The organism is Paenarthrobacter sp. YIM B13468 (assembly GCF_042788025.1).
Classification (GTDB): domain Bacteria; phylum Actinomycetota; class Actinomycetes; order Actinomycetales; family Micrococcaceae; genus Arthrobacter; species Arthrobacter aromaticivorans.
Genome location: NZ_JBHZPI010000033.1, coordinates 1 through 46,937 on the forward strand (window position 1 = coordinate 1; position 46,937 = coordinate 46,937).

Here is a 46,937-nt window from a genome sequence, read left to right on the forward strand (position 1 = left end):
GGCAGCGCGGCCCGCTATCCGCACACGGACGGGGCGTTCAGCCGGTACGCGAACCTGCCCTCGCGGATGTTGCGGGCGCTGCCGGAGACTCTGGATCTGCGGACCGCGGCGTTGGTGGAACCGGCCAGCGTCGCCTGGCACGCGGTCGCCCGGGCCGGTGACGCCGCGGGAAAGACGGCCCTGGTGATCGGCAGCGGCCCGATCGGTGCCCTCGCGGTCGCGGTCCTCAAACGCGCCGGCGCAGCCCTGATTGTCGCGGTCGATATGCATGACAAGCCCCTGGAGATAGCACGCGCCGTGGGTGCCGACGCCGTCCTGAAGGGCGACGACGCGGAGGCCATCGCCGCGGTGGAAGCCGACGTCGTTATCGAGTCCTCAGGCAGCCACTACGGCCTGGCTTCGGCGATCAAGGGCGCAACCCGGGGCGGGAAAGTGGTCATGGTGGGGCTGCTGCCCTCGGGCCCGCAACCGGTCTTTATCTCCCTGGCCATCACCCGCGAACTGGAACTGCTGGGATCCTTCCGCTTCAACAACGAAATCGACGACGTCATCGCAGCACTGGCCGACGGGTCCCTGTTCGTGGACCCGGTGATAACGCACGAGTACGACCTCGCCCATGGACTTGAGGCATTCGACGTAGCCAGGAACTCAGCCCAATCCGGCAAAGTCCTGCTGAACTTTGGCTCCAAGGTGTGGGCATGACGGATTCTTGCGTTCCTATTGTTGTCATGGGCGTCTCAGGGAGTGGAAAAACGACTCTCGGTGCAACCCTGGGGGAGGCTCTCGGACTGCCCTTCATCGACGCGGATGACCTCCATCCCCCTTCAAACAAGGCACTGATGGCGGCTGGTATCCCGCTGACGGACGATGACAGATGGCCTTGGTTGGAGACAGTCGCACAAGCGATCGCACACGGGCACAGTGCCGGAAAGCCGCCCGTTGTTGCTTGTTCGGCGCTCAAACGTACCTACCGGGACCTGCTCAGATCCCACATTCCAAACCTCGTTTTCGTCTATCTGGGCGGCTCCGCTGTAACCATTGCCGAGCGGCTGTCCCAACGAACCCACGAGTACATGCCAGCGTCACTCCTGACAACCCAGGTTGCGGCGTTGGAGCCCCCTGACAAGGATGAACTGCACGTTACGGTGTCCTTGGAAGCGCCGCTGGACACAGCCTTGGAGACCGTGTTGACGGCCCTGGGCATGGAAGCGATCGCTGCGCAAGGATAGGAAGCCCATCTACGGTTGCGAGTGACCACCTTGTCGGCTGCCCGCTACACGGCCAGGGGCTGGTCTTCCTGCAGGCAGCCGATAAGGTTCAGAATCGATCAAAACCCGGAGCTGTTACGGAGGGGCCATGGGACGGCTGGAGGAGGACCTGCACGACGACCTCCTGGTACGCGTTGCCAGCCATTACTTCGTCGACGGCATGTCCCAGCATGACATCGCGGAAGCCGAACACCTCTCACGGCCCAGTGTTTCCCGGCTGTTGTCCGAGGCGCGGAGCCGTGGAGTAGTCCAGTTCAAAGTCGGACGCCCCGTGGACCGCGCCCACGCGCTCGAAGCCGCACTATTGCGGACCCTGCCACTGCGGGCCTGCGTCGTCGCCACGGGCAAACCCCGTGCTCTTTACGGTGCACCTAACAGGAGCGGATACGTCGCCGCACGGTATCTTGAATCCCATCTTTCTACCGTTCACCAACTCGGTGTGGCCTCCAGCAGGTCACTGTCGGGCCTCGTCGCAGCCATGGCTCATGCCGTCCGCCCGGATCTTACGGTCATCGACTTACTGGGATGCCCGCCGAACAGCAGAACAACCGTTGATGAGGACGCTCACACGGCACGATCCATAGCGGGCCGGCTGGGTGCCCGCTTTCAGGGATTACCGGGAGCTTTCGTACACAGAACCGAGTCAAGCCTCAACGCAGCCCTGGCATTAGCGAACGTAGAGGATGCCATGAGGCTTGGAGCCGGGAGCGACATGGCCATCATCGGAGTCGGTTCCATGAATCGCTTCGACGGGACCGGGATCTATAGTCCCGTATCCCGCAACGAACTCATACGCTTGGCCGAAAACGGCGCTGTAGGCCACGTCTGTGGTCATTTCCTCCGGGCTGATGGCTCGCTGCTCCAAGCCGAGTCTGTGCCACTGGTGCTTGGCATTGGACCCGACGGACTTCGACGGATTCCCCGGAGAATAGCGATGGCGACCGGTCTGCCCAAAGTTGCTCCCATAGCAGCGGCCGTCAGAGGCGGCTATATCACCGAACTCATTACCGATGAAGCCACTGCCGTGACGTTGCTTCAGTTGACACAGCGTCCAAGTGGTACAGCGTTCAGATGACAGAAAGCCGTAGAACGGTTTGGTGACGTCATCAAAACGAAGACGGGTGTGGCCCCAATGCCACACCCGTCGGTTTCGTCAGCTGCCAGGGGCCTAGTCCAGTGCTATAGCCTTTGTCTCCTTCGCCAGCAGGTAAATGAGCCCACCCGCCGCCAGCAGTCCAGCAAAGAGGTAGAAGGCAGGAGGGACTGCTTGTAGCGTGACGTTCTGTTTGATCATCGAGCCTCCAACGAGTGCGCCCATCAGGGCAGGACCAAAGATTTTGGCGGTGGCGCCCAGACCATAGCCGAGGCCCAGGCCAGTAGCCCGAACCTCGTTGGGAAACTGCTCTGCGCCGAAGGCATTGAGAATGCCGAAGGCGCCATCGCCGAAGATCATGGTGATCAGCACGCCAGTGAAGAACACCGCCCCTGACTGCGCGTTAGCTGCGATGATGCATCCAACCGCGCCGAGTACGCCGAATGAAAGCATGACCCAACGCCGGCCTATTCTGTCAGCCAGCCACGCTGATGCAAGACGGCCAACGACGTCGCCGATTGCGACCCAGGTGAACAAGGCGCCAACGGTTGCAGCGGTGAAGCCAAAGCCATCTTTGAGCAAGGTCTGTCCCCAGGACTGGACAGTGAATGACCCCAAGATAAAGCAAAACGAGCCCAAGGTAATGATGCCGAGTTGTTTAGGGTACTTCCGGAACAGCAGGCGGTAAGGTGCTTTGGCCTGAAGCGCAACGGCCGGAAGCTGTCCGACCTCGCTTGTGGGAATGTCCATGGCCCAGGCGTATGCTGCGCGCGCTTCGTCATCTCGTCCTTGGAGCTGAAGGAACCTTGGCGATTCGGGGACTCGCCGCAGCCACACGAGGAGGAAGACGGGGAGGACGCCGACGGCGATCAGCCCGCGCCAGCCGATGAGATCCCCGAGCCACAGCTGGGCCTGTGCGCCTATCAGGAGCCCAAGCGGGATGAAAACTGATGCCAGACCGGCGAGCAGACCGCGTCGTTTCGCGGGGACGAATTCCTGAACGTACGGTATCGAGGAGATGTTGAGACCACCGACACCTACGCCCACCGCGATCCGCAGGATAGCGAGCATCCACCAGCCACGGTCGGGGGTGAACAGGGAAAGGAAAGTGAAAAAGGTGAAGAGGAAGACGCACCAGAGGAACGCTTTTCGGCGCCCGATCTTGTCGGCGAGGCGTCCCCAAACTATGGCCCCAAGGACAGTGCCAAGCCCGGAGCACGCAAGGATGACGCCGGCTTCCAGGCCTGTCAGATGCCACGGCACTGTGAGCAGTGAGACGACGAAGCCAATGAGGAACATATCGAAGAACTCCGAAATGTTGCCGACCACAACGAGCCCTATGAGGCTTTTCTGATGTCTGGTGAGGGGCCTGGAATCGATCTGCTGAGTGGCCGTAAGGCCGGGGGTAGTGACTCCCGCGGGTACTTTCATTGCATTCCGATCTATGGTTGTTGAATTGTCGGCGAAATAGGTGCTTTACCGCCGGCAAGAATGGGTCCGAACTCATGCCGGAGGGCTGCCATGACTTGGGTGTGGGCCGCACCGCCAGGCAGCACTGGAAGACGTCGCTCGTGCCGCATTTTCCTCGGGCACGAAAAGGGCCGCCTGTCGCTCCTCCGCGACAAGTAGGTGACCGACGGCTGCCGTGCCGTAGGTCACCAAAAGTACGGTTCGGTGACCTGATACAACTCCGTCTGTGTGACCGCGTCAATGATTGGGCTGAAACTTGAACATGTGTTCCGATGCCTGCGAATTCTGCGCTGTGGGGCGCATGCCCCGTGTGCTGGAGCTAATACTGGAACCCTTATTTCGCACGCAGCCTCGCAGACGAGGTTGTTGGATAAAGAAGAGGACCCATGCCCCAGAACCAGATGCTCGCTGCCGGCAACACTGCCCTTCCGCAGCGGACGATGTCCATGCACCACGTGTGCCTGGTCGTCTCAGATATCGACGTCACCCGCGATTTCTATGTAAACGTGCTCGGGTTTAAGGAGATCCACCGCCCAACAGATTTCATCTTTCACGGTGCGTATTTCCACAACGGCAACGTTGAAGTCCACGTGGTCCGTGAACCGGAACCTGGCCGGCTTGCCCGAAACGCGCCGGGATGGGAAACCGAGGAGCTGCGCACCGGGCTATGCCACCACTTTGCCGTGATGGTGGACTCGTTTGAGCCGTTTTTGGAAGCGATACGTGAGCGGGGGCTGGAACGCGTGGGTGGGCCACGTGTCCGCGACGATTACGTCGAGCAGATTTACATTGCAGACCCTGACGGGCACGTAATCGAGCTGCTGTGCCAGCACACTCCCGAGGCCGGTCATGCGCGGCGTATCGAGATTTTCGACCTCGGCATTGCCGTCCCCGTCGCCCCGGGCTACCCGGTAGTGGACCCACGGGCCAAATACGGCTTGAAATGCACCAGCTGACTACCCGGCCATTTATAGCATTGCCACTTACGCCATGATCGCGGATCACCGTGCTGAAGTGCATAGTGGTCGAAGGAGCTGCACTTACTCAAGAGGCATTGAGTCCGGCCGCATATGGTCCTACATTGCTGGTATCAAGCATCCGTCTGTGACGCTACAGCAGTTATCCAGGAGCTAAGAACCAGCAGTGGCGTTCCCGGAAGCCACGGCTGCATGCCATGTGGTCGGAGACAGGAAGACATTGGTTCCGGTGCCATGCGATGTGACCGCTCTTCACCACTTCAATCAGGCGGAAGGTTCGTCACCGGACCGCATTGGGAAGGTGTAGGAAATGGCCGGATGGAATCAGGACAATGCAGCCGGACCTCTAGGTGCCGGTACAGTCACGTTGATCGAGGGCTCCTCCTTTTGCATTTCATCCCCAAACGGGGACATATATCCTGAGCACCCGCACGGTGTTTTCTTCCAAGACTCCCGTATTCTGTCCGGCTGGCGTTTGACCGTGAACGGTCAGGCTCTTGAAGCACTGGTCGCGGACATCAAAGAGCCGTACCGGGCCCTGTTTGTCGGTCGTGTTCCGCGCGTTGACGGATATGCTGACAGCTCTCTGATCGTGGAGCGTCTGAGGGAAGTAGGCGCGGGTATCCAAGAACAGGTAACCGTGCGCAATTTCTCTCAGGAACCCACTGAGTGTGCTATTTCGCTGGCCGTCGAGGCAGATTTTGCTGACCTTTTTGAGGTCAAGGAGGCTAGAGCCATCCAACGTTGGGAGAAGACCCGCCATGTAGACGAAGGCTCACTGGTCATCGGGGGTGCTTGGCAGGATGTGCGGAAGGATGTGCAGGTTCAGGCTCCTGGTGCTGACGTCTCACAGGATGCCCTCACATACCGACTGGTGGTCCCTGCCCATGGGCAGTGGAGCACGATCTTAACCGCGGTTCCCAAGAGCCACACGCCCATTCCGCCGCCGCCGTCATTTATCCACCCTCAAGGCGATGGTTTGTCCCCACGTGACCGTCGGCGACAGGAGTGGGTGGCGAAAATACCCATGCTGCAGATGGGGAACAAGTCCATCGAACGGACTCTCAGGCGCAGCTACGACGATCTGGGTGCGCTCCGGATTGAGGATCCGAATCATCCGGATCGTGTAGTCGTGGCCGCCGGCGCACCCTGGTTCATGACCCTGTTCGGCAGGGACTCGCTGCTCGCCGCCGAAATGGCACTGCCCGTAGACCCTTCTCTGGCCTTGGGCACTTTGCAAACCCTGGCTGACCGCCAAGGCAAGGTTGTTGATCCGATCAGCGAGGAAGAACCTGGCAAGATCCTGCACGAGATCAGGCTTGACGTGTCCAGTGGCTTGTCATTGGGTGGCAAGTCCACCTACTACGGAAGCGTCGATGCGACCCCGCTGTTCGTGCTGGTCCTGGGATCCGTTAGCCGTTACGGAGTCGCCAAGGACACCATCGCCGAACTCTTACCCAACGCCGACCGGGCTCTCGCTTGGATTTCAGAGTACGGCGATAAGGACGGTGACGGTTTCGTTGAATATGAACGCCTCAATGACCGTGGCCTTATTAACCAAGGCTGGAAGGACTCCTGGGACGGCATCAATTTCGCGGACGGACGCTTGGCGGAGCCGCCCATCGCCCTTTGCGAGGTGCAGGGCTATGTCTACGCAGCGTATACGGCACGCGCCTGGATGGCGTACGACGCAGGGGACATGGCACTGGCCCAAGACTACGCAGGCCGGGCTGCACAGCTTAAGAAGAGGTTCAACGAGGAGTTTTGGATGCCCGAGCGCGGCTATTACGCCGTTGCTTTGGACGGCAAGAAACGTCAAGTGGACGCCTGTGCGTCCAATATGGGCCACTGCCTCGTTTATGGCCTCATCGACGACGACAAAGCCCCGATGGTGGTCGAGCGCCTTATGTCACCGGAAATGTTCAGCGGATGGGGCATTAGGACCCTTGCGAGCGACATGGGTGCCTACAATCCAGCAAGCTATCACAACGGTTCGGTATGGCCTCACGACAACGCGCTTATTGCCAGCGGTCTACTAAGGTACGGTTTCATCGCCGAAGCTCAGCGGGTCTCGACCGCGCTGTTGGAAGCTGCTGACTACTCAGAAGGGCGATTGCCGGAACTTTTCTGCGGCTTCGACCGAGACCAAATCTCTGAACCAGTACCGTATCCCACCGCCTGTTCGCCACAGGCCTGGGCCGCAACCACACCCATCCGTTTGGTCACCAACCTGATGCGATACGACACCCATGTCTCCTTGGGTGGGCTTTGGGTGGATCCTGTTCTTCCGGAGTCCTACGGTGACCTCCACATCAGTAACGCCCCCATGGCGGGAGGCCGGATCACCATTGACATTGCCAATTCCGTGCCGACAATCACCGGTTTGCCGGAAGGGGTGGAGTTGCGCCCTGGAAAGCGGCCGTACCTGACGGAACTGGTGGAGCAAGCCGGGTTGTACGGCACAGGTGATGTTCACCAGCCCTGACTGCCTGAGCCCAACCCGACCGCAGTCACCATAGTTTTTTTGGGCTTACCACCCGCCGTCGAAAGTTGCGCGTTCCCGGGACTATTTCGGCGACGCGCGCGGTTACGCAATTCGGGGCCGAAAGCTATGTGCGCGAACAAGCTGAGATGACGACGGGACGGGATAAGTGACTACAGAAACTGCTGCTGACGGAGTCGGGTTCCGTTCCCGCCGGGGACCCATCCTCATTGCCCTGATGCTCTCCACCGGGCTGGTGGCCATTGATGCGACGATAGTCGCCACGGCGGTGCCATCGATTGTGGATGACATCGGCGGTTTCACGTCTTTTCCTTGGCTTTTTTCGGCGTACCTGTTGGCGCAGGCAGTCTCCGTGCCCGTCTATGCCAAGCTGTCCGACGTCGTGGGCCGCAAGCCGATCATCCTCAGCGGGATCGGCCTGTTCCTCCTGGCTTCCATCCTGTGCGGGCTGGCCTGGAGCATGCCCGCCCTCATCGCTTTCAGGGTGCTTCAGGGCCTCGGCGCGGGAGCCATCCAGCCGGTGTCCATCACCATTGCCGGGGATATTTACACGCTCGCGGAGCGGGCGAAGGTACAGGGCTACCTTGCCAGCGTTTGGGCAGTATCGTCCGTTGTTGGACCGACATTGGGAGGCATTCTTTCTTCCTTGGGCATTTGGCGTTGGATCTTCTTCATCAACATCCCGCTGTGTCTTCTGGCCGGATGGATGCTGGTCCGGACATTCCACGAGAACGTCGAGCGGACGAAACACCGGGTCGATTATCTGGGAGCAGGGCTCCTAACGGTCTCGCTAAGCCTGCTCATCCTGGGAGCGCTTGAGGGCGGCCAAGCCTGGCCTTGGAACTCCTCCATAAGCATCGCGGTGTTTGCCGTCGGTGCCTTGGTGTTCGTCGCCTTCCTCTTCGTAGAGAGGAGAGCGGCTGAGCCTGTCCTCCCACCGTGGGTTGTTTCCCGCCGCCTGCTGGCGACGACGGCGATGATCTCCTTTGGCGTTGGCGCAGCCATTCTTGGTCTCACCTCGTACGTCCCAACGTTCCTCGAAGGAGCGCTGGCGACTTCCCCGGTCTTTGCCGGACTCGCTTTGGCAGCCTTGACGATCGGCTGGCCAATCAGTGCGTCCCAGGCTGGCCGGTTCTATCTCCGGATTGGGTTCCGAAGGACGGCTTTGATCGGTATTTCCGTGACGGTCATCGGCGCTGCCGTGCTTGCCCTCACCGCCTCATCACCCAACGTTTTGTTGGTGGCCGTGGCCTGCTTCATTGTTGGCCTGGGACTCGGGCTGGTCGCGACACCGAGCCTGATTGCCGCGCAGTCGAGCGTTGAATGGAACGAACGCGGGGTTGTTACGGGCACAAATCTTTTTGCCCGTTCCATCGGTAGTTCGATTGGCGTGGCCGTTTACGGTGCGATCGCAAATGCCATTTATGCAGGCGGCCCCAGCGGCGGCCCCGATCCGCAAACAACGGTGTCCGCTTCCACTGCCGTCTTCCTGGCCGTGCTGGTGAGTGCCGTGCTTACTGTCATCGCCGTCGTCGCGATGCCCTCCAAGGCGGACAACGCCATCGCCGCCCAAACGGCTGCCAAGACCGGTGTTGCGCCGTCGCAGGATTAGGACCCGCCGCTTGGCATCATGTCCTCAGGGCTGACGAAGTCGGTGTGTTCGTGGATGACTTTCCACTCACCTTCCTCGCGACGGAAGACGCTGGTGGCGCGAAGGGCGAACGGGCGGGGAGCGCTTCCGTCAATGATGCCGGTGAAGCGGACAACGGCGGCGGTGTACGCCATGTCTCCCACGACGTCGTAGGCCATAACGTCCAACGTGACGTCTTGGCCGTCAGTAAGCCGGCTTGCTACTCGCCGAAATGTCGGTTCCAGCTGGGCCCACCCTGTGGCCGATACGCCCACTGCTCCAAACAGGCTTACTGGCTCGCGGTGGGACCACATTTCAATGCGGCGCGAGGAGTCCCCGATGACAAGGGCGGCCTCGGCGGCGTGCAGGGCAGGTTCAGCCCACGCGAGGAATTCCTCCCGGGGATCCATGGCTCCTCCTCCACAGGGCGGGTTTCTCACAGCGTCCTCCTTCCGCAGCGGTCAGTCAACGCAGGTGAACCACCCGGCGTGAAACGTTCGACGGCGGCAGGCGGCGCTGCTCTGATGAGCCGCCGCCCGCCGTCGTACTCCCCGAAAGCCAGCGGCAGGGTATCAATCCGGCCGGCTGTTGGCCGTCACAGGGGATCGCGCTGGGGCAGGCTTGGGTGTGGATTCAGATTTCAACAGCGCCGCTTGGATGACGACGCCCACGGCAGCGAAGGCAGCGAGGGTCACTCCGTATGCCAGCAAGGTCGGCACGAGCCCCCACACGGGCGCGAGTTGGCCAGCGATGATAACCGGCACGCTGAACGCCAGGTAGGCGGCCGCGTAAATGCTGGCGAATACGCCAGCGCGCTGATGCGGCTGAATGTGCGGTGCGATGAGTCGGATCTGTCCACCGAACGATCCGCCGAACCCAATTCCGCCCAGTACTGCTCCGACCCAGACCGCGGGGAGCGATGTTGCATTGATTCCGAAGAGGACCCCCAGTATCCCGAGCAGAATGAAGGAGACCCCGGCGAGCGAGCTGTGTCGGGCGGGGTAGCGGCCAAATACAAGGCTTGCCACCGCGGCTGAGAACGGGCCAAGGAAAGCGGTGAAACCCGCCACCAGGCCACCGTCCAGCGCAAAGTGGACCCGGAGTAGCGCCGGCGAGAGGCCAAGGAAGAGGGCTGGAAACATCCACCCGGCGATGTGAAGGGGGAGGCCTGCGGCGAACTCGCGGCGTATGTTGGCGGGAATGCTCAGACGCGGGGTGAGGGAACGGACTGCACCAGGGCGTGTCACGGCTGTCTCGGAAGTGAAACTGACAAAGAAGATGCCGAGGACGATGGCCCCCGCCAGGATGGCGAAAATCAAGGTGTTGGCGTCAGCTGTGAACTGGACCGCTGCGCCGGTCACCAACGCTCCCAGGCCTAGACCGCCCGCTACGGACGCGCCGGCGAGATTGCCGGCAAGTTTCTTGAGGGAGCCGGGGGCCTGCTCTTGGATCGCGGCGTTGAAGGCGCCGGTTGCAAGGCCGGTGGCGATCCCCTGCAGGGCCCGTGCAAGGATCACCCATGTGATGGTGGGCGCAGCCAGGAACATGACCATGGAGATGAGTTCTCCATAAAGGGCCAGAAGCATGACGGGCCGACGACCCAGATGGTCCGAAAGCGAGCCGGCCACCAAGAGGGCGGCGAGCAGCGCAAGGGCGTAGACGGAGAATGCGAAGCTCAGGGTGCCGGCTGAGAATCCCCATTCCTGTTGACGTAGTGAGAGCAAAGGTGTGGGTGCGCCGGCGGCGAAGAAGAACGCCGCAAAAACGAGCGCCAGCCCAGCGAATGCCGGTTTGGGTGGGATGGAACGGTGCAAGGGAAAGTCTCCTTAGACAGGTCGGTCTAACTCTTCCCAGTTAGACAGGTCTGTTCAATTAAGTCAAGAATTTTTAGACAGACCTGTCTGATATGCTGGAATGCATGGTGACTACCAGGGTGCCTGCTCGTCAACGCCTCCTTGATGCTGCGGACAAACTGTTCTACTCGGAGGGCGTACACACAGTTGGGATCGACCGGGTTATCGAAGAGGCCGGCGTGGCCAAAGGCTCGCTCTTCTACAACTTTTCCGGCAAAGACGAGCTGATTTCTGCCTACTTGGCGGGCCGGGATCAGCAACGCCGTGAGCGGATAGCCAGGCACCAGGCTGGGCTTGACGAGCCCACAGCGAAATTGTTGGCCATATTCGATTCTCTTCACGAAGCGGTGACCTCGCCCGGGTACAAGGGCTGCCCGTTTGCCAATGCCAACGCAGAAGCCCTCCCGGGAAGCGTCGAGGCTGAAGCCCTGAAAACGTTCCGCGACTGGCTTTCCGACGCGATCCTCTTGCTCTGCGAAGAGGCCCGGTTTGCCGATCCAGCAGATGTCGCGGCGCGCATCCGCCTGCTCTATGACGGAGCGGTGTCCAACTCGCACCTGGATGCCCAGCCGGGGGCTGTCCGCTTGGCCAAGGAACTGGCTTCCATGGTTTTGGAAAACTCACCCCGCGCCGTCTGACGTTAAGCCCCGGTAGGAATAGCTTCACCACCGCTGGGGTTGACGCTCGCATGAAGGCGATTACCTACAGTGAATACGGAAGTCCGGACGTCCTGGAGCTGACTGAGCAGCCGATGCCCAAAGTGGGGCCGGGCATGGTCCTCGTAAGGGTCAGGGCGGCATCTGTGAACCCGGTGGATTGGAAGATCATGGCTGGGTACCTGGACTCCGTTATCGACCTTCAGTTCCCGGCCATTCCGGGCTGGGACGTGGCAGGCGTTGTGGAATCGGTGGGAATTGACGCCCCGCAATTCCAGCCCGGGGACGAAGTCATTGCATACGGCCGCAAGGACTATGTCCACGGAGGCAGCTTTGCAGAGTTCATTGCGTTGCCCGAACGGCTCCTTGCCCGCAAGCCGGCATCGTTGGGATGGGACGAATCTGCCGGACTTCCCCTGGCAGGGCTGACGGCGTACCAAGTCCTCCGGCGCCTCGGTCTCCAGCCGGGGGAGACGCTGCTGATCCACGGCGGTTCCGGTGGCGTTGGCTCCCTTGGCATCCAGATTGCCGTGGCGCTTGGAGCGCGGGTTATCGCGACGGCTTCGGAGCGGAACCACGATTTCCTTCGTTCCCTCGGTGCCGAACCGGTGTCGTACGGCGAAGGACTTTCTGCGCGGGTACTGGACCTGCGTTCGGACGGTGTAGACGTTGTAGCCGATTTCGTAGGTGGAAACCTCAAATCAACCCTGGAGGTTCTGGCAGAAGGCGGCAGGCACGCCTCCATTGCCGACAGCGAGGTAGAGGAACACGGCGGCACCTGGATGTGGGTGAAGCCGATTGGTGCCGAGCTGCAGGAGCTCGCAGATCTTGTTGACGAGCACAAAATCCAGGTCGAGGTGGCAGAAACACTCCCGTTGGCCAAGGCTGCGGACGCCTTCCGGCTCAACATGGAAGGCCATACTCGCGGAAAGATCGTTGTTACCGTCCAGCATGGCGGTTGATCAGTGCTTTCAGGTGAAATCACGACGGCGGCAGTCTCCAAGGTTCCCCGAGGAACCGGCTGGGGGACCGCCGTCGTGCGTGGTTTGCCTTCGTGCGGCACTTTTGTGAAACTGGATTCCTCTGTTCCCAAGTGTTAGGCCGATGTTTTGACGGGCATTGCAGGTTTCGCGACGCTGACCACGCGCTGACACTTTCTGATGCCCTCGCGGGCTGGTGTTTCAGCGCATTCGCTGAATCCTGGAGCCTCGAAGCATCATGCATACAACAAGCAACCCGTCCATCACCCTCACCGATGTCGGCCTTCAGTGGCGCGACGGCACAACCGCCCTGTCAGGGATTTCCGGTAGCTTCGGACCCTTCCGCTCAGGACTGGTGGGATCCAACGGCGCTGGAAAGTCCACGCTGCTGCGCCTGATGGCCGGCGTCCTCACGCCCACCCAGGGGCACATCCGCACCAACGGGGATATCGGCTACCTTCCACAAACGCTTACCCTGAGTGCCGGCTCAACCTTGGCGGAGCTCCTGGGTATCGGCAACAAATTGACGGCGCTGCGTGCCATCGAGTCCGGCGACGTCGGCGTGGAGCACTTCGATGTCCTGGGCGATGACTGGGACATCGAGACCAGGGCGGATGAAGCCCTTCACCACATCGGATTCTCCGGCGCGGACCTGGACAGGAAAGTCGGAGAGATTTCCGGCGGCGAGGCGATGCTCGTTGCCATCACCGGCCTTCGCCTCCAACGGACGAGCATTACCCTCCTGGACGAACCAACGAACAACCTCGACCGTGAAGCACGCACCAAACTGTACGAGCTTCTAGCGACGTGGCCGGGGACGCTGGTGGTCGTTAGCCACGACGTTGACCTTCTTGAGTCGATGGACGCCACCGCAGAATTGCACGCCGGGCAGCTCACGGTTTTTGGTGGCCCCTACAGTGCATGGCGCTCCTACTTGGACGAGCAGCAAGGCGCGGCAGCCCAAGCTGTCCAGGCCGCCAAGCAAAGCATGAAGGTGGAAAAGCGCCAACGCCAGGAAGCGGAATCGAAGCTCGCCAAAAGGGCCAGAACGGGGCAAGCGAGCTACGACAACAAGAAGGGCTCGAAGATTCTGATGAATCAGAGGGCATCCGATGCCCAGGTCTCGGCGGGGAAGTTGCGTTCGGGCTTGGACGACAAGGTGGCCGCCGCCCAAGCCGCCCTTGATGCCGCCTCTTCCAGGGTCCGGGAAGAGCAGCGAATCTCGTTGAATCTCCCGGACCCCGATGTTCCCCGTAGCCGCCAAATTGCGGAGCTGAGGGGAACAAACCGCTCCTTTATCCTGCAAGGACCGGAACGCGTGGCGATTATCGGGGCCAACGGCTCCGGCAAGACAACGCTCTTGGAACAGATGGTCAACCGAACCCTGGCCGATGAAGGCAAGGCATCGGGCCGCCTGCTCACGGAGCGGGCGGGCTATTTGCGCCAGCGGCTGGACGGCTTGGACGAAGCTGCCACCACGCTCGAAAACGTCCAGGCAGCCGCGCCGGGTGTCCCACCGGGAACCGTACGCAACCAGTTGGCGAGGTTCCTTTTGCGCGGCGACAGCGTAAACCGGCCAGTCCGTACACTCTCCGGAGGTGAGCGATTCAGGGTTTCCCTTGCCAGGCTCCTGTTCGCCGATCCGCCCTCCCAGGTCCTCATCCTCGACGAACCTACCAACAACCTGGACATCCACAGCGTGGACCAACTGGTCGAGGCCCTGAATGCCTATCGCGGAGCGGTGATCCTGGTAAGCCACGATGACGGGTTCCTGGCGCGGCTAAACCTGAGCCTGGTGCTCAAGCTGGACCGCGACGGATCCCTCACCGAGTTGCCCGGACTGCCCGGCGGTGTGCCAGAAGGACGATCGCGGCACAGGGGATTGCGACGGCGTAGAACCACGTTGCCGCGCTGAAGACGGCGGCATAGGCGTGCGCTTCAGTCTGCACCGTTCCTGCGCCGGGTCCCCGCGAGGCAGCGAACACCACCGTCAAGAGGGCCAGGCCAATGGAACCGCCCAGTTGGTGGGCTGTGTTGACCAGGCCGGACGCCGCACCATTGTCTGCCGGCGCCACATTGGACATGCCGAACTCGGTCAGCAGGATGATGGCGATCCCTTGTCCGACTCCGAGCACGATCAGCGGCAGCAAGATGCCGGGAAGATACGGCGTGTCCGGACCGATGGTACTCAACCACAGCATTCCGAGGCCGGCGATGCTCAATGAACCCAGCAGCAACGCTGGTTTGCTGATCAGGGCACTAAGGGGCCGCAGTGCGTAGACCATGACGAAGAAGAGGAATGTCAGCGGGATGTATGCGAGCCCGGCCATGAAGGCGCTGAATCCCAGGACGTTCTGGAGGTACTGGCTGAGGAAATAGAAGGTCGAAAACATCGCGCCCACGATGAGGAGGCGGATCACGTAGGCGCCGGAGCGGGTGGCATCACCGAAAAGGCGCAGGGGAGTTATGGGCCGCTCGGCTCTGCGCTCGACGAGCACAAACGCCGCAAGGAAGAACACCGCAACGGCAAGGGAGATGATCGTTGTGTGATTGACCCACCCGGCCTGGCCTGCGTTGACCAGCCCGTAAACCAGCGCGGACATCCCGATAGTGACTGTGAGTGCACCCATGATGTCCACGCTGCCCCTGACGCGATCGGTTTCCGGCAGGAAGCGGCGGGTTAGGAGGAGGACAACGATCCCGATGGGGATGTTTATCAGCAAACCCCATCGCCAGGAAAGCAGGTCCGTGAACACCCCGCCGACGATGATTCCGACGCTGCCGCCAGCACCAATCACGGCGCTGTAAATGCTGATTGCCCTGGAGCGCTCCTCCGGTTCGGGGAAGGATTGCACCAAGAGGGCAAGCGTTGCCGGAATCGCGAACGCCGATGCTGTCCCTTGCAGGATGCGCGCCGCGATCATGACCTCCGCGCTGACTGCCAGTCCGGCCAGCAAAGAGGCGAAGGTAAAGACTGCCACTCCTGCCATGAAAACCCGTCGCCTGCCCAGGAGATCGCCAACGCGGGCGCCTAAGAGCAGCAGCCCGCCAAACGCCAGTGCATAGCTGTTCTGAACCCATGAAAGCGACGCAGAGCTGAAGCCGAGTTCACGTTCCAGATGCGGTAATGACGTGGTCACGATCGAGGTGTCCAACACCATCATGAGTTGGCATCCCATGATCACCGCCAAAGTCAGGCTTCCGAAGCGCCCTCGCGCGGGGGCCGCTTTGGTTTGGGTTGCTGACATGTCTCAACCTTCCTTCTAAGTAACTAACTGGTTCGTTTTAAAGGATGCGCGCTTGGGGCCGGTTCTGTCAACTAACTGGTTACTTGCTATGCTGTGGGCATGGCGAGAGATGCAGAAGCGACCAAGAAGCGCATCCTGGATGCGGCCGAGGAAGAGTTTGCCCGGTACGGCATTGCGGGAGCGCGCGTTGATCGGATAGCAGATGAGGCGCTGGCCAATAAAGCGATGCTCTACCGGTACTTCGAAAGCAAGGATCGTTTGTTCGACGAAGTGTTCTCCCAGCGAGTCCTGGCCATCATGGAGGAGACTGAATTCGACGCCGGCGACCTTCCCGGGTACGCCGCCCGGGCCTTCGACCTTTACCAGAACGATCCCAATGTCCTCCGGCTGACCAATTGGTACATCCTGGAACGCGGCCAGGCCGCTGATCTTGAGGCCCTGGTTGCCTCCCATAAGGAAAAGCTCGCGCAGATTGAACGCGCTCAAAAAGACGGCGGTTTGCGGGCCGACTTGTCTCCCATTGAAATCCTGGCAACAGTCCGGGCCCTGGCCATGACGTGGCACACGCTTACTCCCGAAATGAGCCGGGCCAAGCTGCCCAGTGCCGCGCGGCGACGCGCCACCATCATGGAGAACGTTCGCAGGCTCGTCGCTTAGTTAGATGCCTGTTGCCTGAGCCAGCTTGCTCACATTCCGTGGACAGCCGTTTGGGGGAGGAGCATAATAGTTAGCGGAGCTAATTAGCAGTGCTAACTATTATGCGACCTCAGGAGGCGCCTTCCATTGACCGCGGCCAACAAAGCAGCCAGTCTTACCAACGAGGGAGCGCCTTCCAGCGACCGAACCCCGTCTAACGAAGGAACCCCGGATATCCAAGCGGACATCCTCGCGATCGACCTTCGAACCGCCGTCATGCGGACATCCCGCAGACTCCGCATCGAAGCCACCGGCGAGGTGATTACCCCAGGGCAGTACACGGTGCTCGCACACCTCAACTCCGGATCGCAGACACTCCGGGAATTGGCGGAGTTGGAGCACGTCCAGGCGCCGTCCATGACCCGGATCGTGAACGCCTTGTCCGGGCAGGGCTTCGTCTCGCGGCAGGCGCATCCCGAAGATGGTCGCCAGGTCCACATCAGCATCACGGCCGCGGGTCAGGAAGTTCTGGCCGAGGCCCGCAGCCAACGGACCGCCTGGCTGGCCCAGCGCGTAGCAGGACTCAGCGAGGAAGACCGACTGACGCTCAGCCGGGCCGCGCACATCATGCAGGAGATGAGCGCCAAGTGAGTGCTATGTTCCGTGCCCTCGAAAGTCCTAATTACCGGCTGTGGGCTGGTGGTGCACTGGTCTCCAACGTCGGCACTTGGATGCAAAGGGTGGCGCAGGACTGGCTGGTTCTGACGGTCCTCACCAATCACTCCGGAACGGCAGTCGGCATCACCACAGCACTGCAATTCCTGCCCATGCTCCTGCTCGGCCCCTATGCGGGCGTCCTGGCCGATCGATACCGAAAGCGTGTGATCCTCCTCTGGACCCAATCGGCCATGGGAATCTGCGGGCTGATCGTCGGCCTTCTGGTGGTAATGGGTGTGGCCCAGTTGTGGCATGTCTATCTCGCCGCCCTTGCCTTGGGGTTGGCTGCGGCCATCGATGGCCCGGCCCGTCAAGCGTTCGTGTCGGAACTTGTTGGTCCGGACAAGCTCTCCAATGCCGTGGCCCTGAACTCTGCGTCCTTCAACAGCGCCAGGCTGACGGGGCCTGCCATCGCCGGTGTGCTCATTGCATGGATTGGCACAGGCCCGGTGTTCCTTCTCAACGCGGCGAGCTTTGTGGCCGTTATTGTTTCCCTCTGCCGGGTTAAGGCCTCCGAGCTGGAGCCAGCAACCCCAGTGGCCCGCGGCAAGCACCAATTAACCGAGGGCCTCCGGTATGTGCGTCAACGCCCTGACCTGGTCCTCATTTTGCTGATGGTGGGCCTCCTGGGCGCCTTTGGCTTGAACTTCCAGGTGACGAATTCCTTGATGTCCACGGCGGAGTTTGGCATGGGGCCGGAGGAGTTTGGCTTCCTTGGTTCCATCATGGCCGTGGGAACGCTAGGGGGCGCGTTGCTTGCGGCCCGCAGGTCCGGCCCCAGGCTCCGTTTCATGCTGGGCGGTGCACTGAGCCTCGGCGCCTTTACGGTCCTGGCGAGCATTGCGCCGTCGTTCTGGATCTATGCGGCAGTGCTTATTCCGGTAGGACTGGCGTCCATCACCTTCTTGAACAGCTGCAATACCACCATCCAGTTGTCCGTTGAGCCCCAATTCCGTGGACGCGTCCTCGCCCTGTACCTTGCCATCCTGCAAGGCGGCACGGCCGTCGGGGCGCCCCTTATGGGCTGGATTGGCACGGAATTCGGGGCCCGCTGGGCCGTGGCATCCGGAGGCGCGGTAGTCGTTTTGACCGCCGTCGCTTGCGTAGTCCTGGTCAGCCGCCGTAGCCAGACGACGCTCCGTGAACAGGTGCGCAGTGCGTGGCTGCGGAGGCGGGCAACCCAAGCGTCCTGATGCATCTTCAGGCGACGGTCTGCCATGCCTGAGCGATGATGGGCGTCCCGCTCCATCCCGCTATTACATTTGGTAGTAGTGCTGTTCCAGACCCTTGATCAATAGTTCGGGCTCTCCGCTCATTGCGGCGTCGACCAGCAGCAGATGCCTGTCCGCCTGGCTGTCGGCGGTGCCCACACCGCGCCGCATGATCGGCACCATCATGACCGCGAGAAGGGACTCCAGGCTCTGCCAGGCTTCCACCAGCTTTGTCTTGGGTTGCTGGTTCATCAGCGTCCCGTGGAACTCGCGGTCAAGCCTCATCAATTCTTCGACGTCGTCCGGCAGCCGCAGACCCCGCATTTGTTCTGCAATGTCCCTCAGCTCTTTTTCAGCGGCTGGGGACGGGGGAAGCACGGCATGGAGCGCCGCTCGTCCCTCAAGGGCTGCGAAGACCTCCCCAATCTCTGCGATGTCGCTGTCGCTGAAGTAGCGAACCCGATTTCCCGAGCCAGGCGAGAACTCCACCAGCCCTGTTGATGCGAGGCGCGTCAACGCTTCCCGGACCGTACCCCTGCTCACAGATAGGTCTTCAGCGAGCCTCTTCTCTACCAGATGCCGGCCCGGATCGAGGGTTCCGAGGATGATCTCCCGCCTAATTCGGTTGGCCACCTGATCCACAAGCGTGGTTCGCTCAGCAACCCGAGGCGCAAGCGTTCTCGCGAGAGTTGTCTTTGCTTGCTCGGAGAAAGCTTTGCTTTCCATTACCCACACCCCTAAAGCTCATGGCAGCCACCCCTCTTCGGAGTGACCCTTGACACTCGATCACTAGACGATAGTATCAAACAGTGATGTCGGACACGATTGTCCGACAATTAAGTGAAAGGGACGCCAATGGATGCCAGCCCGCTTAGGCAAGGGACCGCGATTCACGGCCACTTGCCGATCACCGGGCTCCCCGACGAAATCTTGGAGTTGCCCTACATCGAGATCCAAGGCCGGGAGGCCGGGCCGCGACTAACACTGCTCGCCGGCGTGCACGGCTGTGAATACGCGGGCATGGCTGCCCTGCGGGAATTCGTTGCGGGGGTCAACCCGGCGCAACTAAAAGGCACCATCACGGCTGTTCCCGTAGTCAACGTGCCGGCCTACACAAACCGGACAATGTTTGTCGTACCGGCCGACGGTAAGAACCTCAATAGGTGCTTTCCAGGCGACCCCAAGGGCACCTACTCGGACGTGCTCGCACACCATGTGTTCGAACGCTTCATTCGGGGAGCCGACTACCTCATCGATCTTCACTCCGGGGACGTCCCGGAGACTGTCCACCCGGTAGTTATCTACGACGAATCATCAGTCGACGAGACTGCACGGCGGATCGCCATGGCCTACGGAACCCAGCATGTGATCAGGCAACCCGCCGCGGCACGTATTACGGCGGGTACAACGAGTTCCGCCGCTGCGGACGCCGGCATCCCGGCGATCACCGCTGAGGCGGGCGGCAACGGCACGGTAGACCGACAGGCTGTCGCCACCCACCTGCGCGGGCTACGGAACGTGGCCGCGAGTCTGGGCATGCTCCCCTACGAGGTGGAGCAGGCCCCCAACCAGATCGAGCATGTGAACGGCTGGACGTGGATGTACGCCCCCATTGGCGGTTGGTGGGAACCGCTGGTGGAACTCGGCAGGCGCGCCGAGAAAGGCGACTTGCTCGGACGAGTCAGCAACCTGTTCGGTGACGTCGTCCACGAACTCAGGGCAGAGGAAGCCGGAATAACCATGATCATCACAACGAGCCCCGCGATAGCCGCGGATGGACTCCTTATTGTTCTCACCCGGGAGGTTTCACAGTGAGTTTGGGAAAGAAACGCGTGGCCATCATCGGCCTCGGCACCGCGGGCAGCATGGCCGCTTGGCGCCTGGCATCGCGCGGCGCGGAAGTTGTTGGCTACGAGCAATTCGGAACGGGCCACGATCGAAGCGCGCACGGCGGTGAGTCCCGCATCTTCCGCACCGCCTACTTCGAAGACCCTGACTACGTGCCGCTGCTGCGCACTGCGAAAGCGCTGTGGCGTCAACTCGAGGACGAGACAGGCGCCGATCTGCTCAAACTCGCCGGCAATCTCATGCTCGGTGATAACACCACAGAGATGGCCAACGTTAGCGCCTCCATTGAGAAGTTCGGAATAGACGCCGCCCTCGTTCCGCTCAATGAGGCACGCAACCGCTGGCCGAACCATCCCTTCCACGAGGAGGACGTTGTTGTCCTGGACCGTGAAGGAGGCTATGTTCGGCCCGAACTTGCCGTCCTGAATGCCTCACTACGAGCCAAGTCGCTTGGCGCCCAACTTCGGACCTACACTCCCGTTGACGGAATCGAGACCAAGAACGACGGCGTCTGGGTCAGTGCTGATGGCCAGAGCGAGCGTTACGATCACGTTGTGGTCACTGCAGGCCCCTGGGCGGCGAAGTTGCTTCCTGAACTTGCAGGGCTCGTTGACGTGCGCAAGGCCGTGTCAGCGTGGTTTGTCGGGAAAGAACGCCGGGCATTTGATCCGGCTAATTTCCCCTGCTTTATCCGCACGGCACCAGAAGAGTTTTACGGGCTCCCGGCGATGGACGGGAACGGGCTCAAGCTGGGCCTGTCCGGCAAGGTCAACCGGCCGGTGGCTGACCCGGACGCCCTCGACCGGACGGTTCCACTAGACGAGGTGCGGGCATTCAGGGAACTCGTGGCCGAATCCTTCCCCTCACTCCATCCGGACCCGGTCCGGGTCAATGCCTACATGGAGGGTTACACCCCGGACGGTCACGGCATTCTGGGCCGCCTCGGTGGCAACCAGCGCCTGACGGTCGTCGCTGGACTTTCCGGACACGGGTTCAAGCTGGCACCCGCGCTCGGAGACATTGCTGCGGACTACGCCCTCAAAGGCACCAGTGACAAGACCATCCCGCTCTTGAACCCCGATCGGTTCGTTACAGCGCCGACCTCGACGGCAAACCCGTGAGGTGATCGGTGCCCACTGCCAGGCATTCACGGATTTCTGGCATCCCCGCGTCAACCAAGATCTACATCATTCCGTACCGAAAAAGATTTCAAGGAAATACATCATGAAGACACAACATAGGGTCCACGCCACTGCGGCGGCCCTTGCCCTCCTCCTGACCCTGAACGCCTGCGGCAACGCTGCCAATGGCGAGCCCGCCCCGAGCTCCACCGAACTGGGACTCAGGGACATCTCCGAGGGCGTCCAGCCCGACCCCAAGGCAGTGAGCCTCCTGCCGAAGTCCTACAAGGACAAGGGCGAGCTCACTGTTGCCGCGGACCTGCACTATCCTCCGACAGTCTTCCTCGCCGAGGACAATAAGACCCCCATCGGCCTCAACCCGGACATTACGAGGCTGATCGGCAAAAAGCTCGGGGTAAACGTGAAGTTCGTAGACACGAAGTTCGACACGATCATCCCGGGCCTCGATGGAGGCCGCTACGACTTCACCGTCTCGACCATGGCCAAGACCGAAGACCGGCTCAAAGTCGTAGACATGATCGACTACTTCAAGGCCGGCAGCTCCATCGGGGTGAATGCCGGAAACCCGCAAAAACTGACCAACGAGACCCTATGCGGTAAAAGCATCGCCGTAACCCAGGGATCAACAGGTCAGCTGTTGCGCCTCCCGGCGCTGAACGAGATGACCTGCACTTCCAAAGGACAGCCTGCGATCAACGCCGTGACGCTGCCGAATATCCAAGAGGCCCTGGTCCAGCTGAGCTCCAAGCGCATCGACGGCATCCTCTATGACACGACGGCTCTTGCATGGGCACAGACGCAGCAGCCGGGCTCGTTCCAAATGCTTACGCCCCCGCTCAACGTCGGTGGGACCGGAATCACGGCAGTCGCCCTGAAGAAGGGCTCACCCCTGACCCCGGCCATCCAGGCAGCGATCCAGTCGATCCTTGAAACTCCGGAGTACAAGGAGTCACTCAAGACCTGGGGTCTTGAATTCGGTGCCATCACTGACGCCAAGCTGAACTAACGGGGTTCGTTCATGACTACGGTTATCAACAAAGGAAGCAAGGCGGGGGCTGGCAGCATCGACGCTACCCTCAAGCCACGGCTTAGACTCCGGACTCCCGCGGAATACACAGCTTGGATCATTGCCATTCTCGTCGCGGCCGGGATCCTCGCCTCCGTCCTGACCAACCCCAACTTCAAGTGGGACATCGTTGGGAAGTACTTCACACACGAATCCATCCTCCGCGGGCTGATGCTCACGATCTTCCTCACGGTTGCGAGCATGGCCATGGGAACGCTCCTCGGCCTCGGCCTTGCGATCATGCGCTCCTCGAAGATCAAACCGGTCGCCCTCGCGGCAGGTGCCTACGTCACTTTGTTCCGTGGCACACCCGTCCTGGTGCAGTTGATCTTCTGGTTCAACATCTCCGCTCTCTATCCAAACCTGTATATCGGAATCCCGTTCACGGACATCGGCACCGCAATCGACACGAATGCACTCATGGGTCCGATCACCGCCGCCTTGGTCGGCCTGTCCCTGAACGAAGCGGCATACATGGCCGAGATCATCCGCGGCGGGTTCTCCGCGGTGGGCAAGGGCCAGATCGAAGCTGCGGACTCACTGGGGATGAGCGGTGCCATGAAGATGCGCAAGGTCATCATCCCGCAGGCGATGCCCTCCATCATCCCTGCGACCGGCAACCAGGTCATCGGGATGTTCAAGGAAACATCGCTGGTCAGCGTCCTGGGTGTTGCGGAACTTCTCCAAAGTGCCCAACTGATCTACGCGCGTACCTTCGATACCATCCCTCTACTGATCGTGGCGAGCATCTGGTATCTGATCATGACCCTGCTGCTGAGCTACCCCCAATCCAGGCTCGAGCAGAAATACTCCCACACCTCGGTCCGGGTTCCCCGCAAGTCCAAAAAAGTTGTGTTGACCGCACCGGAAGGCATCGCACGATGAGCAACGACGGCACGATCCTCGCTAGCTGCATCCGCAAGTCCTTCGGACCCAAAACGGTTCTGCAGGACATCGACCTCGACATCGGCAGCGGCGAAATCTGCTGCATCATCGGACCCAGTGGCTCCGGCAAATCCACCCTCCTGCGTTGCATCAACGGACTGGAAACCGTGGACTCCGGAATCCTGAAAGTGAACGGCGACGACTTCGGCTATTACGAAACCGAGCACGCATACCATGCCCTGAGCCCTAAAAAGCTCGCCCTCCAACGGACCAGGGTAGGCATGGTCTTCCAGCAGTTCAACCTGTTCCCGAACATGACCGCCCGGGAGAACGTCATGTCCGGACCCGTCCTGGTCAAGCGCGCGGACAAGAAGGAATCAGCCAAACGAGCCCAGGAATTGTTGACAAGCGTTGGGCTCGGCGCGTTCGGTGACCGCTACCCCGCCGAACTCTCCGGTGGTCAGCAGCAACGCGTCGCGATCGCCAGGTCGCTGGCCATGGACCCGGAGATCATGCTCTTCGACGAGCCAACATCTGCACTGGACCCCGAAAAGGTCGGGGAAGTCCTGACAGTTATGAAGGAGCTCGCCAAGAAGGGCATGACCATGGTGGTAGTCACCCACGAAATGGGCTTCGCCCGCGAAGTGGCCGACAGCCTCCTCTTCATGGACGAAGGCATCGTCGTCGAACGGGGCGACGCCCGGGAAGTCCTCGCCAACCCCAAAGAGTCCCGCACCCAGTCCTTCCTCAAGAAAGTGCTCTGAAATGACAGATGGAAAATTGGCCGTCATCGGCCTCGGCACCATTGGCAGTATGGCCCTATGGCAGGCGTCACGACTGTCCGATTCCGTGGTCGGCTTCGAAGCGCAAGTCCCTGCCCACGGACGCAGTGCCGTGGGAGGAGACACCCGCCTGTTCCGCATGCTGAACCTAAACCCCGGCTTCGACCCGATCGTGCGACGCTCCAAGCGCCTTTGGGCTGAGCTTGAGGAAGAAACGGGCCAGGACATTCTCCTGCGCTGCGGCGGACTCTACATCGGTACCGAGAACGGCGCCTACATTCCGCAACTGCTCCAGTCGGCCGCCGTGACCGGGACCGCTCACGAGATCCTCTCCCGGGAAGAAATGGCGGAGCGATACCCGCAGCACAACTTGCGTCCGGACGACGTCGCCATATTCGATCCCGACGGCGGTGCACTGCGCACCGACCGTTCCGTCACCGCCGCGATTGCTGCAGCCCAAGCAAACGGCGCCACCGTGCTCAACAACACCCCGATCGACAGCATCACCGAAACCGCCGACGGCATCGTCATCACCTCCGGTGAGAAGTCCTGGACGTTTGAGAACGTGATCATCTCCTCAGGAGGATGGTCCCGGAAGCTCATGCCGGAAAGCCTGCAGGCACACACCCAACCGAACAGGGTTTTCCTTACCTGGTTCGTCGCGAAAGAACCCGAGCTCTTCTCCCCCCAGCGATTCCCCATCTTTGTCCGGCTCTCCGGAGAGCGATCCATGTACGGCGCCCCTGCAGTTGACGGGGCCACGGTCAAAGCAACGTTGAACTTCCGTCCGACGCCGGCTGAGAGCGCCGATTCCTTTCCCAGGGAACTCACTCCGGCGGAGATCAACGAGACCACCGAGACGGTTTCTGAATTCTTTCCGGGGCTGTACCCGAACATCGTCCGCTCGGACGCATTTCCGGACCTGTTCACCACCGACCGGAATCCGTTGCTCGGCCGGCTGACGGCTGACAGCAGGATCTACATCGCGACCGGCTTCTCAGGTGGCGGGTTCAAAATGGCCACCGGTTATGGCGAGATGGCAGCCCTCGAAGCCCTGGGCAAGGAGACCTTCGACAATCTCGACTTCCTGCGTCCACAAAGGTTCAACAGCTGATCGCGGTCTGAACATTGATGGCTGCGTCAGATTTCTGTGGTCGACGATCGACGAACGATAGAAGAGAAATGGTATTTGTACACAAGCCGCAGAACCCCGCTGGGGTGACCCTAGCGGCACCAGAACACGTGAACCCGCTCTCGGCTCTAGATCGCCTCCACGCCCTTGGGCTGGAGCTCCCTGACCTCGCGGGTAATCCCTATTACGTAGATCACCGGTCGGTGGGCGACATCATCCACATCTCGGGCCAACTTCCTTACAAGGACGGTCAACTGCTGGGTCAAGGAATTGTCGGTCGGGAGGTGACGCTCGAGACCGCCAGAGAGCTCGCGCGCCATGCCGCACTCAACTGCCTTGCGGCTGCCCTGGAGGCGGTGGGTGACCTGGACCGGGTCCGGATCGTGCAGATGTTGGTGTACGTGGCCAGCGCCCCCGACTTTGGCCTGCAGTCCCGGGTCGCGGAAGCGGCCAGTGAATTGCTTATCGAGGTATTGGGCGAGAACGGACGTCATGCACGTACCGCGATCGGGGTCGCGGGGCTACCGCGCGTCTCCCCAGTCGAAATTCAAATGATCTGCACGACGGACCAGAGAAACAAACAATGAGAAGTCAGAAAAAGAGGAGTACAACGTGAACCGCCTCCAAAAGGCGCTGGACGCCCTCGTCGATAGGATCGACACCCCGTCACCGATCGTGCTGATGGACGTGATGCAGGAGAACATCGACCGTATGCAGGGCTTCGCCGCCCAGCACGGCCTTGATCTGCGGCCGCACGTCAAGACACACAAGTGCGTCGAGATTGGCCGGCGTCAGGTCAAGGCCGGAGCTGTCGGGATCACCGCAGGAAACGTGGGCGAGGCCGAGGTCTTTGCCGCGGCTGGATTCGACGATATCTTCATCGCCTACCCGGTCTGGCCCGCTGGAACGAAAGGGCCGCGGATCCGAAAGCTGTCGGAGACCACACGGCTGCGGGTCGGCGTCGATAATTTCGCGGCGATCGATGCCCTCGCTGGTGCCATGGGTGACGAACCAGACCGGTTGGAGGTCGTCATCGAAGTGGATTGTGGTGCTCGTCGTTCCGGTGCGCCACCGGAGTTCGCGGGCGAGCTAGCGGCCGCCGCCCGCAACCGCGGGCTGGTCCCGGTTGGCGTCTTCACCTATCCGGGCCACGGCAGCGCTGGTCCGGGCTCACGCAAGGGGGCCGCTGAAGACCAGGACGCAGCGCTCACCACCGCAGTGCGCAGCCTCAGCGCGGCGGGCATCAGTCCCCTCGTAGTCAGTGCCGGCTCCACTCCCACCGTAGAGTTTGCCACCAACAGCGTGATCACCGAGATCCGTCCCGGCGAGTACGTGTTCAATGACTTGAACAACGCCCGGCTCGGGGCCTGCACCCAGGACCAGATCGCGCTGTTCCTCGCCGGGACGGTGGTCAGCGACTGGGTCCCCGACCAGGTCATGCTCGATGTAGGCACCAAAGCCCTCGGCCGCGAAGGCACCCCAGAGATCGGTTACGGCGGCATCGCAGGCACCGCGGCTGTCCTGTCCAGGCTCAACGAATACCACGGATTCCTGCCCCTGCCTGCAGGAGACTTCTGCCCGGGAGTCGGGACCGTGCTGCCAGTGGTGCCGAACCACGTCTGCCCGGTGGTGGTTAATTTCGAGGAATACATCGTCACCGACAGCACAGGCACCTCCCTGGAGCGGTGGCGGGTAGACGCCCGCGGATTCCTCAATTGACCCGCTGGGGGACGGGATCTCCGTCCCCCAGCCGCAATCCAAGCAACCCAGCAACACACGATGGAGTGTCCGAATTGAGACTTGACAAGACCACGGCCGTGGTAAGCGGAGCCAGCAGCGGAATCGGCGAAGCAGTAAATTCCCGCTTCCGCAGCGAAGGCGCGCGACTGCTGCTCACCGGCCGTAGGAAGCAACTGGACAGCGCCCAGCCCGACGACGTGTACGTCCCCGGGGATCTCAACGACGAGGCGTTCGTCGAAAGCCTGGCCCGCCGGGCCGCCGAATCGTTCGGCACCGTTGACGTCGTCGTCCTTAATCACGGCCTGCAGGTGACCGGCCCACTGACGGAGATGGCGTACGAGGATGCGAAAAACGTGCTCCACAGCAACCTGCTTAGCTCGTTTCTGATGATGAAGCACTTCGCTCCGTTGATGCCTGCAACGGGAGGCTCGTTCGTCTTGGTCAGTTCCCGGCTGGGCATGGTTGGCATGGCTGATCAGGTTCTCTACTCCGCGGCTAAGGGCGGCCTGATCATGCTCGCCAAGGGTGCTGCAATCGAATGGGCATCACGCAACGTCCGCGTCAACGTGGTCGCACCAGGTCTGACCGTCACACCGGTCATCGAAGCTTCAATCCAACGCAGGCCCGACCCCGAGGCCTACCGGGCCCAGCGCGAGGGGCAGATCCCGCTCCAGCGCCTCGCCACCCCGGAAGAAATCGCCGACGCCATTCTCTTCCTCGCCTCCAAAGAATCGTCCTACATCACTGGCGCGGTGCTCCCGGTCGACGGCGGCTACACCGCCTTCTAGCACGCCCCTCCCGTCAAGCTTGCAACAGGAGCAACACACTATGAGTACTGGAACCACCTTGGACTTCACCAGAACCGAGCTTTTCATCGGCGGGGAATGGATACCTGCCACAACGGGCGGGACTCTGCCAGTCATCAACCCTGCAACCGGAGAAGTGATTGCGCACGTTGCAGACGCCACGGTCAAGGATGGAATGACCGCACTGGACGCTGCCTGCGCAGCACAGGATGCCTGGGCAGCAACACCGGCAAGGGAACGCGCCGACATCCTCGCCCGCACCTATCAGGCCATCGTCGCCCGCCGCGACGATTTCGCCCGCCTGATCGTGGATGAGATGGGCAAGCCCTGGGCCGAAGCCCAATCGGAAGTCGACTACGGTGCAGGTTTCTTCCGCTGGTTCGCAGAATCCGCCGGACGTATCCACACCGAAGGCCAGTTCGGCGTGGAACCTGGCTCCAACTATCACATCGCCGTCTCCAAGCGACCCGTCGGCCCGTCCCTGCTAATCACCCCGTGGAACTTTCCGTTGGCCATGGGCGCCCGGAAGATTGCACCGGCCTTGGCCGCTGGCTGTACTACCGTCCTCAAGCCCGCTGCCCAGACCCCACTCACTTCGCTGTTGCTCGCCGAGGTCCTCCAGGAAGCGGGCGTCCCCGCCGGTGTGGTGAACGTCGTCGTTACGGACAACTCCCGGGACGTGGTCGGCGCCATCATGAATGACTGCCGGACGCGCAAGATCTCATTCACGGGCTCCACGCAAGTAGGCCGGGTGCTCCTGGCCCAAGCCGCACAGAACGTTATGAATACGTCCATGGAACTCGGCGGGAATGCCCCGCTGATCGTATTCGACGACGCCGACCTCGACGCTGCAATCGAAGGCGCCTACCTCGCCAAGCTCCGGAACGGTGGTCAGTCCTGCGTCGCAGCCAACCGAATCTATGTCCAGGCCGGCATCGCGCCCGAGTTCACCAAACGCTTCACAGAACGCCTCGCCCGCGTCACAGTAGGCAACGGCCACGATCCCAGCGCCGACCTCGGACCACTGATCGATGACAAGCAACGCGCAACCGTCCACAATCTCGTCACGGACGCTGTCGCCAAGGGCGCAACCTGCCTCACCGGGGGCCGGGTCGTCGACGGCCCCGGCTACTACTACCAGCCCACCGTCCTAACCAACATTCCCGCCGACGCCAGCATCAGGGAAGAAGAAATCTTCGGCCCGGTAGCAGCGATCTACACCTTCGATACCGAAGAAGAAGCCATCGTCGAAGCAAATGCCACTCCCTACGGACTGGCCTCCTACATCTTCACGCAGAACCTGACCAGGGCACTGCGCGTCGCCGACGCGATTGATGCCGGCATGACCGGCATCAACCGCGGACTCATCAGCAACCCAGCCGCACCCTTCGGCGGGACCAAACAATCAGGCCTCGGCCGCGAAGGGGGCATCGAAGGCCTCGAGGCCTACCAGGAAACCAAATACACAGGCATCCAACTCTGACCTGATCTGGGCTGCGTTAGGGGAGAAATTCCTGCTACCGGACGAAGCCAAGGCTAGCGGGCCTCAAGGTCCTCGAGTGTCTTTCCCTTGGTGTCCGAGGACAACAGGGTTGCCAACGCTGAGACGAGGCAGATGCCCAGAGTGGTCAGGCCGATGACCATCGGGATGTTCTGAGATCCCGGAGGGGCTATGGCCGTGAACAGGCTCGGGAAGAACGAAGCGATCATGAGGCCGATGTTCTGCGAGACTGCGAAGCCCGTCACCCGCATCCGCATGGGGAACTGCTCCTGGAAGAACGTGGCGAAGGTGGCGTTCCACATCTGGAACAGGATGCCCTGGACGATGACGACGCAGACGAAGATCAGCGGCAGGCTGCCCTGTTCGATCGCCCACAGGTATACGAAGGTCAGCAAACCGCCCGCGATCCCGCCTGCAACCATGAGCGTCCGCCGGCCAATCCGGTCCGACAGTGCCCCGAACAATGGGATAGTCACCACTGCGGCTACGTTTGCTGCCATGGTCACCCAGAGGAATTCACTGCTTGAGAACCCGTTGCCATAGCTCTTCTGGGTGGCGAAGGAAACGCCGAAGATCAGGGTGGCCATGCCGATGACGTTCGTGAAGGTCATCGCAACGCAGCGGACCAGGACCCACGGGTGGGTGCGCAGGAGGTCTGCGAGGGGGAACCGGCGTTTGGTGCTGGGCTCTTCCGACTGCGCCAGGTATGCGGGTGGCTCCTGCACGCGGCGGCGGATGATGTACCCGGCCAGGATCACGACCGCGCTGAGGAGGAACGGCAGCCGCCAGCCCCAGGAATGGAACTGGTCATCAGGCAGTAGGGCGGCGAGTGGAATGAGGACAGCCGTGGCGAGGATGGAGCCGACCTGCGTGCCCTGAAGGCTGAAGCTCGCGAAGAAGCCGCGCCTTGCATCGGGGGAGTGCTCTACGATCATCGCGCTGGCACCACCGAGCTCGCCCGCAACGGCGAAGCCTTGGATCAAGCGGAGGATCACCAGAAGGACGGGGGCAAGAAGCCCCACCTGTCCATAGGTTGGCAGGAGTCCTACCGCGAAAGTAGCGAACCCCATGAGCAGCATTGCGAAGACGAGGACTTTCTTGCGTCCATGCCTGTCACCGTAGGCACCCAGGACCACTGCTCCGAGCGGGCGGGAAACGTACCCCACAGCATAGGTGGCCAGGGAAGCGATGATACCCACAGTTGGGTTCTCCGTGGGGAAGAAGATCGTGGGGAAAAGCAACGTCGCAGCCAGTGAATAGAGCGCGAAGTCGTAGTACTCCAGCGCGCTTCCGATCCAGCCGCTCATTGCGGCCTTCTTCGGGTCCTTCCGGGCGATGGTGTCGTCCTGGGTGGAAGGGGTATCCCTCCGGTGCGTGACGGTCATTCGCTGAACTCCTTTGTCGTCGTTGGCAAGGAACAAAAACTCTTCCAATCCAGGACTGAACAATGCGGTGCTCATTCAGCATGAGGAAGGTTGCTATGTGGACTGATCCAACTCTTGAATCGATTCATTAATCATACGATGTGACCTGCGATACGTCAAAGGCTGCTGTAGAGGGATTGTCAGGTTGACCGACGGGAAACGCACGACGGCGGCAGGTCGCCACGGTTCCCAAAGAACCTTGGTTCTTCGAAACCGAAAGGCGACCAGCCGCCGTCGTGATTTAGCCGTTTATTCAGGAGTCAGGCCATCAGGGAAAGACCTCAATTACGGCGCAACAGCAAGGGGGGCGCTGAGGGACGTGCCCAGCCGGGCTTGCAGTTCCGAAACGGTGGGCGGGTTGGCCCCGGACCTGCTGACCGTAATGGCTGCGGCCATCGAGGCAGTTTTCCCGATGGTTTCCAGTGCTCCCGGCGCAAATCCTTCTTCGCCCTCTGCCAAAAGGCCGAAGATGAGGGCGGACATGTAGGAGTCGCCAGCGCCGATGGTGTCAGCAACCTCGGTTTTCACGGAGGGGATGTTGAACTTCGCACTTTGCGTGGCGAGGAGGGCGCCATCAGCGCCGAGCGTGATGACGGCAAGGCGCGCACCCTGGGCGATCAGGTGGGACGTCACCTCGTCCGGAGACGACGTCGGGTAGAGCCAGTGGGCATCTTCGTCGCTGAGTTTTACGACGTCCGTGAGAGGAAGCAGGTCCTCGAAGATACTCTTTGCCTCCGCATGGCTGCCAAGCAGGGCAGGGCGGATATTGGGGTCATAGGTGACCAGGCACGACTTGTGGCCTTGCTCAAGGAGAGAGCGAACGGTGGACGCACCCGGGGCCAGGAATGTGGCGATGGATCCTGTGTGAAGGACTTTCGGGACCATGGCAGGCGCTACCGGAGCCAACTCCCAGGCGATGTCGAACTCGTAACTGGCCGAGCCATCAGCTGCCAGTGTTGCGGTAGCCGTGGCTGTGCGTTCAAGGGACGTCGACCCGGGTAGAAGCCGGACGCCGGCGCTCTGGAGGTGGTTGGCGATGGCGTTCCCGTGGTCGTCTTCGCCGATTGCTGTGAGTAACCCCGTGGATACGCCGAGCCGGCCAAGGCCATAGGCGACATTCGCCGGGGATCCTCCCGGATAGCTGATGGATCCTTCGGGGGTGTTGACGATGTCAATCAGGGCTTCGCCGATTACAACGACATCCAGCTGGTCATGGGCGGAGGTGCCGGGGGGAGGCTTATGCATCTCGGTTCTTTCGTCGGTACCGGCTGGATGGCCGGGTGTGGATCCGTCCGCGGACCTGTGGGCAGGTCCGCGGACGGAGAAGGGGGCTCCGTTTGGAACGGAAGGTGGGCGGCGCCTGTCAGGCTTTGGCCGCACCTGTCATGATGGCGACCGCGTCGGTCATGGTGTGGGATTGCGGGGTGATGGTGGCCGCGCATTTGCCCAGGCGCTGGATGTGGATCCGGTCTGCCACGTCAAACACGTGGGGCATGTTGTGGCTGATCAGGATGACAGGCAAGCCGCGGTCGCGCAGGTCGCGGACCAACTGCAGTACCTGGTTGGATTCACGAACGCCCAGTGCCGCCGTCGGTTCGTCAAGGACAACCACCTTGGAACCGAATGCTGCGGCGCGGGCGACAGCGACTGCCTGGCGTTGGCCACCGGAAAGGTTCTCCACCGGTACAGTGACGTCCTGCAGTGTGGAAATGCCCAGCCGGGTGAGCTCTTCCTTGGCCTTTCTGCGCATGCCTTTGGTGTCGAGGATCCGGAACAGGCTTCCCAACGGCCCGGGAAGGCGCTCTTCACGGCCGAGGAACAGGTTCGAAGCGACATCGAGGGCCGGCGAGACGGCCAGGTTTTGGTAGACCGTTTCGATGCCGTGGACCCGGGCGTCCTGTGGCCGCTTGAAGTGCACCTGCTGTCCGGACACGAAGAGTTCTCCCGTGTCCGGAACTTCGGCGCCGGTGAGGCACTTGATGAGCGTGGACTTACCGGCACCGTTATCGCCGATGATGGCCAGGACTTCGCCGGGGTAGAGGTCCAGGTTGACGCCGTCGAGGCCAACCACCCGGCCGAAGGTCTTCACGAGGTTCCTGGCTTTAAGGATGGGCTCGCGGGTTTCGGTGTGTGAGGCTTCAAATTCTGTCATGGTCATGACTTGACCTTTCGGATCCACTGATCGACGGACACGGCGATGATGATCAGGATGCCCACCGCGAGGGTCTGGTAGAGCACATCCAGGCCAGCGAGGGAGAGGCCGTTGCGGAAGACACCGACGATCAGCGCTCCGAGCAAGGAACCCCAGATGGAGCCGCGGCCACCGAAGAGGCTGGTTCCGCCAATCACGACGGCGGTGATGGAGTCCAGGTTCAGATCGACGCCGGCGTTGGGGCTTGCGGCGTTGGTACGGCCGATCTGGATCCATGCGCCGACCGCAAGGACTGCGCCTGCGGCAAGGTAGACGCTCATGAGGACACGGTTGACGGGGATACCGGCCAGACGGGCTGCTTCCTTGTCATCACCTACGGCGTAGACGTGCCGTCCCCAGGCGGTTTTGCCCAGGATGAAGGCGACCGCGATGTAGAGCAAGAGCATCATGACGACGCCGGTGGAGATACGCACTGGCCCGATCGGGAAGGTGCTTCCAAGCCAGGTGAGCACACCGGGCATGGCGGATCCGCGGACGGTGCTGCCGCCGGAGTAGAGCAGGGTCAGGGCGATGAAGATGTTCAGGGTTCCGAGCGTGACGATGAACGGCGGGAGCCGGAAGCGTGTCACAAGGAAACCGTTCAATGCCCCTGACGCAAGTCCCACGATCAAGCCGGCGATGAGTGCCAGCGGACCTGGGACACCACTGCCGACAGCCATCTGCGCGATCACCATCGAGGACAGGATCATGACGGCGCCGACGGAGAGATCGATTCCGGCGGTCAGGATGATGAGGGTCTGGGCGATGGCCAGGGTCCCGACGACGGCGACCTGCTGCGTGATCAGGGAAAGGTTCTCTACCCGAAGGAAGCGGTCATTGAGGAGTCCGAAGACCACCACCGCGATCAGCAGGACAATTGCCGGGCTGAGGGCGGGGTAGCGGTGGAGAATGTTGCGGATTCTGCTGAGGGGCGTTTGGCGGTCGAGGAATTCCTCGGCCAAGTCAGCGTGCCCGGCGCTCGGGGGGCCGGCTGTCTGTTGCTGGGTCACTTTAGGTTGCTCCTGAACTTACTTGCCCCAGCAGATCTGGGAAGCGTCGGTGGTGGTGATGCTCTTCACGCCGTCTACGGGCTTGTCTGTGACGAGCTCCACTCCGGTGTTGAAGAAGTCCAGGCCCTCGGAGTTGGCAGGCTTCTTGCCGGTCTTTGCGAGGTCAACAATGGCCTTGACACCAAGCTCGGCCATTTTCACCGGGTACTGCTGTGCCGTGGCGCCGATTACGCCGGACTTGACGTTGTTCACGCCTGAGCAGCCGCCGTCAACGGAGACGATCAGGGCGTCTTTTTCCTTGCCCGCGGATTTCAGTGCTTCGAAGGCACCGGCAGCTGCAGGCTCGTTGATCGTGTAAACGACGTTGATGTTGGGGTTCTTGGCCAGCAGGGTCTCCATCGCGGTACGTCCGCCATCTTCGGCGCCCTGGGAAGCCTGGCTGCCGACGATTTCGTAGTCGCCACCCTTGCCGCCGGTGTACTTGCCCGTCTTGGCTTCGTCGCCGTTCTTCTTCTTATCGGCGGTGTCGATGCCCAAGCCGGTCAGGAAGCCCTGGTCACGGTTATAGTCAACGGACACAACCTTGTCATCGAAGAGGTCCACAAGTGCGATCACAGCTTTCTTGCCCGCCAGTTGCTGGGCGGTCCACTTGCCGATCAGCTCACCCGCGGCGAAGTTGTCCGTGGCAAACGTGATGTCGGCGGCGTCGGCGGGGTCCGGCGGGGTATCCAGGGCGATGACGAACAAGCCGGCGTCCTTGGCCTTCTTCAGGGCATCCACTACGGACGGGCCGTTGGGGGTGATGAGAATACCCTTGTCGCCCTTGGAGATCGCGTTTTCAATGGCTTGGATCTGGGTGTCCTCATCTCCGTCGGCTTTGCCGGCAGCAAGCTTGAGGTCAACACCATCAGCCTCGGCAGCCTTCTTGGCGCCATCCTGCATCGAGACGAAGAACGGGTTGGACGTGGTCTTCACGATCAGCGAAACGCCGATCTTTTCATCGCTGCCCGCGCTGGAGGAAGGCGAGGAGCCGCCGCCGCAGGCAGTCAGGCTCAGTGCGCCCAGCGTCAGGACTGCACCAGCGGCAAGAAGACGGGTCTTTGCCGACCTCGAGGCTTTGGAACTCAACATTGAAACTCCTGTTTTTTGTGGCTGCTCATGGCGAGTGATTCCCCCATGACAACGTTGTCAGGTAACATGTAACCAAGCTCACACAGTGCAGTCAAGTGTTAATTGAAGTTGAGGAGTAATTCGTTGACAACGATGTCTAATCGTTACCAACCCGACCCTGCGCGCAAGCCCCCCACGATGAAAAACGTTGCTGATCTTGCCGGGGTGGGCATCAAGACGGTTTCAAGGGTGGTGAACGATGAACCCGGGGTTTCGGAGGAAACCCGTCAGCGGGTACTGCGCGCAACGGAGCAACTTCAGTACCACCTGGACATCACAGCCGGCAGCCTCAAGCGTTCCGGACGCAAGACCCAGTCCATCGGTCTCTTGCTTCCGAGTGTTTCCAACCCCTTTAGCGGCGAGATTCACCGCGCCATGGAAGACGCCCTCGGTGCCCGGGGACTTGCAGTTTTCGCCGCAAGCCTGGATGACGATCCGGACCGCGAAAGAAAGCTGATTTCAGCTTTCCTGGGGCGCCGCGTGGATGGTCTTGTGCTGACCACGATCGCCAAGAGCCAGGCCTACATGATCCCGGAACACTCCCGGGATCTGCCGTTGGTGTTCATCGACCGCGAGCCGGTGGGCATCGAGGCGGATGCAGTAGTCACGGATAACGAAGTGGGCGCCGCGGCGGCAGCCACGCATCTTATTAAGTACGGCCACACCAGACTGGCTTACCTTGGGGACCGGACCGATATCCAGACCGCTGTGAAACGGCGGGCAGGTTTCCTGAACGAGATCGGCAGCTCCGGCATCGCGACCTCCACCGTTGCGGTCCGCGAGAATCTTCACGACGAGGAAACGGCCCTCCGGGCTGCGCACGAACTACTCACTTCAGAGAACCCCCCTACGGCGATATTCTCCAGTCAGAACCTGGTGACGTTCGGTGCCATGCGGGCACTGAAGTCCCTCGGTTTGCAGCATGAGGTTGCCTTGGTCGGATTTGACGACTTCACCCTCGCGGACATGATGGAGCCGGGGGTCACCGTGGTTGCCCAGCACCCTGAACGCATCGGAAAGCTCGCTGCCGAGCGGATCCTTGCAAGGATCGACGGCGATGACCGCGCACCGCAGACGTATATCGTCCCTACGGAACTCATCCCCAGGGGCTCCGGCGAGATATTGCCCCGGAACTGACTAAAGCAATCCCGATTCAATCGATCAAAGGACTGGACATGACCAAAACCCTGTACGCAGAATTCACCGTCAAGGAAGGCAGCGAAACCAAGGTCGCTGAAATGATGACAGAACTCGCTGGGCACGTCCGGCAAGAACCGGGCAATGTCACGTTCCTTCCCTACACCCGGGAAACAAATCCGCGGGAATATTTCGTGTTCGAGGTCTACCGCGACGAGGAAGCCTTCCAAGAGCACATCACCGCAGAATACGGCCGAAAGTTCAACGCCGAATTGGCAGAACACATCGAAGGCGACGGTTCCGTCCTCACCTGGCTCACGCCCGTATCGTAGGCGTACGCCCGGCCATGCCAGACTGGAGGCATGTTTCCCCGTCCTGAGAAACCGCGCATTTTGCCCAAGAGCGACGACGCCCAGCCCCCGACGCCGGGAAGCGGCCCGACGCCGGGAAACGGCAAGCGCCGCCATCTTGCCGTCAGGCTCGACGACGCGTGGCTGAGGTTCCAGACGCGCGTCGCCATCCGGCGGGGTCGAGTGGAAACGGTCATCCCTTACACGGGTTACGGAACTATTTCCTGGGTGCGCGTGCTGGCCAGGGTTGTCCGCAGCGACCCCCGGGACGCCGCAGGTCATGCCAATCCCTTGCAGGAGAGCATGCGCGGGTGGCGGAACTTCATCAGCGCACCGGTCGCGCATGCAGCCGTGCAGGTAAACATTGCAGGCACCGTCCATGACGTCGAAGCCGATCGTGGGGGCGTCGTCGATGTTCGCATTGAGGCAGCCCTGAACCCCGGCTGGCACACGATCACACTGCAATCCGGGAGTTCCAGGACGGTCGAAGCTCCCGTGGAAGTCGTAGCGGACGACGCAGACTTCGGTGTGGTCTCCGATATTGACGACACCGTGATGGTGACAGCCCTTCCACGACCATTCCTGGCGGCCTGGAACACCTTCGTGCTCAATGAGCATGCGAGGACACCGACTCCGGGGATGGCCGTCCTGTACGAGAGGATCGCCAGGACGGCACCGACGGCTCCCGTGCTGTACCTGTCCACCGGGGCCTGGAATGTGGCGCCCACGTTGTCACGGTTCCTCTCGCGCAATTTGTATCCCGCGGGCCCCAAGTTGTTGACGGACTGGGGACCTACGCCGGACCGCTGGTTCCGAAGCGGCAGGGAGCACAAGCGCACTTCGCTGGAACGCTTGGCAGAAGAGTTTCCCCGCATCAAGTGGCTGCTCGTAGGGGACGACGGACAGCACGACGAAGCCATCTATTCCGAGTTTGCACACCGCCACCCGCAGAATGTCAGGGCGATCGCCATCCGGCAGCTCTCAGTAGGTGAGGCGGTGCTCGCCGGCGGTAGGTCGAAGTCCGGAGGCCAGCCCACGCCGGGAATCCCCTGGCTCTATGCTCCGGACGGTGCCGGGATGTCCGCGCAACTCGAGGAACTGGGCATCATTTACAGCCCCGTGCGCTCTGCCGATGAGCCGGAGGAAGGCGACTGAACTCCAGAACGGGTTTGAACTACAGAACCGGCTGAACTCCACCACGGGTTGAAGTGCACGGGCGCACGTGTGCAGGGCGGGCCGGGACCCCGCAGGGCTGTTGGTGCAGCCACCGCCAAGAGCAGAATGAACACATGGTCAATGCCTCGGTATCTGAAGGCCTGGCTGCGGGTGATCACTTCCTCGCTGCTTCCGATTGGAATGCAGCGGCGAAGGCTTTCGAGTCCGTGCTGCTGATCCAGGATGATCCTGCAGCGCATGATGGATTGGGACGCGCGCTGTGGTGGCTTCGCGACGTTGATCGTTCCATTGCGGAGCGCACAGCTGCTTACGCCGGTTTTCGTCGGCTGGGCCAAGACTCTCTGGCATTTCGTACGGCTTTGTGGTTGGCCCGCGAGTACGCCGATGCATTGGGTAGCGAGGCGGTCAGCCGGGGTTGGCTGGCACGGGCGGAGGGCCTTGCGTTCCGGTTGCCGGAAGGCGTCGAGCGGGGCTGGCTGGCGCTGACGCGCGGTTTGCTACGGGCAGACCCAGCCTCTGCTGGTGATGATGCCAGGAACGCGGTTGGATTTGCGCGCAAGTGGGATGACCCGGACCTTGAGGCCATGGCCCTCGCCCTCCTGGGCCTGGCGACGATAGCCTCCGGCAACGTGCTGGAAGGAATGACGCTGGTTGATGAGGCGATGGTGGTGGCAACCGCCGGCGAAGTTCACGACCAAATGGTCTTTGGCGACGTGTGCTGCATGGTGACGCGCGCCAGCGAGGAAGCCTGCGATACCTCTCGACTCAGCCAGTGGAACAAGACCCTCCTGCGCTTCATGCACACTACAGGCCATCCAGCATTGCTGGAATTTTGCGGCACGTGTTGCGCGGAGATATTCCTGGCCGCTGGTGACATCGCGAGTGCCGAGGGCTGGCTCACCAAGACGCTGCATGAATTGGACCAAGGCGGTCATCGTGCACGTTGTGTGCACCCTGCCGCCAAACTGGCGGAACTGCGGCTGCTGCAGGGCCGGGTGGAGGAGGCAAACCGACTGCTCGCGGGCTTCGAGGACCGCCCGGACGCGCTTCGCGCAGCGGCAGCAGTCCGGCTTGCGGTGGGCGACACTGCGGTCGCGGCTGCACTGCTTCATCGCCAGATCCATTACATCGGCGGTGGTCTGCTCACGGTGCCGCTACTCGCGTTGCTTATTGACGTCCAGTTGGCACAAGGTGACCATGGCCAGGCCCGGGCAACAGCCGAACGCCTTGATGAAGTCGCAGCCAAGACGCAATGGCCCCGGTCACTAGCGGCATCGCACCTCGCCGCTGGTCGTGTCGCAGCCGCCCTGGGGGATGTGGCCTTGGCACGTGAACGGCTGGACGCAGCGATTTCAATTTTTGGCGAGCTCAACATGCCCCTTGAGGCCGCGAGCGCCCATCTATCGCTGGCCACAGCGCTGCGGGAGACGGACCCTGGGGTGGCCGTACACGAGGCGGGAGCGGCACTCGCGGCATTCGACGAGGCGGGCGCCCGCGGTATGGCAGACAAGGCCGCAGTGCTTCTCCGCGCCCTTGGCGGCCCCGCCCGCACGGGCCCGAAAGCGCTGGGGCTGTTATCGCGGCGCGAACGCGAAGTGCTCAGCTTGCTTGCCGAGGCCCTGACTAACAGCGAGATTGCTGATCGCCTGTTCATCAGCGCCAAGACGGCCGAGCACCACGTCAGCAGCATCCTCGCTAAGCTCCAATTGCGCAGCCGGGTCGAAGCGGCAGCATTCGCCCTGCGTCAATCCCCTAAAGAGTAGGGCTTAAATAGGGGATGCTCCCCATCCTTTCCCGGTGCCGTCGCCGCATGCTTTGACTATCCGCAAAACACCATTGGGAGGTGCGGAATGAAGCAGCAATCAACAGCAGGCAACGTCCTCAATCATGAAATCGCTGTGACAGTCCACCGACATGCCACTGTCCCGGCGGACATCGTTTTCGACGTCCTCGCTAATCTGTCCCATCACATGCTGTGGGGAGGGGCCGACGCATCCACGCTTCTGTCCATGCAGGCCCCTCCAGGGCAGGCAACCGCCGGAACGGAGTTTACCTCGACGGCTGAGGACCGAATCTGCTGGATGAGGGATTCGTCCGTGGTCACGGAAGCGCTTCGGCCCTGGATGTTTGAACGGGTCACGGAGTCCGCTGTGGAGTCAAAAAAGCATGGGACAAAGGCTTCTTGGCTCTTGGTCCACCGTTACGAAATTGAAGCGGCTGCGGAACAGAGCGACGTCACTTACACCTGCCGGCTGGTGCGAGCCAGCGGGCTGCCGGGTCCGCTGGCCATGTTTGGGTTTCCTGTTCTCAGGTCACTCGCAATGCACGAGTGGGCGCGGGCAAACAAGGAAGGATTGGGCCGGCTCATCGCTGCGGCTGAAACCTCGGTGCGGGCCTGAACCCGCGCTATCACAAAGAAGGAGCAAGGCAATGGCAAAGTTATCGATTGATGACGAAAGCGCCCGCGTTGAGCGCATGACCGGCTATGAGGGCCGATATCGGGAGGCGGACGGATACACCATCGCCTTCGAAAGGTTCGAAGAGGGAGGCGACTTCACGCCGTTCTACAAGGGTCTGCCGGATGACCGGTGCCAAAGTCACCACTGGGGTTACGTCGTGAAGGGCCGACTCACCATGCACTTGCCTGATGGCGACGAGATCGTCGAAGCCGGCGAGGCGTACTACACGCCGCCAGGGCACACTGATGAGCTTGATCCGGGGACCATTCTGGTGGAGTTCAGTCCTACGGAGGAACTCGCCCGCACCTTGGCTGTCGTCGAGCAGAACCTGCAATCGGAAGTTGGCTAGGTTGGCACCTAAACCAGGAATCACGACGGCGGTGGCCAGCCCTGCGGGGGTGGCTGCCGACGTCGTGGTTTCCGGGCTAGGACAACGCTCTCTGCAGATTCGATGCGCGCTCCGCTTCCTCACGTGATGCTTCCAGTGTGGACGTTTCTCTTTGGCGCGCAAGGGTTTTGGCAGTGGCTAGCTGCCAGCCTGGCTGAGCACGCCAACGTCCTTGGGTGAACCGACTGAGCCGCGTCGCACGAGTCGTGCCTCCAACGGCGGCCCAGCGGGTGAGGAAGATTTCCTGCCCTCAATCTGCCGGATCAACGCGGTGGCGGCAGCCATTCCCATGTCGTAGACGGGCTGCGCGATGACGGTTAGTGGGGGAGTGGTGAGCCGGGTCCAGGCGAAATCGTCGTACATGATCAGGGAAACATCCGAGGGGATGGAGAGGCCTGATTCCTGGATAGCCTCCACAACGCTCAAGGCAATGAGGCCGTCGGAGGCAATGATGGCCGTGGCAGCATCCGGCCCCTTCAGCAGGTCACGGGTGATTCGCATGATGGAATCCGCGTCGCCGGCATTGAGCCGGACCAGGTCCATCGGCTGGCTGAGGCCTTCCTCTTCGAAGGCGCGGCGGATTCCCTCAAGACGGTCCGAGATTTGCGAGGAATCCAGCGGCATCCCCGCTACGTAAGGCCCTTCTGTCCGAACGGTTGAGACGAACGCGATGCGTCGATGGCCCGCTTCGATGAGGTACTTGGTGGACTCGTAGGAGATGGTGCCCATGTCCACGGCAAAGGTCTCGACATCGAGTCCCTCGGCGGCGCGGTCCAGCAGAACCAGGGGCCGGCCAGAGTCGCGGACTTCCTTCAGGTGTGCGGTTTCCACGGATGAGGCCGGAGCCACGATCAGCCCGTCAACGCGCTTGTCCAAGAGCACCTGGACGGCGTCCACCTCGGCAGCCCGTTCTTCATCGGTGTTGATCAGGATGACGTTGTAGCCGCTCTTCTTGGCGGTGTCGGTGATGCCCCTCGTAGCAAGGCCGAAGTGCGGGTTTTCGATATCGCCCACCACCACGCCAATGGTGTTGGATTTGCCCGTGTTCATGCTTCGCGCAAGCTCGTTCGGACGGTAGCCAAGCCCTTCGGCAGCGGCGAGAACCCGCTCCCGGACGTCCTCGCTGACAGCACCATAGTTGCCTAACGCGCGGGCGGCTTGTGCCTTGGAGACTTGTGCGGCCTTGGCGACGTCGGCAACCGTTACGTCCCGCCGTCGGGATCCTTCACTGCTCATGTTCACCTTTCCGAAGTGGTGTTGACGCGGCTTGTGACTTCCGCTACATTTTTCATCAATCGATGTGAGTCCGGTCTCAATCCTAGGGGCTGAGACCGGACTCAACAAGACCCCGCATCGAGTTAGACCCCAAAAGCGGCCCAGACAGCACCGCTGGCCCTCCCACGATTGGACAACGCTGTGATCAAACTGAACTTCCGCCCGGCAGCGCTCGCAGCAGCAGCGCTGGCGGCTATCCTCGCCCTCTCCGGTTGTGGCGGATCCTCCGCCGGGACCTCGAGCTCGGCCGAGAACCCCTATGGCCTGATCGAACCCGGAACCATCCGGGTCGCAAGCCTCGGTGATGCCAAGCCGTATACCTTCACGGACGGCTCGGGTAACTTCACGGGCTTCGATGTTGAACTCTTCAAGGACGTAGCCCACCGTGCCGGCGTGGACAAGGTTGTCTTCACCGGACAGGACTTCTCCGGCCTGCTCGCTGCCGTAGCCAATGGACAGTTCGACGTCGGCGTCGCGGCCATTGGCATCACGGACAAGCGCAAGGAAACCGTTGACTTCTCCGACGGCTACCTGGCTGGATACCTGACTGTCATCACCACCAAGACATCAGGCATCAAGGACGTCAACGGCCTGTCCGGCAAGCGCCTGGGCGTCGTCCAGGGCACGCTCCAGGAAGCCTACGCGGTCAAGAACTTTACCTCCGCCCAATTGGTCCGCTTCCCGGACAACAACACCGCAATCTCCGCCGTCAACAGCGGCGCAGTGGACGCCCACTTCCTGGACTACGAGGCAGCCAAGGCGTACCAGGAGCAGTTCGGACTGGTCAGCGCAGCTGACATCCCGTCCTTCGACGCCCCGGCAGGCTTTGCCATTGCCAAGAACAAGCCCGCCTTCAAGGAAGCCTTGAACAAGGGCCTTGCCGCGGCCATGGAAGACGGCACCTGGAAGAAGCTCTACCAGAAGTGGTTCCCGGGCTCGCCGATGCCTGAGCAGTACCTGCCCAAGGCCGAGCAGACCTCCAGCCCGTCGCCAACGGCTGCCAAGTAGCGCGACAGCCAACTCAACAACATGGCCGGGCGGGCCACACGCGCAGCCCGCCCGGCCATCCCGAAAACCAACAAACGTCTGAGAGCACTCAATGGATTGGCTCAATACCATCAGCCGCACGTTCTTCGATGTCGATTCGATGATCGAAGTACTGCCCCAACTCCTGGGAGTTGGACTCCTCAACACCCTGATCATCTCCATCGCAGCAACCATCCTCGGCGTAGTGATGGGCATGGTGGTGGCCGTCATGGGGATCTCGCGGTCCAAATGGCTGCGTATCCCGGCGAGGATCTACACAGACCTCTTCCGTGGCCTGCCCGCAATCCTCACCATCCTCCTGATCGGCCAGGGCTTTGCGCGGTTCAGCCAGTCAGTGTTTGGACCTTCGCCCTACCCGCTGGGAATCATCGCGCTGAGCCTGATCGCCAGCGCCTACATCGGAGAAATCTTCCGTGCCGGCATTCAGAGCGTGGACAAAGGCCAAGGCGAGGCATGCCGCGCCCTGGGCATGAGCTACTCAAAGTCCATGGCACTGGTAGTGGTGCCGCAAGGCGTACGCCGGGTGCTGCCCGCCCTGGTGAACCAGTTCATTGCAATCGTCAAAGACTCTTCCTTGGTCTACTTCCTGGGGCTTTTGGTCAGCGAACGTGAACTGTTCCGTGTGGGCCAGGACGCTGCAGTGCTCTCAGGCAACCTCTCACCGCTGGTCATGGCAGGCATCTTCTACCTGGTGATCACTGTGCCCCTGACCCACCTGGTCAACTACTTCGACAACAAGTTCCGCACCGGGCGCCGCCGTCCCGCAGCCCCAACCAGCGGGCTGAAGGAAGTCAAGGAACTCGACGCGGCATCGCCGCTCATCACCGGGAGCAACACGTGAACCTCACAAGCAGCAGCAATACTGCCAGCAGCAGCACCAGCACCAACATGTCGGCAGACAAGTCAACCGCCAAGGACAAGGCAGCCTCAAACAACCCCGCCGCCGACGTCCAGACGTTCCACGGCTCCAGCCTGGAACTGCGGAACCTAACCATGGCTTATGGCGACGTCGAGGTCCTCCGCAACGTGAGCCTCACTGTTGCCCCGGGAACCACCACGTGCATCATCGGTCCATCCGGTTCCGGCAAGTCCACCCTCTTGCGCGGCGTCAACCGTCTGCACGAACCCAAGAGCGGGGACGTGCTTCTGGCCGGCGAAAGCGCCCTCAAGGTCAAGCCGGACATCCTCCGCGCCCGCATCGGCATGGTGTTTCAGCACTTCAACCTCTTCCCGGACCACACAGCCCTCGAGAACGTGGCCCTCGCACTCTGGAGCGTCAAGGGAATGTCCAAGAAGGAGGCACGGGAACGAGCCCAGCGCCGGCTCGCGGAAGTGGGCCTCGCCGAACGCGCCGACCACCGGCCTCGCGACCTCTCCGGCGGTCAGCAGCAACGCGTCGCCATCGCCCGTGCACTCGCCATGGAACCCGAAGTCATGCTCTTCGACGAAGCCACCAGCGCGCTGGATCCGGAACTCGTCAAAGGTGTTTTGAACCTCATGGCAGGCCTCGGCCGCCGCGGCATGACCATGCTGGTGGTCACGCACGAGATGGGCTTTGCCCGCAAGGTTGCCGATCAAGTGGTCTTCATGGACGAGGGCGAAGTCGTGGAGGTCGGCACCCCGGCCGAACTCTTCGACAACCCGCGTAGCGAACGCCTGCAGCGCTTCCTTTCGGAAGTCCTGTGATGGACAAGGCAACAGCGGCACCGATCCGGACCGCCGTCGTCGGGTTTGGCGTCTCAGGCAAGGTCTTCCATGCCCCACTGATCGCAGCAGATCCGAACTATTCGCTGGACGTCATCGTGACGGCGGACCCGGAACGTGCAGCAGAGGCCGCGCGGCTCTACCCGCAAGCACGCATCGTGCCCACCCCGGAGGAGATGTTCGCCCTGGCTGGCAGCCTCGATCTCGTGGTGTTGGGAACGCCGCCGCTCACGCACCTCGAACTCGGTGCCACTGCGATCGCCTGCGGCCTGAACGTTGTGGTGGACAAGCCTTTCGTCACCAGCCTCGCCCACGGTGAGGAGCTGGCCGTGCGGGCGTCCGACGCCGGTGTGCAGCTAACGGTCTTCCAGAACCGCCGGTGGGACGCCGACTTCCTGACGTTGCGCAAACTGCTGCAGGAAGGGGCGCTGGGCGAAGTACGGACTTTTGAGTCACGGTTTGAATGGTGGCGGCCCGAAGGCTTCGGGAACTGGCGCGATACGTCAACACTTGCCGAAGGCGGTGGCATCCTGCACGACCTGGGCGCCCACTTGATCGACCAAGCCATCCAGCTGTTCGGACCTGTGGAGGAAAGCTACGGCGAAACCGCAAACCATGGCCCCCATCCCTGCGCGGCGGACACTGAGGCCTTCGTGTCCCTACTCCACGAGTCAGGGGTGCGGTCCCGGCTGTGGATGAACGGCATGGCGGCCCAGGTTGGCCCGCGGTTCCACGTCCTCGGATCAAAAGCGGGCTACACCAAATGGGGACTCGACAGCCAGGAACCTGCGCTCGCAGCCGGTGTCACGCCGTCGGACGCTTCTTATGGCAACGACCCCCAGGAGTCTTGGGGGCTTCTGGGAGTTGACGGTTCAGCCACACCCGTACCTGCAGAAAAGGGCGCCTACCCGCAGTTCTACGCAGAACTGGCAGCCTGCCTCCGTGGCCAAGGGCGGCTCCCCGTCGCCCCGGCCGAGGCTCTGGAAACGCTCAAAATCATCGAAAACATCCACGCCTTCGCGTAAGCGCAAGAGCGTCCCAAACATCCACAAGCACGAAAGAAAGGGAGAACTATGTCCTCCACCAAGCACGTCGCCGTCATCGGGGGCGGCATCCTGGGCGTTTCCACCGCCGTTCACCTGCTCCGCGGGGGAGCTTCCGTGACGCTCCTTACCGAGCAGGGCCTGGCAAGCGAGGCCACGGGCCGTTCACTGTCCTGGCTCAACTCGGCCGGCGAAAGGTCCACCCCTTACCACCAGCTGCGGCTGGCCGGCGTGGATCGGTACCGGACACTGTTCGCCGCCGATCCCACCCGCGAGTGGCTGCAGTTCGGCGGAGGCCTCATGTGGAACGCGGCCGGTCAGCGTGAGGTGACGGAGGCCCGCCATGCTTACGAACAGTCGATTGGGTACGACTCCAAACTTCTCGCCCCTGAAGAGATCGCATCGGTGACGCCCGGCATCGACGCCAGCGCTGTTCCTGAGAACGCCATCTTCAACCCCGGTGAGGGCTGGGTCAGCCTGCCGGACCTGGTCAACTTCCTGATGGAGGAGTTCCACGCCCTCGGCGGCCAGCTCGTCCTCAACGCGGGTAAAGTCCAGGTGACGCTCGACGGCGGCCGGGCCAGCGGCGTCGAGACTGCTTCCGGGGAGACCTGTTCAGCCGATGCCGTCCTCGTGGCTTGCGGCGCGGCGACGCCCACCGTCGTGAAGCCGCTCGGTGTGGAAATCCCCAATGGTTCCCCGGTCTCCATGCTGGTGGTCACCAAACCTGTGGAGCACCAGGTGAAGGCAGTGATGAATACGCCACGTGCGGCCGTTCGTCCCAACCCGGGGAACACTTTCGCCCTGGACCACGACTGGTATGAAGACCGGATCACCGAACACGCCGACGGCTCCTTCAGCATCCCGGACGAGGTTGTCCAGGAACTTGCGGACGAATCCTCCAAGCTGATTGCAGGCAATCCGGAACTCAAGCCTGCGTCCTGGAAGATCGGCTACAAGCCCATCCCCGGCGATGGTGAGCCCGTCTTCGGTGAACTGGGCCAAGTGCCCGGTTGCTTTGTAGCCTTCACGCACTCGGGCGCCACGTTGGGACTCATTGCAGGCGAACTGTTGTCCGGAGAGATCCTGACAGGCAAGAAGCACCCCATGCTGGCAACATTCCGGCCAGGGCGTTTCTCCTAGCGGTCGCCCCTTTTATAAGCCGACTTAACTAAACAAGCCGCCTTAACAAGGGCCAACGGCCCCGATACGCCGTCTGCATGAGCGTTTCGGGACCGTTGGAGTTTCTTGGGGAAATAGTCCGCCGGGACTGATCGGGCTGGGGGAAGGAAACCGATCAGGCCCGGCGGGGCTCTGGTTCTTGAGGTGGTGTTACTTGGTAGTTTCGGTGCGTTGGGTGCCGGTGAAGGCGAAGCCGATGGTGCTGGTGGCGCCTTGGAAGGTGTCGTTCGCGGTGGT

Annotated in this window: 44 protein-coding genes; 33 read left to right on the forward strand and 11 right to left on the reverse strand. The window is 61.7% G+C overall.

Features of this window, described 5'->3' with window-relative positions; all coding sequences use genetic code 11:
• The 3 genes from ACFX4T_RS23515 to ACFX4T_RS23525 form a co-directional block, all read left to right on the forward strand.
• The coding region (locus ACFX4T_RS23515; protein ID WP_377654600.1) for a zinc-binding dehydrogenase at positions 1–702 on the forward strand (702 nt) is incomplete at its 5' end.
• Positions 699–1,229 carry a gluconokinase gene (locus ACFX4T_RS23520; RefSeq protein ID WP_377654602.1) on the forward strand — a complete coding sequence of 177 codons (531 nt, stop codon included), beginning with the start codon at positions 699–701 and terminating at the stop codon, positions 1,227–1,229. The genes ACFX4T_RS23515 and ACFX4T_RS23520, both read left to right, overlap by 4 nt.
• Positions 1,230–1,356: 127 nt before the next feature.
• Entirely contained in the window at positions 1,357–2,343 is a 987-nt protein-coding gene (locus ACFX4T_RS23525) for a sugar-binding transcriptional regulator (RefSeq protein WP_377654604.1), read from the forward strand.
• Between the two features lie 93 nt (positions 2,344–2,436).
• Here the strand turns inward: ACFX4T_RS23525 and ACFX4T_RS23530 are convergent, their stop codons facing one another.
• On the reverse strand, positions 2,437–3,792 hold the full coding sequence (locus ACFX4T_RS23530) for an MFS transporter (RefSeq protein WP_377654606.1): 1,356 nt from the start codon (positions 3,790–3,792) through the stop codon (positions 2,437–2,439).
• 425 nt (positions 3,793–4,217) lie between these two features.
• Between ACFX4T_RS23530 and ACFX4T_RS23535 the strand changes: the two genes are divergently transcribed.
• The 3 genes from ACFX4T_RS23535 (at position 4,218) to ACFX4T_RS23545 (ending at position 8,923) form a co-directional block, all read left to right on the forward strand.
• Positions 4,218–4,787 (forward strand): VOC family protein, encoded by a 570-nt coding sequence (locus tag ACFX4T_RS23535; protein WP_377654608.1) that lies wholly within the window; start codon positions 4,218–4,220, stop codon positions 4,785–4,787.
• A gap of 331 nt (positions 4,788–5,118) precedes the next feature.
• Positions 5,119–7,293, forward strand: coding sequence for a glycogen debranching N-terminal domain-containing protein (locus tag ACFX4T_RS23540; protein ID WP_377654610.1), 2,175 nt, complete (start codon positions 5,119–5,121; stop codon positions 7,291–7,293).
• Between the two features lie 235 nt (positions 7,294–7,528).
• A complete protein-coding gene (locus tag ACFX4T_RS23545) occupies positions 7,529–8,923 on the forward strand; it encodes an MFS transporter (RefSeq protein WP_377654665.1) in 1,395 nt (464 codons plus the stop codon).
• Here ACFX4T_RS23545 and ACFX4T_RS23550 read toward each other — a convergent pair.
• Together ACFX4T_RS23550 and ACFX4T_RS23555 are read right to left on the reverse strand one after the other, a co-directional pair.
• Positions 8,920–9,381, reverse strand: coding sequence for a YybH family protein (locus ACFX4T_RS23550; protein WP_377654612.1), 462 nt, complete (start codon positions 9,379–9,381; stop codon positions 8,920–8,922). The two genes, ACFX4T_RS23545 and ACFX4T_RS23550, sit on opposite strands and share 4 nt — an antisense overlap.
• A gap of 132 nt (positions 9,382–9,513) precedes the next feature.
• On the reverse strand, positions 9,514–10,755 hold the full coding sequence (locus tag ACFX4T_RS23555; RefSeq protein ID WP_377654614.1) for an MFS transporter: 1,242 nt from the start codon (positions 10,753–10,755) through the stop codon (positions 9,514–9,516).
• Between the two features lie 104 nt (positions 10,756–10,859).
• Here ACFX4T_RS23555 and ACFX4T_RS23560 point away from each other — a divergent pair, with 104 nt between their 5' ends.
• The 3 genes from ACFX4T_RS23560 (at position 10,860) to ACFX4T_RS23570 (ending at position 14,345) form a co-directional block, all read left to right on the forward strand.
• Positions 10,860–11,432 carry a TetR/AcrR family transcriptional regulator gene (locus ACFX4T_RS23560; protein ID WP_216922096.1) on the forward strand — a complete coding sequence of 191 codons (573 nt, stop codon included), beginning with the start codon at positions 10,860–10,862 and terminating at the stop codon, positions 11,430–11,432.
• Positions 11,433–11,482: 50 nt separating this feature from the next.
• Positions 11,483–12,412 (forward strand): NADP-dependent oxidoreductase, encoded by a 930-nt coding sequence (locus ACFX4T_RS23565; protein ID WP_377654617.1) that lies wholly within the window; start codon positions 11,483–11,485, stop codon positions 12,410–12,412.
• A 256-nt stretch (positions 12,413–12,668) separates the two neighbouring features.
• Positions 12,669–14,345: an ABC-F family ATP-binding cassette domain-containing protein gene (locus tag ACFX4T_RS23570; RefSeq protein WP_377654619.1), complete on the forward strand. Its 1,677-nt coding sequence runs from the start codon at positions 12,669–12,671 to the stop codon at positions 14,343–14,345.
• On the opposite strand, the gene ACFX4T_RS23575 is transcribed toward ACFX4T_RS23570, so the two are convergent.
• The gene (locus ACFX4T_RS23575; RefSeq protein WP_377654621.1) at positions 14,254–15,678 is read right to left on the reverse strand and encodes a DHA2 family efflux MFS transporter permease subunit; all 1,425 of its coding nucleotides are present in this window, start codon (positions 15,676–15,678) and stop codon (positions 14,254–14,256) included. The two genes, ACFX4T_RS23570 and ACFX4T_RS23575, sit on opposite strands and share 92 nt — an antisense overlap.
• A gap of 99 nt (positions 15,679–15,777) precedes the next feature.
• Between ACFX4T_RS23575 and ACFX4T_RS23580 the strand changes: the two genes are divergently transcribed.
• From ACFX4T_RS23580 to ACFX4T_RS23590, 3 genes are all read left to right on the forward strand, one after another.
• A complete protein-coding gene (locus ACFX4T_RS23580) occupies positions 15,778–16,335 on the forward strand; it encodes a TetR family transcriptional regulator (RefSeq protein WP_223947798.1) in 558 nt (185 codons plus the stop codon).
• A 255-nt stretch (positions 16,336–16,590) separates the two neighbouring features.
• Positions 16,591–16,965, forward strand: a complete 375-nt coding sequence (locus tag ACFX4T_RS23585; protein WP_377654668.1) for a MarR family winged helix-turn-helix transcriptional regulator — start codon at positions 16,591–16,593, stop codon at positions 16,963–16,965.
• A complete protein-coding gene (locus ACFX4T_RS23590) occupies positions 16,962–18,224 on the forward strand; it encodes an MFS transporter (protein ID WP_377654624.1) in 1,263 nt (420 codons plus the stop codon). The genes ACFX4T_RS23585 and ACFX4T_RS23590 overlap by 4 nt, the downstream gene beginning before the upstream one ends.
• Positions 18,225–18,287: 63 nt before the next feature.
• Here ACFX4T_RS23590 and ACFX4T_RS23595 read toward each other — a convergent pair whose 3' ends face one another.
• Positions 18,288–18,968, reverse strand: a complete 681-nt coding sequence (locus ACFX4T_RS23595; protein WP_377654626.1) for a GntR family transcriptional regulator — start codon at positions 18,966–18,968, stop codon at positions 18,288–18,290.
• 129 nt (positions 18,969–19,097) lie between these two features.
• On the opposite strand from ACFX4T_RS23595, the gene ACFX4T_RS23600 reads away from it, so the two are divergent.
• From ACFX4T_RS23600 to ACFX4T_RS23645, 10 genes are all read left to right on the forward strand, one after another.
• Positions 19,098–20,057, forward strand: coding sequence for a succinylglutamate desuccinylase/aspartoacylase family protein (locus ACFX4T_RS23600; RefSeq protein WP_377654628.1), 960 nt, complete (start codon positions 19,098–19,100; stop codon positions 20,055–20,057).
• A complete protein-coding gene (solA, locus tag ACFX4T_RS23605; RefSeq protein ID WP_377654630.1) occupies positions 20,054–21,211 on the forward strand; it encodes an N-methyl-L-tryptophan oxidase in 1,158 nt (385 codons plus the stop codon). Before ACFX4T_RS23600 ends, solA begins: the two co-directional genes overlap by 4 nt.
• A 103-nt stretch (positions 21,212–21,314) precedes the next feature.
• Positions 21,315–22,238 carry an ABC transporter substrate-binding protein gene (locus tag ACFX4T_RS23610; protein ID WP_377654632.1) on the forward strand — a complete coding sequence of 308 codons (924 nt, stop codon included), beginning with the start codon at positions 21,315–21,317 and terminating at the stop codon, positions 22,236–22,238.
• A gap of 12 nt (positions 22,239–22,250) precedes the next feature.
• Entirely contained in the window at positions 22,251–23,183 is a 933-nt protein-coding gene (locus tag ACFX4T_RS23615) for an amino acid ABC transporter permease (protein ID WP_223947804.1), read from the forward strand.
• Positions 23,180–23,947, forward strand: a complete 768-nt coding sequence (locus tag ACFX4T_RS23620) for an amino acid ABC transporter ATP-binding protein (RefSeq protein ID WP_377654634.1) — start codon at positions 23,180–23,182, stop codon at positions 23,945–23,947. Before ACFX4T_RS23615 ends, ACFX4T_RS23620 begins: the two co-directional genes overlap by 4 nt.
• 1 nt (position 23,948) lies before the next feature.
• Positions 23,949–25,079 (forward strand): FAD-dependent oxidoreductase, encoded by a 1,131-nt coding sequence (locus ACFX4T_RS23625; RefSeq protein WP_377654636.1) that lies wholly within the window; start codon positions 23,949–23,951, stop codon positions 25,077–25,079.
• 68 nt (positions 25,080–25,147) lie between these two features.
• A complete protein-coding gene (locus ACFX4T_RS23630) occupies positions 25,148–25,684 on the forward strand; it encodes a RidA family protein (protein ID WP_377654638.1) in 537 nt (178 codons plus the stop codon).
• Positions 25,685–25,709: 25 nt separating this feature from the next.
• Entirely contained in the window at positions 25,710–26,816 is a 1,107-nt protein-coding gene (locus tag ACFX4T_RS23635) for an alanine racemase (RefSeq protein ID WP_377654640.1), read from the forward strand.
• Positions 26,817–26,881: 65 nt separating this feature from the next.
• Positions 26,882–27,625 carry an SDR family NAD(P)-dependent oxidoreductase gene (locus ACFX4T_RS23640; RefSeq protein ID WP_223947809.1) on the forward strand — a complete coding sequence of 248 codons (744 nt, stop codon included), beginning with the start codon at positions 26,882–26,884 and terminating at the stop codon, positions 27,623–27,625.
• A gap of 40 nt (positions 27,626–27,665) precedes the next feature.
• Positions 27,666–29,126 carry an NAD-dependent succinate-semialdehyde dehydrogenase gene (locus ACFX4T_RS23645; protein WP_377654643.1) on the forward strand — a complete coding sequence of 487 codons (1,461 nt, stop codon included), beginning with the start codon at positions 27,666–27,668 and terminating at the stop codon, positions 29,124–29,126.
• A gap of 53 nt (positions 29,127–29,179) precedes the next feature.
• Here the strand turns inward: ACFX4T_RS23645 and ACFX4T_RS23650 are convergent, their stop codons facing one another.
• The 5 genes from ACFX4T_RS23650 to ACFX4T_RS23670 form a co-directional block, all read right to left on the reverse strand.
• Positions 29,180–30,529: an MFS transporter gene (locus ACFX4T_RS23650; protein WP_377654644.1), complete on the reverse strand. Its 1,350-nt coding sequence runs from the start codon at positions 30,527–30,529 to the stop codon at positions 29,180–29,182.
• Positions 30,530–30,853: 324 nt separating this feature from the next.
• Entirely contained in the window at positions 30,854–31,813 is a 960-nt protein-coding gene (locus ACFX4T_RS23655) for a carbohydrate kinase (protein ID WP_377654645.1), read from the reverse strand.
• 118 nt (positions 31,814–31,931) lie between these two features.
• Positions 31,932–32,726, reverse strand: a complete 795-nt coding sequence (locus ACFX4T_RS23660) for an ATP-binding cassette domain-containing protein (protein ID WP_216922080.1) — start codon at positions 32,724–32,726, stop codon at positions 31,932–31,934.
• Positions 32,723–33,769, reverse strand: a complete 1,047-nt coding sequence (locus tag ACFX4T_RS23665) for an ABC transporter permease (protein ID WP_223947813.1) — start codon at positions 33,767–33,769, stop codon at positions 32,723–32,725. The genes ACFX4T_RS23660 and ACFX4T_RS23665 overlap by 4 nt, the downstream gene beginning before the upstream one ends.
• An 18-nt stretch (positions 33,770–33,787) precedes the next feature.
• Entirely contained in the window at positions 33,788–34,900 is a 1,113-nt protein-coding gene (locus tag ACFX4T_RS23670; RefSeq protein ID WP_377654648.1) for a substrate-binding domain-containing protein, read from the reverse strand.
• Between the two features lie 177 nt (positions 34,901–35,077).
• On the opposite strand from ACFX4T_RS23670, the gene ACFX4T_RS23675 reads away from it, so the two are divergent.
• From ACFX4T_RS23675 to ACFX4T_RS23700, 6 genes are all read left to right on the forward strand, one after another.
• Positions 35,078–36,076 (forward strand): LacI family DNA-binding transcriptional regulator, encoded by a 999-nt coding sequence (locus ACFX4T_RS23675; RefSeq protein ID WP_223947815.1) that lies wholly within the window; start codon positions 35,078–35,080, stop codon positions 36,074–36,076.
• A gap of 38 nt (positions 36,077–36,114) precedes the next feature.
• Positions 36,115–36,408: a putative quinol monooxygenase gene (locus ACFX4T_RS23680; protein WP_223947816.1), complete on the forward strand. Its 294-nt coding sequence runs from the start codon at positions 36,115–36,117 to the stop codon at positions 36,406–36,408.
• Between the two features lie 30 nt (positions 36,409–36,438).
• Entirely contained in the window at positions 36,439–37,581 is a 1,143-nt protein-coding gene (locus tag ACFX4T_RS23685) for an App1 family protein (protein WP_377654651.1), read from the forward strand.
• A gap of 134 nt (positions 37,582–37,715) precedes the next feature.
• Entirely contained in the window at positions 37,716–39,365 is a 1,650-nt protein-coding gene (locus tag ACFX4T_RS23690; RefSeq protein ID WP_377654654.1) for a LuxR C-terminal-related transcriptional regulator, read from the forward strand.
• 87 nt (positions 39,366–39,452) lie between these two features.
• Positions 39,453–40,001 carry a hypothetical protein gene (locus ACFX4T_RS23695; protein WP_377654656.1) on the forward strand — a complete coding sequence of 183 codons (549 nt, stop codon included), beginning with the start codon at positions 39,453–39,455 and terminating at the stop codon, positions 39,999–40,001.
• 31 nt (positions 40,002–40,032) lie between these two features.
• Positions 40,033–40,410, forward strand: a complete 378-nt coding sequence (locus ACFX4T_RS23700) for a hypothetical protein (protein WP_216922055.1) — start codon at positions 40,033–40,035, stop codon at positions 40,408–40,410.
• Positions 40,411–40,587: 177 nt separating this feature from the next.
• Here ACFX4T_RS23700 and ACFX4T_RS23705 read toward each other — a convergent pair whose 3' ends face one another.
• The gene (locus ACFX4T_RS23705; protein ID WP_377654658.1) at positions 40,588–41,685 is read right to left on the reverse strand and encodes a LacI family DNA-binding transcriptional regulator; all 1,098 of its coding nucleotides are present in this window, start codon (positions 41,683–41,685) and stop codon (positions 40,588–40,590) included.
• A 180-nt stretch (positions 41,686–41,865) separates the two neighbouring features.
• On the opposite strand from ACFX4T_RS23705, the gene ACFX4T_RS23710 reads away from it, so the two are divergent.
• From ACFX4T_RS23710 to ACFX4T_RS23730, 5 genes are all read left to right on the forward strand, one after another.
• The gene (locus ACFX4T_RS23710) at positions 41,866–42,732 is read left to right on the forward strand and encodes an ABC transporter substrate-binding protein (RefSeq protein WP_216922049.1); all 867 of its coding nucleotides are present in this window, start codon (positions 41,866–41,868) and stop codon (positions 42,730–42,732) included.
• Between the two features lie 91 nt (positions 42,733–42,823).
• Entirely contained in the window at positions 42,824–43,612 is a 789-nt protein-coding gene (locus tag ACFX4T_RS23715) for an amino acid ABC transporter permease (protein ID WP_216922046.1), read from the forward strand.
• A complete protein-coding gene (locus tag ACFX4T_RS23720; protein WP_308169270.1) occupies positions 43,609–44,457 on the forward strand; it encodes an amino acid ABC transporter ATP-binding protein in 849 nt (282 codons plus the stop codon). The genes ACFX4T_RS23715 and ACFX4T_RS23720 overlap by 4 nt, the downstream gene beginning before the upstream one ends.
• Entirely contained in the window at positions 44,457–45,500 is a 1,044-nt protein-coding gene (locus ACFX4T_RS23725; RefSeq protein ID WP_377654661.1) for a Gfo/Idh/MocA family oxidoreductase, read from the forward strand. Before ACFX4T_RS23720 ends, ACFX4T_RS23725 begins: the two co-directional genes overlap by 1 nt.
• 48 nt (positions 45,501–45,548) lie before the next feature.
• Positions 45,549–46,661 carry an NAD(P)/FAD-dependent oxidoreductase gene (locus tag ACFX4T_RS23730; RefSeq protein WP_377654663.1) on the forward strand — a complete coding sequence of 371 codons (1,113 nt, stop codon included), beginning with the start codon at positions 45,549–45,551 and terminating at the stop codon, positions 46,659–46,661.
• Positions 46,662–46,937: the final 276 nt, after the last annotated feature.

Coding starts and splice junctions, on each gene's coding strand:
- ACFX4T_RS23525 (WP_377654604.1), top strand. CDS start 1,357: ATGGGACGGCTGGAGGAGGACCTGCACGACGACCTCCTGGTACGCGTT.
- ACFX4T_RS23685 (WP_377654651.1), top strand. CDS start 36,439: ATGTTTCCCCGTCCTGAGAAACCGCGCATTTTGCCCAAGAGCGACGAC.
- ACFX4T_RS23615 (WP_223947804.1), top strand. CDS start 22,251: ATGACTACGGTTATCAACAAAGGAAGCAAGGCGGGGGCTGGCAGCATC.
- ACFX4T_RS23715 (WP_216922046.1), top strand. CDS start 42,824: ATGGATTGGCTCAATACCATCAGCCGCACGTTCTTCGATGTCGATTCG.
- ACFX4T_RS23560 (WP_216922096.1), top strand. CDS start 10,860: ATGGTGACTACCAGGGTGCCTGCTCGTCAACGCCTCCTTGATGCTGCG.
- ACFX4T_RS23520 (WP_377654602.1), top strand. CDS start 699: ATGACGGATTCTTGCGTTCCTATTGTTGTCATGGGCGTCTCAGGGAGT.
- ACFX4T_RS23545 (WP_377654665.1), top strand. CDS start 7,529: ATGCTCTCCACCGGGCTGGTGGCCATTGATGCGACGATAGTCGCCACG.
- ACFX4T_RS23725 (WP_377654661.1), top strand. CDS start 44,457: ATGGACAAGGCAACAGCGGCACCGATCCGGACCGCCGTCGTCGGGTTT.
- ACFX4T_RS23575 (WP_377654621.1), bottom strand. CDS start 15,678: ATGTCAGCAACCCAAACCAAAGCGGCCCCCGCGCGAGGGCGCTTCGGA.
- ACFX4T_RS23670 (WP_377654648.1), bottom strand. CDS start 34,900: ATGTTGAGTTCCAAAGCCTCGAGGTCGGCAAAGACCCGTCTTCTTGCC.
- ACFX4T_RS23650 (WP_377654644.1), bottom strand. CDS start 30,529: ATGACCGTCACGCACCGGAGGGATACCCCTTCCACCCAGGACGACACC.
- ACFX4T_RS23610 (WP_377654632.1), top strand. CDS start 21,315: ATGAAGACACAACATAGGGTCCACGCCACTGCGGCGGCCCTTGCCCTC.
- ACFX4T_RS23630 (WP_377654638.1), top strand. CDS start 25,148: ATGGTATTTGTACACAAGCCGCAGAACCCCGCTGGGGTGACCCTAGCG.
- ACFX4T_RS23655 (WP_377654645.1), bottom strand. CDS start 31,813: ATGCATAAGCCTCCCCCCGGCACCTCCGCCCATGACCAGCTGGATGTC.
- ACFX4T_RS23705 (WP_377654658.1), bottom strand. CDS start 41,685: ATGAGCAGTGAAGGATCCCGACGGCGGGACGTAACGGTTGCCGACGTC.
- ACFX4T_RS23680 (WP_223947816.1), top strand. CDS start 36,115: ATGACCAAAACCCTGTACGCAGAATTCACCGTCAAGGAAGGCAGCGAA.
- ACFX4T_RS23700 (WP_216922055.1), top strand. CDS start 40,033: ATGGCAAAGTTATCGATTGATGACGAAAGCGCCCGCGTTGAGCGCATG.
- ACFX4T_RS23645 (WP_377654643.1), top strand. CDS start 27,666: ATGAGTACTGGAACCACCTTGGACTTCACCAGAACCGAGCTTTTCATC.
- ACFX4T_RS23585 (WP_377654668.1), top strand. CDS start 16,591: ATGCGGACATCCCGCAGACTCCGCATCGAAGCCACCGGCGAGGTGATT.
- ACFX4T_RS23690 (WP_377654654.1), top strand. CDS start 37,716: ATGGTCAATGCCTCGGTATCTGAAGGCCTGGCTGCGGGTGATCACTTC.
- ACFX4T_RS23695 (WP_377654656.1), top strand. CDS start 39,453: ATGAAGCAGCAATCAACAGCAGGCAACGTCCTCAATCATGAAATCGCT.
- ACFX4T_RS23595 (WP_377654626.1), bottom strand. CDS start 18,968: ATGGAAAGCAAAGCTTTCTCCGAGCAAGCAAAGACAACTCTCGCGAGA.
- ACFX4T_RS23620 (WP_377654634.1), top strand. CDS start 23,180: ATGAGCAACGACGGCACGATCCTCGCTAGCTGCATCCGCAAGTCCTTC.
- ACFX4T_RS23730 (WP_377654663.1), top strand. CDS start 45,549: ATGTCCTCCACCAAGCACGTCGCCGTCATCGGGGGCGGCATCCTGGGC.
- ACFX4T_RS23625 (WP_377654636.1), top strand. CDS start 23,949: ATGACAGATGGAAAATTGGCCGTCATCGGCCTCGGCACCATTGGCAGT.
- ACFX4T_RS23675 (WP_223947815.1), top strand. CDS start 35,078: ATGAAAAACGTTGCTGATCTTGCCGGGGTGGGCATCAAGACGGTTTCA.
- ACFX4T_RS23660 (WP_216922080.1), bottom strand. CDS start 32,726: ATGACCATGACAGAATTTGAAGCCTCACACACCGAAACCCGCGAGCCC.
- ACFX4T_RS23535 (WP_377654608.1), top strand. CDS start 4,218: ATGCCCCAGAACCAGATGCTCGCTGCCGGCAACACTGCCCTTCCGCAG.
- ACFX4T_RS23565 (WP_377654617.1), top strand. CDS start 11,483: ATGAAGGCGATTACCTACAGTGAATACGGAAGTCCGGACGTCCTGGAG.
- ACFX4T_RS23580 (WP_223947798.1), top strand. CDS start 15,778: ATGGCGAGAGATGCAGAAGCGACCAAGAAGCGCATCCTGGATGCGGCC.
- ACFX4T_RS23540 (WP_377654610.1), top strand. CDS start 5,119: ATGGCCGGATGGAATCAGGACAATGCAGCCGGACCTCTAGGTGCCGGT.
- ACFX4T_RS23600 (WP_377654628.1), top strand. CDS start 19,098: ATGGATGCCAGCCCGCTTAGGCAAGGGACCGCGATTCACGGCCACTTG.
- ACFX4T_RS23530 (WP_377654606.1), bottom strand. CDS start 3,792: ATGAAAGTACCCGCGGGAGTCACTACCCCCGGCCTTACGGCCACTCAG.
- ACFX4T_RS23570 (WP_377654619.1), top strand. CDS start 12,669: ATGCATACAACAAGCAACCCGTCCATCACCCTCACCGATGTCGGCCTT.